This window comes from Kitasatospora sp. NPDC088548 (genome assembly GCF_044753005.1).
Classification (GTDB): domain Bacteria; phylum Actinomycetota; class Actinomycetes; order Streptomycetales; family Streptomycetaceae; genus Kitasatospora.
In genome coordinates this window covers 1-57671 of the sequence record NZ_JBIVMI010000037.1, presented here as the reverse complement: position 1 = coordinate 57671, position 57671 = coordinate 1, and the positions used below count along the sequence as shown (strand labels likewise).

The window sequence follows — 57671 nt, the reverse complement described above, 5'->3', positions numbered from 1 at the left end:
GGACAGGAGCCTGGTAGGCCTGCCTTGGCCGCGATCAGCGGCATGCGGGGCATCGGGACCAGCCTGGTGGGCAATCATGCTGCGCACCAGTTACGACCTTACTTTCCGGACGGGGCGCTCTACGTCGACTTCGGCGGTCCGGAGGGCAAGGCGGAGCAGTACGCGGAGCCCGAGTACGTCATCGACCGGTTCCTGGCCGAGTTCCCGTTGCCCACCTCGCCGTCTGGACTCGCAGAGAAGAGCGCGGCGCTGCGGTCGGTGTTGGCGAACCGGTCGGTGCTCATCCTGCTGGACAACGTCTGGGACGCCGCCCAGGTGCTGCCGTTGCTACCCGGCACTGGTAGCAGCGCGGTGCTGATTACCAGTCACCGGCGGATGGAGGACCTGCAGACCCGGCATGAGGTGGCGACCTGGACGCTGGGCACGCTGGACGACCGGACTGCCGCGGCCTTGCTCCAGGAGTACATCCCCGAGGCCGACCACCGGAAGTCCAGCCAGGAGGTTAAGGCCCTCGTGGAGTTCTGCGGCGGCCACCCGCTGGCGCTGACCACCGCCATCCAGCGGTTCAAGGGGCATCCGGTCGCGGCCATCCAGGATCTGCGTCGTCAGCTCAAGGAGGAGGAGAAGCGACTCGACGCCCTGGAGCACCTTCCAACGCAACTGTCGGTGCGCGCCGCGTTCGCCTGCTCGGTGAATGCCCTGTCCGAGGCGGCCAGATGCCTGCTCTGGCAACTGGCCCTGCATCCAGGCCCCTTGATCAGCCGAGCCGCGCTGCTGGATCTCGGCCGGGCAGCCGAAGGCGCGCACCCCGACCGGGCGGCGGAGGAACTGCTGGACCTCCACCTGGTGGAGGTGGAGTCTGATCGCTATCGCATTCATAGTCTGCTGCGGACCTTCGCTCGCCAGCGGGTGCATCACGAAGCGTTGGCTCCGGGCTCCGGTTTCGAGGAGGCCACGGTTCGTCAGGTTTTGGAGCACCAGTTGCAGAACGCCTGGGCCTGCGATCAGTGGCTCGACGGGCAGAGGTGGTTGCCGGTAGGTGAGCCGCAGGACGTCATGGTGGATCCACCCGCAGATCGCGGTCAGGCCCTGGAGGTGCTCGACCAGGACTACGACACCCTCGTCCGCGGCATCGAACTGGCGGTCGACCGTGCGTGCTCGCGTTACACCTGGCTTCTGCCGATGGTATTGGTCACCTACCAGTGGCGACGCCACCGGTTTGCCGACGCCCAGCGCTTTCTGGGTCTGGCGGCCGAGGCCGCCGAGAGATGCGAGGCGGACCCGGTCGACCAGGCCATGATCTGCCGGATGCGCGCCGGGACCTGCTGGTACCAGCGCGACTTCTTCCGGGCGGCCGGCCATCTCCTGCGTGCGGTCATGTTGAGTGAGCAGGACGGCAGCACGCGCGGGCGGTTGAGTCTCGCCAGATCCCAGCACACGCTGGCCCTCACCTGGCGCAAGCAGGAGCGGGAGGTTGATGCGCAGCGGGCCCATCGGTCGGCCCTGGAGCTGTACCGGGAACTCGGTGACGACGCGGGAGCGGCTGCGGCGTTGAACGGCCTGGGGACGATCCATCAGGACCGCGGCGAGCACCTCGAAGCCCTCCAGCTCTGCACCGAGGCGTTCGAATTGGTCCGCGAGACGGTGGACCGCAGTGGAAAGGCCGATGTGCTGCGCACCCTCGCCGGTATCCGATTCTCCCTGGGTGAGCGGGAGTCGGCGCCGCTGCTGTACGAGGAGGCAGTCGGGATCTACCGGGAGCTGGGTTCGTGGATCGACGAGGACCGGGCGCTGTGGCTCCTGGCCGACGTCCTGGTGCCGCTCGGCCGGACCTCGGAGGCGGTGGTGGCACTGGAACGGGTGGTGGTGCTCCGGGAGTGGATGGGGGCGGATGACCTCGCCGATGCGCGCGTCCGGTTGGAGTCACTGCGGTGACCGGCGCGTCACCAACGGTGGGGGCGGGTCCGGTAGTACTCCGTCGGATCGGCCGCTTTGAGCGGCTTCAGCGGCGGGCGGCCTCCGACCCGGGGCAGCAGGTGGCGGAGACCGTCGTAGACCTCGCGCACCGACCCGGGGCGCCTCTCCGGGGCGAGTTCCACCATGGAGAGGGCGAGCTCCGCGAACGCGGGCGGCAGAAGGTCGAGCTTGTGCGGGGGAAGGACGATCGGGTGCTCGCAGGTCATGCCCTCCCGGCAGCCGTCGTAGGGAAGGGTGATGACGGTCATCTCCAGGAGCAGGCAGCCCAGAGCGAAGATGTCGGCCCGGGCCGACACGCCGTTTGGGGCCGGGTCGAGCTGTTCGGGAGGGGCGTAGCCGATCGTCCCGCAGCCGCGGGGCGTGCGCTTCCCCACGCCGATGGTGAGCCCGAGATCGAGCAGCCTCACCCGCCCGTCCGGCTCCATCATGATGTTCTCGGGCTTCACATCCCGGTGGACAAAGCCACGGTCGTGCATGTCGTGCAGGGTTTCGCAGAGTTGGCCGATGATCGAGGCGACGGTCTGCTCCTCCCTGATCGGCCGGTCCTCGTTCATCACGTCCCACATCAGGTCACCGTCGACGTACTCCAGGACGATGCACCGGTGTCCTCGGTAGTCGCCTGCGCCGAACAGTCGCAAGGTGCCGCAGGAGCCTGCTGAGATGAGGCGCTGGTAGGCCCGCCCCTCCCGGCTGATGGTGCGCGCCAGGCTGGCGAAGGTCCGCGTCGACTCGAACTCCCGTTCCCGCTGCACCTTGACGGCCACCCACTCACCGGTCTCCCGGTCCCGGCCGAGGTGGAGGTCCGCCTGGGCGCCGTGGCCGATGTGGTCGAGCACCTCGTAGTGGTCCTCAATGTCGCCGAACTCCCTGATCTTCCGCGCCACGTTCTTCCTTCCGTTCCCAGAGACATGGAGTCACTGTGTCCGATTCATGGATTCCCCCGGACGGTGTCGTCCGGGTGTCCCCCCTCATCAAGGTCTCGATCGGCATGTTCAAGGGTGGTGATTTCCGCTGTCCGGCCGCGGACGCGCTCAAGGCGCGTTCCTACCGGCCGGAACCAGCTGTCCGTCAACCCCAGGAGAAACTGGAGCAGTTCGCCTTCGGACCGTTCATGGCCGCCTGCGATGCCCGGAGCGGGAAGGCGGGCGGCCCGGCCGGCCGAAACTCTCCTGGGCGGCCAGGCCATGACGGCCTGAGGCAATGGACGGCACATGCGTTGAGCACCTACGCGGCGGCCTTCCCGGAAGACCCGGACTTCCCGATGGCGGAGGTGAGTACCCCTTGGTGCTACAGCCACGCGGTGACGGAGGCCGACTCCCGAGGGGCCGGCGAGTACCAACTCACCGTCTGGGGGCGCTGCTTGCAGTCCATGGACGGATCGGTGCGTGAACTGCGTCTGCCGGTGAACCGGTTGGCAGAGCTGCCGCCACCGGCCGGCTTCGCAGCCGCTGCCGCCCTGGTGCTCGCCGAGGGAGCCCCAGGGCCCCGGCCCCAGCGCGTCCGGATCGTCGAGTTCGCCCTGCTGGACGGGCGGATCCGTACGGTTTTTGAAGGCAGTCGCGATGAAGCGCTGGCCCTCTACCGGCTGCACGGTCGCACCGCGCTGGCCGAGCTGCTGGACGGTCGGCAGTACCGTCCCGGTGCGGTCTGCGCCGGCTGCCCGTACACAGCCGCCTGCCCGGTGCTGCGGAGGGCCCCCGGCTTGCTGGAGGCCAACCGCCCCGGGCGGACCAGGCGCTGGTGGTCCGTGACCAACGGTCGCAACCACCGGGCATGTCCGGCCCGCGACCAGATGCGCCGGCTCCACCTTCCGGCGGAGGACGGGATCGACCGATCTGCTGCCGCTGAGCGCGGCCGTGCCCTGCACGCCTACCTCGCCGAGCGCCACGAGGGCAGCCGGCCGCGTCCGTGCACCGCGAGGGTCCCCGAACAGTGGGTGCCGGAGGGATTCCACCTGCCGGAGCAGGAGCGGGCCCTCGGAGCGGCCTTGCTGCGCGGCCATGCTGCGGTCTGCCCGATGCGGTTGGTGCGGGACGCCAGCGACGTCCGCAGCGAGCCGCGTGTGGTGCGGTACGACACCGAGGCCGAGGTGGTGGTGGTCGCCAGGCCCGACCTGCTCTACCGGGATGACGGGGTCTGGGTGTGGCGCGAGATTAAGAGCACGACCCGGGACCGGGGTGCCCGGTCGCTGCTGGAGCACTACCCGCAACTGGCCCTGGCCGTCCTGCTGCTGGCCCGCGAGGACCTGGGCGGCAGGCCGGGCGGGGCACGGATCGAACTTGAGGTGCTCCGGCCGGGCGGGGCCGACCTTGAACTCGTCGACCCGTTCGATTCTGCGATCCGGGCCGAAGCAGGGCGGGTGGTGAAGGACTTGGTGGATCCGTGGATCGGGGACGAAGACTACCCGCCCAGCCCGGGAACGGCCTGCACACGGTGTGAGACCGCCCGCTGGTGCTCCAGCGGACCGGCTTTCCCGGCGGCCCGATGACGCCGGACGGGCCTGAGCTGTTCCGGGAACTCGCCGTGGTCGTCAGTGCTTTGGGAGAGCGCTCCGGAAGCGGGTCGTTCCGACTGCCCTACCCGTACGCAGCCCAGCGCGTGCTGGACCGGACGGTGTTGCACTGCATCGATCGCGGCCTGGAGCCTCCGAAGGGCCTGCCCGAGCTGCTTGAGTGGTGCCGCTCCCGACCGGCGGCCGACCGGCTGTTCGCCGTCCCGCCGACGCTGGTGTCAGCGGACGCGACCCTGGTCCACCCCATCGGGTTGATGCCCACCCGCACGTGTCTGGAGCTCTCCTCCGACGGGACGGAACAGGGACCGGAAGGGGCCGCCCGCAGGCTGCTGGCGGAGCTGGCGGGCCGCTGCGGCCCGACGGATCGGTTCCACCGGAGCCGGCGGTTCCTGGCACTCAATCCGATGGTCCGCCAGGGTGATCGGTACCGCGGGGGTTGGAGCAGAGAGGTCTGGTCCAGGGTCAGAGACCTCTACCGTCCGGTGCCGGAGTACTTGACGGTCGGAGGCATTCTGCTCCGCTGCGGTACCTGCGGACTCCCGGCTCTGCTGGGCGGCGGCCGGACGCCGGACCGGGCTACGGCGGTCTCCGGGCCGGACACCTGGTGCGAGGGCGAGACCTGTCCGCACGGGGTCCAGATGGAGTTGATCCGCAAGCCGGGGAAGGTCCAGCTGCTGCGGAGACCGCTGAGGACCTTCCTCTCGCTCCCGTCCCGGTTGGAGCAGGAGGTCCTGGCCGGACTGGACCGCGAGGCCGTCGACCACGAGGCCGTACAGGGGGAGGCCGGCACATACAGGATCCGGAACACCGGGCTGACGGCCGATCACCTATACGTCCGTGACTGGATTCAGCCCGCGCTGCTGGCCCGCCGACTGAGCGGTCTGAGGGAACCGGCCCTGGTAGTGGTGCCGGAGGGGATCGCCGGGTCGGCTCGGTACCGGTCCGCCTTCACCCAGGCACTACCCGATCCGGAACTGGTCGCACTGACCGGGCCGGACGGACTGGCCGTCCACTTGCGCGGTGGATGCGCCGTTGAGGAGACAGAGCGGAAAAGGAGAGGTCAATGCGTACTCTGACACCGGTCCTGCAGGAGACGATCCAGGATCTTCAGTGTCACGCCCGGGAGCAGTTCCCCGGAAGGACGGCGGAGATCTTCTGCCAGGTCGAACTCGGGCTGCACCTGCAGCGCCGGCTGATGCCGGGAGCTCCGGCGAGTCAGGCATGGGTGCTGTTCGGCGGGTACGGGTTCGCTCAGGCATATCGAGTGCCGCTGCCACCGGGCGCCGACGGGATGCTCAGGACGGCCAGGTACTCGCTCTGGACCCTGGCGCGGGGCAGGGCCTGGAAAGAGGCGCTGGAGCGATACCAGCGGATGGACCCGGTGCTGCGTGGATACGACGTGGCGTCCGCCGGTGCCCCTGCCGTCCGCCAGGAGGTCTCCGTGGGTGCGGGGCGGTGGGCGGCGTACGACAGACTGCTCTCGGCAGCACCGCCGTTGGCGGGCCGGCGGCCTCGGGTGGCCCGCCCGGGCCCGCACGCCTTCCCGGTCGGCCGTTCGCTGGCGGTGGTGGACCTGCCGGTGGTCTCCCCGCCGCCCCTCGTGTCCCACGACCTCGACCTGCAGCCTGCGGGCGAGGGGGAGGCACTCACCTTCCGGCTGGCGGAGTTGGCACGGACCGCGGCCGCGATGGACGCCGTGGACCGGCTCCACGGTGAGGTGGGCGAATCGACCTGGGTGGGGCGGCTCCGCGCGTTCGAGATGTCCACGGCGGAGTGCGGCGCCTTCCGGAAATCGGACGAGTTCACGGTGGAAGGGATCCAGCACCTGCTCGGCATCGTGGGAGCAGGCAAGAGCACGCTGCGGGACATCATCGCGGTTCACCTGGCCGGGAAGGGGCGGCGGACCACTGTGGTGGTCCCCGACGTGGCCGAGGTCCTGAAACTGGTCGAGCTCTACAACCGGTACACCGGCGATGCGGCCGCCCCTGTCCTCGGGTCGTCCGGGCGGGAGCGTCACGCCCAGCGGTTGCACCGCAGGCTGGCCGGTCGGGGAGAGCACCGGCTGCTGGCGCACGACGACCCGGCCTTCGCCTACCTGGGGACCTCCTGCGTGTTGAACCTCCGACTGCGCGGCGGCGACCAGCCCGCTTTCGGAGAAGCGCCGTGCAGCCGACTGCGTCCGCCGGCCGATCCACAGCGCAGGAGCAGGCGCCCCGGGTCCTCTGAGTGGCAGAAACAGGGCCTGGCTTGCCCCTATTGGTCCGCCTGCCCCAGGCACCATGCTTCGCGAGCCTTGGTCGGCGCAGACATCTGGGTCGCCACCCTGCCGAGCCTGATCGACTCGGCACCACCGAAGCCGCAGAACGGCGAAAGCATCCGCTACCTGGAGCTGGCGTGTCGGCGTAGTGATCTAGTGATCATCGACGAGGCCGACCGGGTTCAGATGCACCTCGACCAGATCTTCGCCCCGGCGGTGCTGCTGGCCGCCGACGAGGAGCGGGGGCTGATCGACTGGCTGAGTCGGCACAAGGTCCGCGAACTCGCCGCGAGCGGCCGCACCCAGCTGTCGGACCGTGATGTGGCGGTCTTCTGCGCAGCGCTCAACACCGCAGTGACGGCGACCGATCTGCTGCACGCCATGCTGGTCGTCCGGTACCCGCTGCGTCGGTGGGTGGGGCGTGGCTACTTCAGCGCGTGGACACTCCAGGCGAGCATCCTGGACGAACGCTTCCCGGTGCCCGAGGACGCGGGGGCCTGCCATCCGCACCGCGGCCTGTCCGAGCAGCGGCAACGCATGCTGGAGGCATTCCGAGACGATCCGTTCGCCGATCGCGGGAAGCAGTCGGATGTGGACTTCTCCCACCTCACCGTGCTGCTCAACGAGTTGCTGCACACCGGGAATCCGGAGCGGACCCGGACCCGGCTGCTGGCGGTCGTCGACTCCCTGCTGCTGCTTGACGCAGCATTCATGGCCCAGAAGCAGGAGGAGTACCAGGAACTCTTCGCCGCATGGCAGGTGAAGGAGGGGAAGCGGCTGGAACGGCAGCGTGACGGCAAGCGGGTCGGGAAGCAGGCCCCGCCGCCGCAGACCCCCGGTGAGTGGCGCGAGAGCGTGGCCGACCGCTTCGAGCTGACCCTTCTGCTCGCTGCTCTGGAGCCGCGCCTGGCCCTGATCAACACCATGTGGCCCAGGGTGGAATCCGCTCTGGGCCTCGGCTTCAGCGAGATGTACCGGCGGCCGAACGACTACGCCCCGATGGTGCCGGAGGCACCGATGGGCAATGTGCTCGGCTTCCAGTTCGTGGTCCGCGGGGACGACGGTGAAGGCGTTCGCAACGGTGAGTTGACCTTCTTCCGGTGCACCGGAGTCGGGCGTGAACTGCTCCGGGCGATGCCCGGTCTGGCTTCGGTGGACGGCCGGCCCGGTGCCCACGTACTGCTGTTGTCGGGCAGCAGCTGGGCAGGGGAGTCCAGCCGTTACCACGTCCAGGTGCCGGTCGGCGTGGTGATCGAACCACCCCCGGAGGTGATGGAGCGGATCGCCGAGGAGAGCGAGATGCGCTTCGAGTTCGTCCCCGACGAGCCGGGGAGCCTGCGCGTGTCGGGCAGTGACACGGACGAACGGCCGGAGAGGCTGCGCCGCATCGCGACTTGGCTCGGCGCCGGAGCGGAGGAGGCCGCGGATGGCGGGCCGCTGGAGCGGGAACTGCTGTCCCTCCCGCAGGGGCGTGATCAGATCCTGTTGCTGGTGGGCAGTTACCGCGAAGCGCGGCTGGTGGCGGACACCCTGCACAACCTGAACGAGCGCTGGCGCGACAGGGTGCTCTGCCTCGTCTCGGACGACGAGGTGATCGAGGAAGCGGAGGAGAGCTCGTCCGCGCTACGCGCCCGGACACTGCGACGGGGCGACGTCGAACGCCTGTGTGGCCTCTGGGCGGACATCCTGGTGGCCCCGCTCCTCTCGGTGGAGCGGGGCCACAACATCCTCAACCGCCGGGACGAGGCGGCCATCGGATCGGTCTACTTCCTCGTCCGTCCGAATCCGCACCCGGATGACCTGTCACTTGCGGTGCACGCGGTCAACGACTGGATCGTCCGGGCCCAGGACGACGGCCGGTTCGGTGCCTGGGTGCGCAGCGGAAGCAGCTTGGAGGAAGGCGTCGAGGCGGTCCGCCGGAGGGCCAGGTCCTACTGGTACCACGTGGTGCGACGATCCACGGCGTGGAGTCGGCTCAAGGCCGACCGCACGCAGGTCACCTGGGACCTCCTGGTGTTGATCTGGCAGGTCATCGGTCGGCTCGTGCGCGGCGGTGTCCCGGCCCGGGTGGTCTTCGTCGACGCAGCCTTCGCGCCGAACCGAACCTCCTGCCCGCCGACGGAGGACACCGTCGAGTCCAGCCTGCTGCACAGCATTCTCGGGGTCCTCGCACCGTACTTCCGGGACGGTGAGACCCCGGCCGACGAGGAGTTCATCGTCCGGGCTCTCTACGGACCGCTGTGGCACATGCTCGGTCGCTGCCTGGCCCAACCGCTGCCCGCTGCCTGAGGGGCAGTCGGCCGGGGCCAATCCGCTTCCCTTTCCCACCAGAGGAGTACTGCCGTGTATCACGCCATCCGCCCCGTCGCCTACGAGCCCGACCCCGGGCACGGCTCCTGGGAGCAGGAGCTGCACGTCCTTCGGCTCGGTGATGACCTGCAGAAGGAGTTGACGCACCGACAGCGGGAGACGCGCGGTGCTCACCGGCCGCACCTTCCGACGGGACGCCTTCACGCGCTGCTCCGGGCCTGGGCGCCGGGTGTGCTGGCGACCGGCCGCACTGCCGGAGCCGACGGTCCCCTTCCCTGGCTCTACGCACGCGAGCCAGTCCCGAGGGAGGTGCTCGCACCGTTGATCGGCACCTGGGCCGCGACCCTCTCCGGTGACGAGGACGGCGCGGCCGACATGGAGCAGTTGCTGCTGGCCGACGACGAGCCCGAGACCCCTCTCCTGCCGGAGTGGAAGGTCGAACGCGTCGACCTCACCGAGACGGCCGTGTCCGGCGGTGGCACCGCGGAGCCCGCAGCGAGGCTGTACCACCTGCTCCCCGAGGCTGTGGCCTTCCGGCTGGCCGGTGCTCCGTTCCAGGCCGGAGGCCGTACCCTCCACTTCCGGGTCGTCAGTTCCGGCACCGGCGGTGTCGACCTGGTCTCCTGGCCGCCGCTGCGGTACGAGTACCGGAAGCAGACCTGGTACTACTCGGCCCTCCTGACCGTCACCGTGCACACCACGCCGTTCGGCGAGCGTTTCCGGGTCCACGTGGCCACGGGGGTGCGCCGCTGGGCCACCCGGCTGGACATTCCCCGCTGGAAGCTGGGCGGGGCCACCGTCCTGCTCGACAGTCCGCTCCCCTGGCCCGAAGGGCCCGACCGGGGCTACCGCCTGATGGTCAACACCCTCGGATACGACCGGAGTTCGAACGGCATCGGCTGGAAGCGGCGCAGTCCCGCGATGCTCCTTCCCGATCTGGACCTCACATCGCGGTACCCGGAGCCGGAGGAGTTGTTTGGTCTCCCGGAGAAGTGGCTCAATGGCGGACAGGGCGTGGCCGCCGGAATCGTCCACCACCCGGTCCTCGGCCCGCACGGGGTCGGTGCCGGCCTGATGCCCCGTGAGCGGGCAGGACTAGACGCCTGGATCGAGCAGGTGCTGAGCCCGGTCCTGCGTCGGGTGCCGGACCTCTGCCGGGTCACACGGCGGAACACACCCGCACTGCTGCCCAGGTCGGCGCGAACTGGCGAGCGGGGAACCAGGGACGCGAAGCAGGCCCTGGGCCGCCGGGCGGCGCTGGGCCTGGCCCTCGGGGGCCGACCGCTGGATGTGGAGGTCCTCTGGCAGTCGCCGCAGACCAGGGACGCCCTGCTCGCGTCCCTCCCGACGGTCATCGGCCTCGCACCGGGGTGCCGGACGGATGAGGGCGGCACGACCGGTTGGACCGCCGAAGGCATCAGGATCAGGATCAGGACCAGGCAGGCCGGGGCACTGGCGAGCGCCCTGGTCCTCTCCGGCGACCGTAGGCGCCCGGCCGCCGTCCGTCTGGCGGAGGCCGTCGAGGAGCGCTGCGCCCTGGTGGAGGGGGTGGAGCCGTGGAAGGGAGAGGGGGTCGGCCTGGTGATCGCCGAGATCGCCGGGAAGGAGACCTTCGCCTCGATCCCCGATTCCGACCCCAAGCACGCGCTGCGTGTGGCCCACGCGCGCCAGAGGCGGCTCACCCAGTTCATCAACCTGCCGGGACCAGGGGCCGCCGACCTGGAGCACAGGGCGAACTGGGCCTGGCTGGATGCCTTCCGGCAGCTCGGCGCGGTCAGCCCGCCCGTCCACCGGGCGGGCGACGACATCCCGAAGAACCTGCAGTACGTCGCGCTCTGGCTGGTCCGCTGCACGAAGGACGGACCCACCCGGAGCGCGGCCCGTCGTCTGGTCGCGGTCCGCGTGCGTACGGACGCCGGCTCGGGAACGGTCGAGGGCTGGGACGCTGAGCGGGCCGAATGGGTGCCCTACCCGAGCATGCTGCTCTCCCTCGCGGGGACGGCCGCGGAACCGTTCACCGATCTGGAACGCGAGATCCGTACGGTGCTCTTCCGGCTGCGTGACCGGCCGACCCTGGTGCTGGCCAACTCGGGCAACCTCAGGCAGTGCTGGCCGCATCTGCGCAACGGTGGGCTCCATCGTGACCTGCTTGCCTTCGGCTCCGGGCCTGCGCAGCGCCTCTCGCTCTACGGCGAGGACCTGCGGATGGTCCTGGTCCGGGACGACAACGGCCGGGACGAAGTACCCGAGTGGTACGCCCACGACGGTGCGTCCGGGATCGGCTTCTCGGAAGGTGTTTGGGCGTCGTCGGACGATCCGGACAACCGCGTCTTCGCCAGCACGACGGGTACTCCGCCCAGCGCGGCAAGGCCCAAGGGCTTGATGAAGCTCACTCCGGCCCCGGGAGCTCGGACGGCGCCCGGAGCGACGGCCTGGAACCCCAAGCTCCTGGAAGTCACGGTCCTCGGCTGCCGCACCTCGTCCGGACAGCCGGACAATCCCCTCGACTGGGCCACCCTCACCCACCAACTCCGCTACCACGACGACTATCCGCCGCTGGGCTACCCTCTTCCGCTGCACCTCGCACGCCTGGCGAAGGAGTACGTCCTCCCGTTTGCAGCGATGCGTGGCCCGGCTGCCGATTCCGGCGGTTCCTGAGCACGGAATCGCCGACCGCCTCGGCCCCGACGAGTTCGCGAAGCCAGCCCCGGAACCGACGCCATGACGTCTGCGCAGGCCAGCGAGGTGCCAGCCTGCGCAGACGGTGAGAGGCCGCCCTGCATTTCCGCAGGGCGGAGGGGGTTCTACAGGTCGTAGTTTTAGCCGAACCGCACCTGCCGGAGGCCGCCGCAGAGCTGGAGCTGTCGCCGGACCTGGTGCAGAGCACGTCGGGCGCGCCGGGCGAACCGGACAAGTTCTCGCTCATCGTGGAATCACTGACGCGCAGCTCCGTCGACCCAGGCGCCGACGGCGTGCCAGCCGGTGCGGCGTTCGAGGTGTACATCGAGAGCGCGTTCAGGCACATGGGCCTCCGCGCCCAGCGGATCAGTGGTTCCGGTGACACCGACATTCTCGTGCAGTGGTACGACGGCAACGGGTCGTTGCGGACCGCGATCGTGGACGGAAAGTCGACGTCATCCGGTCGGGTCATGCACAACAACGTGAGTGACGTGGCAATCGACACGCACAAGGAGAAGCGTTCTGCGGAGTACGTCGCTATCGTCGGCCCCGCCTTCAGCGGCGACACGATCAAGAACATGGCCAAGCGGAAGCAGTGGGCGCTCATCACCGCCGACGAGCTGGGCCAGGTCGTCAGATCCGCCAAGGCCCTCGGCCTGGGGCCGGCGGATGTCGGGATGCTGTTCGAGGTGCCGGACGGGCTGTCCAGGCTCGCCGGGCTCATCGACACGCGGCAGCGCGAGCTCGACGTCCTGTCCCTCGTCATCTCCCGACTCAAGACCGAGTCGGAGACGGAGGAGGCCGTTTCGGCACGCGATGTCTCGCTGATCGAGCGTGGGTCGCCGTTGGAGCCGAACATCGACGAACTGCTTGACACGTTCAGGCTGTTCGACCGCCTCGACCTGGACATCGTGCGGAGCATTGAGGATGTGCAGGATCCGCGCTATGCGACCTACCGGATCGGTGACGCGCGATCGGCGGCGAAGCGCCTTCGCGCCATCGCGACTTCGATTGAGAGGGGCCTATAGGCGTGCACTTGCCGGAGCTCGGCCACACCTGGGTGGCGGAGACTCTGGGGCCAGGGTGGGCAGCCAGGGGTTCGCGGTCAGGCACTACACAGAACTCATATCGAGATCGAACTCAGTGCACTCTCATTTCACATCGCGAGTCCCAGAGCATTCGGCGCGAGTCGGGCGGCTGGCGTTTCCGCAGGTCAGCGAGGTGCTGACCTGCGGAAACACTGAGAGATCGAACTGCGTTTCCGCAGGTCGGAGCCGCCTCTTACAGGTCGTAGTACAGCTCGAACTCGTGCGGGTGCGGCCGCAGCGCGATCGGGGCGATCTCGTTGGTGCGCTTGAAGTCGATCCAGGTCTCGATGAGGTCGGGGGTGAAGACGTTGCCCGCGAGCAGGTACTCGTGGTCGGCCTCCAGGGCCTCCAGCACGGCCGGCAGCGAGGACGGCACCTGCGGCACGTTGGCGTGCTCCTCGGGCGCCAGCTCGTAGAGGTCCTTGTCGACCGGCTGCAGCGGCTCGATCTTGTTCTTGATGCCGTCGAGGCCGGCCATCAGCATGGCGGCGAAGGCCAGGTACGGGTTGGACGACGGGTCCGGTGCGCGGAACTCGATGCGCTTGGCCTTGGCGTTGGAGCCGGTGATCGGGATGCGGATCGCGGCGGAGCGGTTGCGCTGCGAGTACACCAGGTTGACCGGTGCCTCGAAGCCCGGCACCAGGCGGTGGTAGGAGTTCACCGAGGGGTTGGTGAACGCCAGCAGCGAGGCGGCGTGCTTGAGCAGGCCGCCGATGTAGTAGCGCGCGGTGTCGGAGAGCCCGGCGTAGCCCTGCTCGTCGTAGAAGAGCGGCGAGCCCTCGGTCCACAGCGACTGGTGGACGTGCATCCCGGAGCCGTTGTCGCCGAAGATCGGCTTGGGCATGAAGGTGGCGGTCTTGCCGTTGCGCCAGGCGACGTTCTTGATGATGTACTTGAACAGCATCAGGTCGTCGGCGGCGTGCAGCAGGGTGTTGAACTTGTAGTTGATCTCGGCCTGGCCGGCGGTGCCGACCTCGTGGTGCTGGCGCTCGACCTCCAGGCCGGCCGCGGCCAGCTCCAGCGACATCTCGGCGCGCAGGTCGGCGAAGTGGTCCACCGGCGGGACGGGGAAGTAGCCGCCCTTGTACTTCACCTTGTAGCCGCGCGCGTCGCCCTCGGCGGAGCCGCTGTTCCAGGCGCCGGCCTCGGAGTCGATGTGGTAGTACGACGCGTTGGCGCTGGTCTCGAACCGCACCGAGTCGAATACGTAGAACTCGGCCTCGGGGCCGAAGAACGCGGTGTCGGCGATGCCGGAGGAGGCGAGGTAGGCCTCGGCCTTCTTGGCGACGTTGCGGGGGTCGCGGCTGTACGCCTCGCCCGTCACCGGGTCCTGGATGAAGAAGTTGATGTTGAGGTGCTTTTCCTTGCGGAACGGGTCCAGGCGGGCCGTGGCCAGGTCCGCGACCAGGGCCATGTCCGACTCGTGGATGGCCTGGAAGCCCCGGATCGACGAACCGTCGAACATCAGGATCTCGGAGGGGTCGAAGGTCGCCGCGGGCACGGAGAAGTGCTGCAGGACGCCCGGGAGATCGCAGAACCGGACATCGATGAACTTCACGTCGTTGTCCTGAATGAACTGCTTCACTTCGGCGGCGTTGTTGAACATCCATCCTCCTCGGCGTGCGAATGGGGCTCACCCTAGGAATGGCCCGTTTCCAACCGGTGACCCGGTCGTTTCCTGAATGTTAACCGCCGTCGTTGAGCGGGCGGCAAAGACGTACGCTCCGGGGCAAAACGCTTGAGCGGCGCGGGCCGGGCCCCTTGAGTGGTCTGGACCACGCGGGAAGCCCGGGCGACGCGATTCACCCTCCGGGGGAGCCGGTGGCGGCCCGGCGGGCCCGCCCGGTTAGTGTGGATTCGTGGACACCAGAGAAGCGTTGGGATCGTGGATCGACGGCCCGAAGGCGGCCGCCGAGAAGATGGGAGCCGACTTCGGCTACCGCGGTGAGCGCCTCGGACTCCCCCAGGAGGGTCCCGGCTCGATCGCCGGCCCCGGCCGCCGGATCGGCGCGCTGTTCGTCGACGGCTGGCTGGTCTCCCTGGTCGCCTACGGGCTGATCGGCAAGGGCACCGCGGCCTCGGCCAACCTCTGGACCACCCCGCTGTTCTTCGCGGTCACCGTGCTGCTGCTCGCCACCGCGGGAACGACCGTCGGCAAGCGGCTGTTCGGTCTGCGGGTGGTCCGGCTCGACGGCGGCCGCGCCACCATCCCGCAGGTGCTGCTGCGCACCCTGCTGCTCTGCCTGCTGGTGCCGGCGCTGGTCTGGGACCGGGACACCCGCGGTCTGCACGACAAGGCGGTCGGCACGGTCGAGGTCCGGATGTAGCCCGGAGGACCGGATCCGGTCCGGCCGGAGAACGTCGAACGGCCCCGCCGCGGAAGTTCCGCGGCGGGGCCGTCTCATGTCAACGGGGGAGGGGGTCAGCGTACCTGGCCGCCCTTGGGCATCCGGGCGCCCTTGGGCATCGGGCCCTTGGGGATCGGCGCCTTGGAGAGCAGGTCGCCCAGCGCGCGCAGCCGGTCGTTGGTCTCGGTGACCTGGGAGGGGGTGATGGCGCGGGGCAGCCGCATCAGGTGGATCTGCAGCTTCTTCAGCGGGACCTCGCCCTCGCCGTTGCCCACCACGATGTCGTGCACCGGCACGTCGCCGACCACACGGGCCATCTTCTTCTTCTCGGAGGCCAGCAGCTGGCGCACCCGGTTCGGGTTGCCCTCGCCGATCAGCGCGATGCCGGCCCGGCCCACGGCGCGGTAGACCGCGTCCTGGTTACGGGTGACCGCGACCGGGGTCGAACTCGCGCTCCAGCCACGCCGGATGTTGTTCAGCACCGCCGCGACGGCCCCCGGCTGCCCCTCCATCTGTCCGAACGCCGCGCGCTCGGCCCGGCGCCCGAAGACGATCGCCATGGCCAGGAAGGCCACGATGAAGCCCAGGATGCCCAGGTAGACGGGGTGGTCGATCGCGAAGCCGATGGCGAGGAACACGCCGAAGGTCAGCAGGCCGACGCCGGCGATGATCAGGCCGATCTTGGTGTCGACCTTCTTGGTCATGGTGTACGCCGTGCGGATCTGCTTCAGCCGCCCGGGGTTTTCGGATGTTTCCCTCGCCATAACGCTCATGGTACGTGGCGTGGGTACGGGATATCCAAGCCCGGGTACCCGTTCGCCCCGAACCGTGACCCGGGGGCCCGCACGCCGACACGCCGAGGCCGGCCCGGCGCCCACCGCCGTTCGGCCGCCGCACCCGCCCTGACCGGCGGGGACGGCCTGTCCCGGGGCTCGCCGGACCGGCCCTGCAAGCCCTACCGGCGCCCGGACCCCGGCACCGGACCGGCCTGCGGCGCGTCGCGCTCCCGGTCCGCCGCGTACCGGCGGTTCTCGCAGACGGCCGCCCAGGCGTTGCGCCGGGCCTGCCGCTGGCCGCCCGCCAGCAGCACGCTCTCCGCGAGCCGCAGTGCGCTGCCCACCGACCGGATGCCGACCTGCATGCCGACCTGCATGTCGAACAGCTCCCCTCGTGGCTGAGAACAATCCACCGACCGCGCCCGCGAGGGCCTCGTCAGCGGCAACGCTTCCATCGTCACCACCCCGTGTTACCAGCCCGTGACCAGGCAGTCAAAGCGCGATGAACCGAAAGGGGCGGGGCCGAAGCCCCGCCCCTCGGGTGGTTCACGCCGGTTGGCCGAAATCAGCCGCCCGCCCTGACCGCCGCCGCCCGGGCCGCCGTGGTCGGACCGCCGCCGCCCGGGCCGCCGTGGCCGGACCGCCGCCGTCAGACCGCCGACGCCTGCGCGCGGCGCTCCAGCGCCTGCCGGTACAGCCGCCCGGCCCGGTACGACGAACGCACCAGCGGGCCCGACATGACCCCGGCGAAGCCGAGCTCCTCGGCCTCCTGCTGCAGCTCGACGAACTCCTGCGGCTTGACCCAGCGCTCCACCGGGTGGTGGCGCAGCGAGGGGCGCAGGTACTGGGTGATGGTGATCAGCTCGCAGCCGGCGCCGACCAGGTCGGCCAGCGCCTGGCTGACCTCCTCGCGGGTCTCGCCCATGCCCAGGATCAGGTTGGACTTCGTCACCAGCCCGGCCGCGCGGGCCTGGGTGATGACGTCCAGCGAGCGCTCGTAGCGGAACGCGGGCCGGATCCGCTTGAAGATCCGCGGCACCGTCTCGACGTTGTGCGCCAGCACCTCGGGGCGGGAGGAGAAGACCTCGGCCAGCTGCTCGGGCACCGCGTTGAAGTCGGGGATCAGCAGCTCGACGCCGGTGCGCCCGGCCTCGCGGCCGGCGGTCAGCGCGTGCACCTGGCGCACCGTCTCCGCGTACAGCCAGGAACCGCCGTCGGCCAGGTCGTCGCGGGCGACGCCGGTGATGGTGGCGTAGTTGAGGTCCATGGTGACGATGGACTCGGCGACCCGGCGCGGCTCGTCGCGGTCGAACTCGGCGGGCTTGCCGGTGTCGATCTGACAGAAGTCGCAGCGGCGGGTGCACTGGTCACCGCCGATGAGGAAGGTCGCCTCGCGGTCCTCCCAGCACTCGAAGATGTTGGGGCAGCCGGCCTCCTGGCAGACGGTGTGCAGCCCCTCCTTCTTCACCAGCGACTGGAGGGCGTTGTACTCCGGGCCCATCTTCGCGCGGGTCTTGATCCACTCGGGCTTCCGCTCGATGGGGGTCTCGCTGTTGCGGACCTCCAGGCGGAGCAGCTTCCTGCCGTCGGGTGCGACAGCGGACACGTGCGACTCCTAGAACTAGACGGGGTACCCCCAGGGTACGCCTGTGCTTGTACGGCCTTGGCCGGGCCCGTGGCCCGCAATCGCAGGGCAACAGCGCTACCGGCGGGTAGATTCCCTCGGCCCGGCGTTCAGCGGCCGGGTGCGGGCTCGGGCAGTTCGGCGAACACGGCCGTCAGGTGCTTCTCCACCACGGGCAGCGCCTCGCCGACGGCGAAGTCGCGGGCCAGCTCCGAGGAGACCGAGCCGACGCCCGCGTCGCGGATGCCACAGGGCACGATCCGGTCGAACCAGGTCATGTCCGGGTCGCAGTTCAGCGCGAAGCCGTGCATGGTGACACCGCGCGCGACCCGGACGCCGATCGCGGCGAGCTTGCGGTCGTCGCCGCGCTGGCCGGCGTTGGACGGCGCGTACTCGGGGCCGGCCAGCCGCGGGTCGATGCCCAGCGGCAGGCCCATCCGCAGGGTCAGCTTGCCGATGTCCACCACCTGCGACGGGTCCACCACCGCGTCCGGGATGGTCTCGCCCAGGACCCAGACCCCGCTGCGGCCCTCGACCCGGGAGGTCTCCACGCCGAACTCGCCGCAGGAGCGGATCAGCGCCTCCTCCAGCCGCCGCACGTACGCGACGACGTCCATCGGCTCGGGCAGCTTGACGATCGGGTAGCCGACCAGCTGGCCGGGGCCGTGCCAGGTGATCTCGCCGCCGCGGTTGACCTCGACCACCGGTGTGCCGTCCAGCGGCAGGTCGGCCGGGTTGGTCCGCTTGCCCATCGTGTACACGGGCTGGTGCTCCAGTAGCAGCACGGTGTCGGGGATCTCGTCCGCGACGCGCAGCGCGTGCAGCCGCTGCTGCTCCTCCCAGGCCTCCGGGTAGGGGATCGCCCCCGCGCCTATGCCCATGCGTACGAACCGCACGTTCTCGCTCATGCGTCCACCTTCCCGCGCTCGGTGGCCGCCTCGCGAGACGCGCACCCTGCGATGCTCCGCTCGCTCACCACTGCTCCTTGCCAGGGGTTCGAGACCAACCTCGCCACTGTACGCCCCGGCGCGAACCGGGTGTTCAGGCGCCCGAGAGCAGCTGGAGGCGGAGCGCCAGCTGGAGTTCCAGCGAGCGCTCGGGGTGGTTCCAGTCCCGGCCGAGCAGGATCTCGACCCGGTCCAGCCGCTGCACGACCGTGTTCACGTGGACGTGCAGTTCGTCCTTGGCCCGGGTCAGGCTGCCGCCGCAGTCGAAGTAGGCGCGCAGGGTGCGCACCAGCTCGGTGCCGCGCCGGGCGTCGTACTCCAGCAGCGGGCCGAGCGTCGCGCCGACGAACCCGTCCACGTCGTGGCCGTCGCCGAGCAGCACCCCGAGGAAGCCGAGCGCCCGGGCCGAGGCGCCGTCCCCGGCCCGGCCGAGCACCCGCAGCGCCCGGACGCAGCGCAGCCCCTCGGCGTACGAGGCGGCCAGCGCCGGCGGCCCGGCGGCCGGGCGTCCGGCGCCCACGGTGACCGGGAAGCCGGCCAGCCGGGCGAGCCGTTCGGCGGCCCGCTCGGCCGCCCGCAGGGCGCCGTCCGGCCCGGTGGGTCCGCCGGATCCGGCCGGGCCGTCGGTGCCGTCGTCCGGCACCAGCAGCACCACCGCCTCGCCGTGCTCCGCGCTGATGCCCCGCGAGCCGAACAGGTAGCGTCCGGCGGCGCCGGCCAGTCGGCCGCGGTCGACGGCGGCGGTGCCCGGGGCACCGGCCGGCTCGGCGACCAGCACCAGGTGCGGGCGGCCGAGGTCCACACCGAGCCGGCGGCCGCGCGCGGTCAGTCCGGCCGGGTCGCGGTCGGGGCTGGTGAGCAGATCGGCGAGCAGTTCGCCGCGGACCCGGTTCTCGGTCTCGGCGACCGAGCGGCGCAGCAGCAGGACCAGCGCGGTCACCACGCCCGCCCGCTCGAACAGCCGCCGGTCGGCGTCGTCCAGGCCGGGCCGGCCGCGCAGGACCAGGGTGCCCAGCGGCTCCTGGCCGGCCAGCACCGCGCAGACCCAGGCGTCGCCGTGCCGCACCGACCGGCCCTCGGCCCGGGAGGCGGCGACCGCCGCGGCCAGCCCGTCGGCGGGCGCGGCCCGGCCGGCCAGCGGTTCGCCCTCGGTGTCCAGGACCGTTATCTCGCCGTCCAGCAGCGCCGCCACCGCGGCGGCCACGTCCGGCACCTCGGCGCCGCGCAGCACCAGGTCGGTGAGCCGGTCGTGGCCCTGCTCGGCGCGCTGCACGGCGGCGGAGTGGGCCCGGATCAGCTCGTTCGCGCTGTTCAGCTCGGCCAGCGCGGCCCGGGTGTCGGCCAGTGACTTGGCGGTGTCCAGCGCGATCGCGGCGTGCGCGGCCAGCGAACAGAGCAGCGCGACCTCGTCGGGGGAGAAGGCGCGCGGCGAGCGGTCGGCGGCGAACAGCACGCCGATCACCTGCCCGCCGAGCAGCAGCGGTACCCCGATGATCGCCACCAGCCCCTCGTCCAGGACGCCCGCGTCGATCGTGCCGGTGTGGTGGAAGCGCTCGTCGGTGCGGTAGTCGGGGGTGGCGTACGGCCGGGCGGTCTGGGCGACCAGGCCGCCGAGGCCGTCGCCGAGGCTCAGCCGCAGGGTCTGGAAGAGGACGGACACCGAACCGTCGGTGACCCGCATGTAGGTGTCGCCGGCGGCCCGGTCCGGGAGGGTGAGATAGGCGGTGTCGGTGCCGAGCAGCAGCCGGGCCCGGCGCACGATCGCCTGCAGCACGGTGTCCAGGTCCCGGGAGCCGGCCAGGTCCCCGGCAGTGTCGAACAGCGCGGTCAGCTCGGCCTCGCGGCGGCGGTGCTGACGCAGGGTCCGGTGCACCCGCAGGGCCTGCCAGGTGGCGTCGTCGATCTCGCTCAGTACGGCGGCCGGCGCCCCCTGACGACGCGCGGCGGCCAGCACCTCGGCGAAGTCCTCGGTCGCGGCACCGGAGGCGAGCAGGTCGAGCAGCCGCCGCAGCGCGGGCGCCGAGCTGGTCCGGGGGTGGGGGTCGTTCACGGTACGGCCGCCAATCGGCAGTGGGTCTCTGGCCCCAGGGACGGAAGCGCGATCGTAGCTGCTCAGCCGCCCACTCGTGCGGGTGGACCGGGTGGCCGGCGCCCGTGCGGTAGTGGGCGGCGGCCACCGCGGGGCCGGTACGGAGCCGGGCCGCGCGGTGGCGCCATCGGGCCGGTGCCCGGCCGGGGGCCCGCGCGGGCGTCAGTGCGCGGTCCAGCCGCCGTCCACGGGCAGGCTGGCGCCGGTGATGTAGGAGGCGTGCGGCGAGCAGAGCCAGAGGGCCAGCTGCGCCACCTCGTCGGGCTCGATCAGCCGCTTCACGGCGGTGCGGTCGAGCATGATCCGCTCCACCACCTCGTCCTCGTGGATGCCGTGCGCCAGCGCCTGTCCGGCGATCTGCTTCTCCACCAGCGGGGTCCGTACGTACCCCGGGTTGATGCAGTTGCTGGTGACGCCGTACGGGGCGCCCTCCAGCGCGACCGTCTTGCTCAGGCCCTCCAGCGCGTGCTTGGCCGTGACATAGGCGGACTTGAAGGCGCTGGCGCGCAGGCCGTGGACGGAGGAGATGTTGACCACCCGCCCCCAGTCCCGCTCGTACATGTGCGGCAGGGTGCGGCGCAGGATGCGGAACGGGGCCTCGACCATCACCCGCTGGATCAGCGTGAAGCGGTCGAGCGGGAACTCGTGCACGGGGGCGACGTGCTGGAGGCCGGCGTTGTTGACCACGATGTCGGCGTCGTCCGGCAGGGCTTCCACCGCCTCCGGGTCGGAGAGGTCGGCGACGTGCGCGACGCCGCCGATCCGCGCGGCGAGCTCCTGGGCCGGACCGGCCGCGAGGTCGACGACGTAGACCCGGGCGCCGGCCTCGGCGAAGGCCTCGGCGCAGGCCCGGCCGATGCCCGAGGCGGCTCCGGTGACCAGGGCCGTACGACCGTCGAGCGGGCGGGCTGAAGTGGTGTCCATGGCCGAGAACGGTAGGAATCCGGCGGCCCGTCTCCTATGTCGTGGGGAACTACAGCACCCCGGGAGAGTGTGGCGTTCACCGCTATGACGGTCGATCGGCGGTTCGGTCGGCCAAAGCCAAACCCACTCTGTCCGGACTTCCCCACAATGGGCGCGGATGCTTCACCCGTTCGGAGGATTGCTCGGTCAGAACCGCCCATAGCGCCCGAATGCTCGCTACATTCACGCCGATTCCCGACAGGGGCGCCGCCACAGGCAGCCGAAGTGCTGGTGGAGCCGGTACGGCGTCTGAGAGGTGTTGACTGACTATGCCCCAACGGCCTGCAACCGACAGCCCGGCGTACGGACCGCTCGACCCGCTCGACCAGCACCGGGGGCCGGTCGGCCGGGCCCTTCCGGACGCCCCCGACGCCCCGACCGCCGACGAACGGCGGCTGCCCGAGCAGGCCACCCCCGACCGGCACCCGGCGCCCCTCGCGCCCCCGGACGGGACGACCGCCGCCCCGGCCCCGCCCGTCGCCGGCCACTCCGGCCCGGCCCCGCAGAACGGCCAGCTGGCCGCGCTGATCGAGGAGGCCGGCTTCTCGCACGCCGGTCTGGCCCGCCGGGTCGACCAGCTGGGCCTGGAGCACGGCCTGGACCTGCGCTACGACAAGACCTCGGTCACCCGCTGGCTCCGCGGCCAGCAGCCGCGCGGCGCCACCCCGGCGCTGATCGCCGAGGTCTTCACCCGCCGCCTCGGCCGCCGCCTCACCGCCCAGGACCTCGGCCTGGACGCCTGCGCCCCGGTCTACGCCGGGCTGGAGTTCGCCGAGACGCCGCAGGAGGCGGTGGACATCGTGGCGAGCATGTGGCGCAAGGACAACGGCCCGCAGTCCGAGCTGCGGCGGATCGCGTTCACCCCGGCCGGGCTGGTGGTGCCCAGCCGGGACTGGCTGATCGGCCGCACCGACGAGCGGGTCGCCCGGGACGGCTCCACGCTGGCCCGCCCCGACCCCGCCGCGGGCGCGCCGCCCGCCGGAGCGCCCGCGCCCGGCGGGTCCCCGGTGCCCCCGGTGCGCGGCCCCGCCCCCGGAGCGCCGGGCGCGGCGCCGGCCAGGGCGGGCGTCCCGGGCGCCGCCGCCTCCACGGCGCTCGGCCGGGTACCGGTCCAGAGCCGGCGCCCGCCGCTGGCCGTCGAGCCCCCCTACAGCGACCCGGCCCGCGAGCAGCGCCCGGCGCTGCGGGTCGGCCGGGGCGACATCGCCGCCATCCGCGCCGTCGGGGACCTCTTCCGCGCGCTGGACCACGCGTACGGCGGCGGCCACGCCCGGCAGGCGCTGGTCCGCTACCTGGAGAGCGAGGCCGAGCCGATGCTGCGCGGCCGCTACGGCGAGCAGATCGGGCGGGCGCTGTTCGCCGCGGTCGCCGACCTGACCAGGCTGGCCGGCTGGACGTCCTTCGACATCGCCGCGCACGGTCTGGCCCAGCGCTACTTCGTCCAGGCGCTGCGGCTCTCCCAGGCGGCGGGGGACCGCGTGCTCGGCGGGTACGTCCTGGTGACGATGAGCCAGCAGGCGGTGCACCTCGGGCACGGCCGGGAGGCCGTCCAGCTGGCCCGGGTCGCCCAGCAGGGCGTGGGCACCGCCGTGCCGCCCGTCGTGCAGTCGCTGCTGCACGCGGCCGAGGCGCGCGGGCACGGCCTGCTGGGGGACGTCCGGTCCTGCACCACCGCCCTGGTACGCGCCGAGCGGTCCCTCGCCGCGGCCCGTCCCGTCGACGAACTGCCCACCTGGGCACGGTACTTCGACGAGGCGCAGCTGGCCGACGAGTTCGCGCACTGCTACCGGGACCTCCAGCAGTGGCGGACGTCCGCCCAGCACGCGGAGAAGTCGCTGCGGCTGCGCTCGCCCGCCTACGCCCGCAGCCGGATCTTCTGCCGGCTGGTGCTGGCCACGGCCCGGCTGGGCATGGGGGACCTCGACGAGGCGTGCACCATGGCCACCGACGCGCTGCGGGCGGCCGGGGAGATGCGCTCGGCCCGCTCGCTGGAGTACGTGCGGGACTTCCACCGCCGGCTCGCCCCCTACCGGGGCAGCCCGGTGGCCCGGGCGTTCGAGGAGACGGCCCGTCAGACGGGGGTGATCTGACGCCCGCCGTCCGGCCGCCGCTTGCCCGCCCGCCGCATGGCCGGCCACCGCCCGCCCGGGCGAGGGCCGGCCGGCGGGGCTCACCAGCTCTCGGCGCGTACCCTGGGTCGGCCCTGCTCCGCCGGCGGGCGCGCGCCGCCGCGCAACTGCTGGGCCAGCAGCGGGAAGAGCAGGACGGAGAGCATGCCCGCACCGACCAGCGCGGCCGCCGTGGAGGACGGCAGGTGATCCGCGTTCACCTCGATCGTGGTGATCACCACGACCAGCGGCAGCGCCGTCGCGCCGTACAGCCCGAGCGCCGCCCGGTCGCGCCGCCCGAGCCCGATCGGCGCGAGCAGCGCGGCGGGCAGCCCGCGCACCACCAGGAGCAGCAGCAGGAACACCGGGACGAGCAGCATCGTGCCGGGCTCGTTCAGCAGCGCGTCCAGGTCGAACTTCATCCCGCTGACGACGAAGAACACCGGGACGAGAAAGCCGAAGCCGATGCCCTCCAGCTTGGCCTCGATCACCGCCTCCTCGGCCTCCGGCACGTCGGAGAGCAGCAGATGGGAGACGACGCCGGCGGTGAAGGCGCCGAGCAGCATGTCCAGGTCGAGCCAGAGTGCGGCGGCCACCATCGCCGCGAGCACCAGCATCACCGTGCGGATCGCGAACTGCCCGGAGGTGCGCAGGGTGTGCCGGATCAGCCGGGTCATCCACGCCGGCCGGGGCCGGCGGGCGCAGCTCACCGCGACCACCGTGATCACCGCGAAGGCGCCGAGGATGACGGCGGCCCTGGCCGGGGTGTTGCCGCTGAGTAGCGCCGCGATCGCGATGATCGGCCCGAACTCGCCGACCGCGCCGGTGGCCATCACCAACGAGCCGAACGGGGTGGGCAGTTCACCGGCGTCGCGGAGGATCGGCAGGATGGTGCCGAGCGCGGTGGTGGTGAGCGCCAGCCCGGCGAAGGCGCCGTTCAGCGGGTCGCGGTTGACCATCGCGCCCACCCCCAGCGCCACCGCCAGGGTCGTCAGCCACGCGGCGCCCGCCCGTCTGAGCGGGCCGCCGCGCAGCCTGGCGAAGTCGATCTCGTAGCCGGCCAGGAACATCAGCATGGCCAGGCCGAACCGCGAGAACGCGTCGACCAGGCCGCCGACGTGCGCCCAGTCCAGGACGTCCGGGCCGATCAGGACGCCGAGCACGATCTCGAACACCACGGTCGGCACGGCGATCCACCGCAGCAGCCGGTCGGCGAGCAGCGGCGCGGCCACGGCGGCGGCCGGGATCAGGATCAGCGCCAGGGGCTGGACCTGGACTCCGGCGCTCACCGCGCAACCGGCCGAGAGGGGAATGCCATCCGATTAGCGGTCATATCGGCATACTGGCATGTCGTCGGTTGCCGCCATCGCAGCCCGGTCACGTGTTCACGCCACCGCGGGTGCCACCCCCTGCCGCCACGGGAGAGCGGCCCGCGCCGCCGTAGACACGCCTAGGCCGCCGCCTCCACCGCCCGGGGCGCGGTCGGCAGGCCGAGGTCGCGCACCACGGCCTGTGCCGCCCGCCGCCCCGAGACCAGCGCACCCTGGACGCTGCTGGTGTCCCGGTGGTCGCCGCAGACGTACAGCCCGGCCAGCACCCGGACCGGGCGCCGGCTGTTGTGCGGCGGCGGCATGGCCGGCAGGGCGTCGGGCAGGTGCCGCACGCTCAGGAAGTGCCAGCCCTTGGTCGGTGTCCCGTACAGCTCCGCCAGCCGCCCGCGCACCGCCGGTTCGAGTGCGGCGGGCCCGCCGGCGTCGAAGGTACGCCGCCCGAGCACGGTGGTCGCGATCAACGCCTGCCCGGCCGGGGCGTACGAGGGGTGCAGCTCGCTGAGTACCAGCGAGTGCGAGACCAGCGGCGGGTGGCCGCCGGGCCGGTCGCCGTCGAGCAGCAGGACGGCCTCGCCGACCGGGGGCCGGTGGGCCGCGTGGTAGAAGGTGGTCACGGGGTGGAAGTCGGGCAGCCGCAGCCCCGGCAGCAGCCCGGTGGCGGACTGTCCGTCGGTGGCCACCACGACGGCCTGCGCGCCGATCCGTCCGTGCCCGGCGGTCTCCACACCGTCGGCCGTGATCGAGGTGACCTGCACCCCGGTCCGCACGGTGCCGGCGGGCAGGGCGGCGGCGAGCTGGGCCGGCACGGCCGCGATTCCGGCGGCGGGCAGACAGAGCCGTCCGCGCGCGTAGGAGCGCAGCACCAGGTCGGCGATCCGGCTGCTGGTGCCCAGGTCCGGGTCGCTGAGCAGGGCGCTCAGCAGCGGCCGCAGGAAGCCGTCGACGGTGCGGGGGGCCGGGCCGCGTTCGGCGAGCGCGCGGGCGGCGGTGGTCTCCGGCCGGGCCTGCAGCCGCCCGGCCGGGGTGGCGGCGAGCCGGCTGAGCCAGTTGCCCAGCCGGGCCTTGTCCAGCGGACTGCCCAGCGGTGCCCGGGTGGTGGCCTGCCGGGCGGCGGTCAGCTGCGGGTCCCCGGCGCGGTAGCGGCGGCCGCCGCTGTGGACCAGCACGCCGGGGGCGAGGGGCCGCAGATCGAGGCGGTCGAGGTCGAGTGTGCGGCGGAGTTCGGGGAAGGCGGTGTTCAGCAGGTGGCTGCCGTGGTCGAGCCGGAATCCGTCCAGCTCGCGGGTGGCCATCCGGCCGCCGATCCGGTCCGTGGTCTCCAGGACCTGGACGGACAGGCCATGGCCGGTGAGCGCGCGGGCGGCGGCCAGGCCCGCGAGGCCGGCGCCCACCACGATGACGTCCGGGTCGGACTGCCGGCGAGCGCGGCGAGTGAAGTCGTACGTGGGCACTGGCGTGCTCCCTCCCTGGTCCCGGAGCTTCGGCCGACGCAGGCAGCGGGGTGCCGGGACACGGTCCGACGATGTGATGCCCAGTCAATGTGAGCGTCAGACCGTCGTACCGGGCCGTATCCCGGGCCCGGAAAGGGCTCGGCGGCATCCGGCGGGGGCGCGGTCACGGACTGTGCGCCCAAGGGGCCGGGTTCGGGGGCTACGGGCGCGCACGGTCACCGGGGGCGTGCGACGCGCCCACCGTGTGCTCCCGTGCGCCCCTCCCGGGAGCCCCGTCGGTTCCCCGCCCGGCATATGCCCCTGGCCAGGGCAAACGCCGTAGCGGGCGTACGCGGACGAGAGTGGACGGGCCGGGGCGGCCGTCCCGGTGCGACAACCGCACCAACGACACCATCGGCGACACCACCAACGGCACCGCGACGACCGCAGCGCCGACGCAACACCGACATGCGCCGACGCAACGCCGACGTACCGCCGAACCCGGAGCGCGCCTACAGCGCCGCCCGCACCGCCGAGTCCACGTCCGGGTGTTCGAACCGGAATCCGGCCTCCAGCAGCCGCCGGGGCACCACCCGGTGGCTGCCGACCACCTCGATCGCCAGCTCGCCCAGCACGGCCTTCAGCACCGCCTCCGGCACCGGGAACGGCGTCGGCCGCTTCAGCGCCCGCCCGAGTGCCGCCGTCAGCTCGGCGTTGGTCACCGGCTCCGGCGCGGTGAGGTTGAAGGCGCCGGCGAGGTCGTCCCGGTCGATCAGGAACCGCAGCGCGGCGACCTCGTCGGCCAGCGAGATGTAGCTCCAGTACTGGCGCCCGTCGCCGAGCCGCCCGCCGAGCCCCAGCCGGAAGAGCGGGAACAGCCGCCCACCGGCCCCGCCGGCGGCGGAGAGCACCAGTCCGGTGCGCGGGTGGACCACCCGGATGCCGGCCCGCTCGGCGGGCCGGGCGGCGGCCTCCCACTCGACGCAGACCTCGGCCAGGAAGTCGTCCCCGGCGGGGGAGTCCTCGTCGATCACCCGGTCGCCGGTCTGTCCGTACAGGCCGACCGCGGAGGCGCTGACCAGCACCCGGGGCGGCTCCTTCAGGTTCGCCAGCGCGACGGCCAGCGTCTCGGTGCCGAGCACCCGGCTCTCCCGGATCTCCCGCTTGTAGGAGTCCGTCCAGCGGCCGTCGCCGACCCCGGCGCCGGCCAGGTGCACCACCGCCTCGACGCCGGCCAGCCCGTCCCGGTCGACCTGGCCCAGCTGGGGGTTCCAGCCGATCGCCGTCGTCCCGTCGGCCTGTGGGCCCGTCCTGGAGCGGTGCCGGACCAGCCGGACCACCTCGTGGTCGTCCGCCAGCAGCGAGTGGACGAGTGCCGAGCCGATCAATCCCGTGGAGCCTGTGACCGCGATGCGCATGGGCCCATCCTCGCAGCTCAAAATCCGTATGCCTTCGGGACGCGGCTGATTAGCATGACGCGCATGTCCGACGACGATCTGATCATCCGTTCCGCGCAGCCCGAGGACGAACAGGAGCTCGCCACCCTCAACCGCGCCACCTGGTCCACTCTTTCCGAGGTCTCCCCGCGGCCCGCGGAGGAGGACGGCGTCTTCGACGAGCGTCACCTCCCGGACCAGTTCCTGCTCGCCCTGCTCGGCGGCCGGATCGTCGGCTACGTCCGCCCGGTCCCGCCCACCCCGCTGGCCAGCAACCAGCACGTCCGTCAGATCCAGGGCCTGGCCGTCGACTCCTCGGTCCGCGGCCGGGGCATCGGGCGGTCGCTGGTCGAGGCCGCCTGCGAGGCCGCCAAGGAACAGGGCGCCCGCCGGATGACCCTGCGCGTGCTCGGCCACAACGCCCCGGCCCGGCGGCTCTACGAGAGCTGCGGCTTCGTCGTCGAGGGCTCGCTCGCCGAGGAGTTCCTGATCGACGGCCAGTACGTGGACGACATCTGGATGGCCCGGTCGCTGACCGCCTGAGCCGCCCTGGCCGCTTGACCGGATCACCTGCACCACCCGCCCCATCCGTCTGACGAAGCGTCAGATCGCTGGCGTGGGTGGTGCAGAGTCGTGACAATCCGCACCTGTCTGGGGTGCTGCCGCGCCGGGTACCGTACGGCCGTGAGCAATTCGACGCCTCCCGGGTGGTACCCGGTACCGGGTGCGGACGGCGCAGCCGGTCATGAGCGCTGGTGGGACGGCAACGCCTGGACCAGTGACGTCCGTCCCGTCCAGGCGGGCGGTGCCCAGCTCGCCGACGCCCCGACCCAGACCTGGCAGCCCCCGCAGCAGCCGGTCTCCGCCCCGCCACCCGCATACGGCTACGGAGCCCCGCAGCAGGGCGCCCCCGGCTACGGCTACCCGGGCCAGGCCCCGCAGGCCTACGGCTACCCCCAGGGCGGCTACCCGCCCCCACCGCGGCCGGGCCGGATGAAGCCGGGCGTGGCCGTCGCCGTCGTCCTCGCGGTGCTGGCCGTGGTCGGTGTGGTGGCCGGGATCGCGCTCAACAACAGCGACAAGCCGCAGGCGGGCCCGGCGCCGACGCCCACGGTCACCGTCTCGGACAGCTCGAGCCCCAGCCCGACCCCGACCCCGCGCACGCCCACCCCGACGACGACCCCGCTCCCCGCGCCGATCGTCAAGGACACCGTCTCCGACAGCCGGCACGCCATCATCGTGCCGGTCTTCGAGGACTGGGACGCCCAGACCGACAGCGCGCACTCGACGGTCTTCCTGGGCACCGGCCGGTACACCTGCCCGGGCGGCGGCTCGTGCATCCGCGGCCAGTTCTCGGTCGAGAAGGAGACCATCGCGGGCGCCAGCGCCCGCGCGGCGGCCGAGGCGGCGATGCCCGCCTACGCGGCGGCGATCTTCACCGGCATCGCCTCGCACACCGACGCGGGCTCCTTCGCCACCACGGTGGCGGGCGTCCCGGGGTACGCCGTGCGCTGGCGCATCAAGACCACCGACGGCACCCGGGGCTACGTCCTGCTGGCGGCCGTCCCGGCCAAGGGCGGCGGCTACGTCGCCTTCGAGGGCGGGGTGGACGACGACCCGAGCGCACCCGACCCGACCGTGCTCGACCAGATCCTCAAGGGCATCAAGCAGGACGGCACCGCCACCGGCTCCACCATCTGACGCCCGCCGGGGGCGTCTCCCGCGAGCCACCCCCGGGGCTCGCTCCGGTCGCCCGGCGGGAGGCGTGTGTCAGTCCCCGTAGCGCTCCCAGAGCTTGGGGAAACGCTTCGCCATGGTGTCCGGATCGTCGAAGTCCAGGGCCGCACCGGCCGGCCGCGCGGGCTGCCGCCCGCCCACCTCGGGCAGCGGCAGCCCGGTCAGCTGCTCGTACGCCTCGTCGGCGGCGTAGCCGAGATCCTCGGCCTCGCCGTCCTCCTCCTCGTCGAAGCCGGGCAGCAGCTCCGCCAGGTCGTCCGGATCGTACAGCCCGCCCTCGAACACCTCCCGGCCCTGACCGATCAGCCAGCAGCGGAAGAAGTCGAAGGTGTCCTCGGAGGCGCCGTCCAGCAGCAGGTAGGCCGCTCCCCAGAGGTCGATGCGGTAGGCGCGCTGGAAGCGGGCCTCGAAGAGCCGCGCGAAGTCGATGACGTCGTCCGGGGTCAGCTGGACGAGCCGCTCCACCAGGCGCTCCGCCTGCTCGTCCGGGTCGCCCTCGGCGGCCTCCCGGGTCTCGTCGATGATCTGCCAGAAGTCGGTCTCGTCCATCACCGCTCCAGCATCCCCGTTCACCCGCGCAACCGCATGCGATGGGCTCACGAAACGCGGAAACCCCCGGAGACGGGGGGCCACGAAAACGCGGAGCCCCGCGCCGTCCGGGGACGACGCGGGGGCTCCGGGGACTGCCGTGCTCGCTGGTGCCTTACAGGCCGAGCTCGACCTCGAACTCGCCGGCCTCCAGGATCTCCTTGACGGCCACCAGGTAGCGGGCGGCGTCGGCGCCGTCCACCAGGCGGTGGTCGTAGGAGAGCGACAGGTAGGTCATGTCGCGGATGCCGATGGCGGTGCCGCCGTCGGCCTCGATGACGACCGGGCGCTTGACGGTCGCGCCGATGCCCAGGATGGCGGCCTGGTTCGGCGGGACGATGACGGTGTCGAACAGCGCACCGCGCGAGCCGGTGTTGCTGATGGTGAAGGTGGCGCCGGACAGCTCGTCCGGGGTGATCTTGCTGTCGCGCACCTTGCCGGCCAGCTCCGCGGTCTTCTTGGAGATGCCGGCGATGTTGAGGTCGCCCGCACCCTTGATGACCGGGGTCATCAGACCCTTCTCGGAGTCCACCGCGATACCGATGTTCTCGGAGTCGAAGTAGGTGATGGTGCCCTCGGCGTCGTTGATCCGGGCGTTGATGACCGGGTGGCTCTTCAGCGCCTGGGCGGCGGCCTTGACGAAGAACGGCATCGGGGACAGCTTCACGCCCTCACGGGCGAGGAAGGCGTCCTTGGCCTTGCCGCGCAGCGACATGATCTTGGTGAGGTCCACCTCGACCACGCTGGTCAGCTGGGCCTGCTCGTGCAGGGCCTTCATCATGTTGTCGCCGATGACCTTGCGCATGCGGGTCATCTTGACGGTCTGGCCCCGCAGCGGGGACGGCGCGGCGGCGGCCTTCGGCGCGGCGGCCGGAGCGGCGGCGACGGGGGCCGGTACGGCCTTCGCGGCCTCGGCGGCGGCGATGACGTCCTGCTTGCGGATACGGCCGCCGACACCGGTGCCGGTGACGGCGGTCAGGGCGACGCCCTGCTCGGCGGCGAGCTTGCGCACCAGCGGGGTGACGTAGGCATCACCGGCGTCGGCCACCGGGGCGGCCGGAGCGGCGACGGGGGCCGGGGCGACCGGGGCCGGGGCGGCCGGGGCGACCGGAGCCGGGGCGGCGACCGGAGCCGGAGCAGCGGCCACCGGGGCGGCCGGGGCAACCGGAGCGGGGGCGGCGACCGGAGCCGGAGCGGCAACCGGGGCCGGAGCCGGAGCGGCGGCACCGGCGGCACCGATCAGCGCGAGCTGGGCGCCGACCTCGGCGGTCTCGTCCTCGCCGACCAGGATCTTCACGACGACGCCGGCGACCGGCGACGGGATCTCGGTGTCGACCTTGTCGGTGGAGACCTCGAGCAGCGGCTCGTCGATCTCGACCGTCTCACCCTCGGCCTTCAGCCAGCGGGTGACGGTGCCCTCGGTGACCGACTCGCCCAGCGCGGGCAGCAGGACCGGGGTGGCGTCGGCGGCCGGGGCCTCGGCGACCGGCGCGGCCGGGGCCGGAGCGGCAACCGGGGCGACGGGGGCCGGGGCGGCGACCGGAGCCGGAGCGGCGGCGGGCGCGGCCTCGGCGGCCGGCGCGGGGGCCGCGACCGGGGCGCCGGTGCCGTCGTCGATGATCGCCAGCTCGGCGCCGACCTCGACGGTCTCGTCCTCGCCGACCTTGATCGAGGCCAGGATGCCCGAAGCCGGGGCCGGGATCTCGGTGTCGACCTTGTCGGTGGAGACCTCGAGCAGCGGCTCGTCGACCTCCACGCGCTCACCCTCGGCCTTCAGCCAACGGGTGACGGTTCCCTCGGAAACGCTCTCGCCCAGCGCGGGCAGTGTTACTGAGACCGCCATGGTTTCAGCGACTCCTATCAAGTCTTGCGTACTGGAATGGGGGATTGGGGAGCGCGATCAGTCGTGCGCGTGCAGCGGCTTGCCGGCCAGCGCCAGGTGCGCCTCGCCCAGGGCCTCGGACTGGGTCGGGTGGGCGTGGATGAGCTGCGCGACCTCGGCCGGCAGTGCCTCCCAGTTGTAGATCAGCTGGGCCTCGCCGACCTGCTCGCCCATGCGGGCGCCGACCATGTGGACGCCGACCACGGCGCCGTCCTTGACCTGGACGAGCTTGATCTCGCCGGCGGTCTTCAGGATCTTGCTCTTGCCGTTGCCGGCCAGGTTGTACTTGAGGGTGACGACCTTCTCCTTGCCGTACAGCTCCACGGCCTTGGCCTCGGAGATGCCGACGGAGGCGACCTCGGGGTTGGAGTAGGTCACGCGCGGGACGCCGTCGTAGTCGATCGGCACGGCCTTCAGGCCGGCCAGGCGCTCGGCGACCAGGATGCCCTCGGCGAAGCCGACGTGGGCCAGCTGCAGGGTCGGTGCGAGGTCGCCGACGGCCGAGATGGTGGGCACGTTGGTGCGCATGTACTCGTCGACGAGGACGTAGCCGCGGTCCATCGCGACGCCGTTCTCCTCGTAGCCGAGACCGGCCGAGACCGGGCCACGGCCGATGGCGACGAGCAGCAGGTCGGCGTCGATCTGCTTGCCGTTCTCGGTGGAGACGCGCACACCGGTCTCGGTGTACTCGACGCCGGAGAAGCGGGCCTTCAGCTCGAACTTGATGCCGCGCTTGCGGAAGGCGCGCTCCAGCAGCTTGGAGGAGTTCTCGTCCTCCAGCGGGACCAGGTGCGGCAGCGCCTCGACGATGGTGACGTCGACGCCGAAGGACTTCCAGACCGAGGCGAACTCGACGCCGATCACGCCGCCGCCGAGGATGACGGCCGACTTCGGGATGCGGTCGAGCTTGAGGGCGTGGTCGGAGGAGATCACGCGGTCGCCGTCGATGGTCAGGCCCGGGAGCGACTTCGGCACGGAGCCGGTGGCCAGGACGATGTGGCGGCCCTCGATGCGCTGGCCGTTGACGTCCACCGAGGTCTGCGAGGAGAGCTTGCCCTCGCCCTGGATGAAGGTGACCTTGCGGGAGGCCACCAGGCCCTGCAGGCCCTTGTACAGGCCGGCGATGACGTCGTCCTTGTACTTGTGGACGCCGTTGATGTCGATGCCCTGGAAGGTGGCCAGCACGCCGAACTCGGCGGCCTCCTTCGTCTCGTCCGCGATCTCGGCGGCGTGCAGCAGCGCCTTGGTCGGGATGCAGCCTCGGTGCAGGCAGGTGCCGCCCAGCTCGCCCTTCTCGACCAGGGCGACACTCTGGCCCAGCTGAGCGGCGCGGAGCGCCGCGGCGTAACCGCCGCTTCCGCCTCCGAGAATGACTACGTCGAAAACGGTGCTGGCGTCGTTCGCCACGTCACGTCCTCCATGCAATGGGGTGTGGATCGCCGGGCCGGTCACGGTCCGGTGGGTCGGGAAGCCCTTGTGGGGCGCCCAGTCGTGCCGGAAATACATCTTCGCACTTGTTCACGGCGGCTGATGTCCGGGTCCGCTCCAGGGGTGTCCGTCAGGGCGGTCACCGGGGTGGGAATACCCCCGACGGAAGGACATCACCGCAGCTCACGGCGGTATTGACGGCGGTGGTGCCGACGCCCCCGGCGGGCCGGGGCGTGGCGGGTTCCGCACTGTGGAACAAAGTTTCGCCAGTAGCGAACAAGAGTGCACACCGCGGGTTCGTTCCCTACCCACAGGTAACCGCGGGTGGGAAGCCGACGGGGCCCGGCGCAACCGCGCCGGGCCCCGTCCGCTCAGGCCTCGGATCAGGCCTTGGCGCCCGCCGCGGTCTGCTCGGCGAAGCGGACCAGGGTGCGCACCGCGGTCGCGGTGCCGCCCTTGGGGGTGTAGCCGAACGGCGCGCCCTCGTGGAAGGCCGGGCCGGCGATGTCCAGGTGGGCCCAGTCGATGCCCTCGGCCACGAACTCCTGCAGGAACAGGCCGGCCACCAGGCCGCCGCCCATCCGGTCGCCCATGTTGGCCAGGTCGGCGATGGTCGACTCGGTCATGCCCTTGCGCAGCTCGGCCGGCAGCGGCATCGGCCAGGACGGCTCGCCGGCCTCGCCCGCGACGGTGTGCAGCGTCTCGCGCAGCTCGTCGTTGTTGGCCATCACACCGAAGGTGCGGTTGCCCAGAGCCACCATCATCGCGCCGGTCAGCGTCGCCACGTCGACGATGACGTCCGGGTTCTCCTCGCCGGCCCGCACGATCGCGTCGGCCAGCACCAGACGGCCCTCGGCGTCGGTGTTCAGCACCTCGACGGTCTTGCCGCCGTACATCTTCAGCACGTCGCCCGGGCGGGTGGCCGAGCCGGACGGCATGTTCTCCGCCAGCGCCAGCCAGCCGGTGACGTTGACGGCCAGGCCCAGGCGCTTGGCGGCGACCACGGCGGCGAACACCGCGGCGGCGCCCGCCATGTCGCACTTCATGGTCTCGTTGTGGCCGGCCGGCTTCAGCGAGATGCCGCCCGAGTCGTAGGTGATGCCCTTGCCGACGAACGCCAGGCTCGCCCTGGCCTTCGGGTGGGTGTACGCCACCTTCACCAGCCGGGGCGGGTTGGCCGAGCCGTTTCCGACGCCCAGCAGGCCGCCGAAGCCGCCCTTGAGCAGCGCCTTCTCGTCCAGCACCTCGACCTTGAGGCCGTGCTCCTTGCCGGCGGCCTGGGCGATCGCGGCGAAGCCCTTCGGGTTCAGGTCGTTCGGGGCGGTGTTGACCAGGTCGCGGGCGCGGTTCATCTCCTCGCCGACGGCCAGGGCGCGCTCGACCGCGGCCTTGGCGTCCTTGCTGCCCTTGCGGGCGACGAGCAGGACCAGCTCGCCGACGGGCTCCTTGGCGCCGCTGTTCTTGTAGGTGCCGAACGTGTACGCGCCGAGCAGGCCGCCCAGCGCGACCGCCTCGACCTCGTCGGCGGACTCGGCCGGCAGTGCCAGCGCGGCCTTCTTGGCGCCGGCCAGGGTGCGGGCGGCGACACCGGCGGCGCAGCGCAGCGCCTCGGCCGGGTAGCCGCCGTCGGCGGCCTCGCCGAGGCCGACCGCGAGCACGAGCGCGGCCTTCAGGCCGGCGGGGGAGGGCACCTTGACGGCCTCGCCCTCGGCGCCGGTCGCGCCCAGGGTGGTGAGGACCTCGGCCAGCTTGCCCTCGAACGCCTCGGCCACGGCCTCGGAGCCGGGGGCCAGCACAATGCCCTTCGGGCCCTTCGCCACACCGATCACCAGGGCGTCCGCGCGCAGCGAGGCGGCGGAGGAGGTGCTCACAGACAATGCAGTCACGTAATGCGTCCTGTTCTTTCGCGGTCCACGGCCGGTCACGGCGCGGCTGACGCACCGGCACAGCCCGGAGCCGCCGCGCGGGTCGTTCCGCCCGCCGTGCGCCGGGTCCGGGGCCCCTGGCGCGGGCGCCCGCCGGTCGCGGCGGCCGCACACATCAGAGGCCCCGGCTCCTCAACGCGCGCCGGGCGGGCAGGACCTGCGACGGTGCAGGGCTGCGGTGCTCCCCGCATGGTAGTCCGCATGCTGGGATCACGCGTCGCCCGGTATCCCGCCTTTCGGTAGGGTGTGCGGCCGTCGGCCTCAGCCGAGCAGCGCCAGGGTCAGCAGGCAGCCGGTCGCGGCGGTCTCCGCCATCGCCCCGAGGACGTCCCCGGTGACCCCGCCGAACCGCCGGACGCAGCGCCGCAGCAGCAGCCAGGCGCAGCCCAGGCCGACCGCAACGGCAGTCGGCAGCCGGAGAACTGACCATCCGTCAAGTGCGCCGAGAGCGGCCAGCAGCAGCGCCGCGGCGGCCGAGGACAGCAGGGCGGTGGCGGGCGGCACCGTGCTCGCCACCATCGCGCCGAGCCCGCCCGGCCGGGCGGCCGGCACCGACCGCGCGCACCCCCAGGCGAGCGCGCATCGCGCGGCCGTCGCCGAGGCGAGCACCGCGAGCGCGCCGCGCGCCGCACCGGCGTCGAACTGTCCGGCCAGCGCGGCGATCTGGGCCAGCAGGACCAGGACGAGTGTCAGTACGCCGAACGGCCCGATGTCGGACTGCTTCATGATGCGCAGTGCGTCCTCGGCGGGTTTGCCGCTGCCCAGGCCGTCGGCGACGTCGGCGAGGCCGTCCAGGTGCAACCCCCGGGTCAGCGCGGCCAGTACGCCCACCGCGACCACCGCGCCGAGCGGCCCGCCGGCCCGCCAGGCGGCCGGCGCCCCCACGGCCGCCGCCAAGGCCCCCAGCACCAGCCCGACCACCGGGGCCGCCGCCATCGCCCGGGCCGCCGCCGGGCGGTCCCAGCGCTCGACCCGGACCCGCAGCACCGACAGCGTGCCGAAGGCGAACCGCAGCCCCTCGCCCCAGCCGGCCGGTGCCGTCGGCGACTTGTCCGGCATCTTGTCCGGCATCGCCCACCGCTCCTTACGCCCGCTCGCCGGGGCCGTTCGTTCGCCGGGGCGTGCCCCGGTCTTCCACCACCCCGTCAACGGCCTTGCCCCGCACCGTCGTCAGGGTGGCGGCGGAGGTCAGAGCCGGCCGAGCAGCTCGGTCGCCGAGGGCAGCTTCGGCAGTTCCTTCGGCGCCGCAGGGACGAACGGCACGGGCGTCTGCTCGGCCAGGGTGTCCGCCGCGGCCTGCAACAGCGGCAGCGCCATCAGCGCGCCGACGCCCTCGCCCATGATGATCCCCTGCTCCTGCAAGGGGGTCAGGGTGAGCCGGTCGTACGCCTTGGCCTGGGCCGGCTCGCCGCTGGACTGCCCGGCCCGCCACCACTCCGGCGCCCGGAAGGCGATCCGCTGCGCGACCAGCGCGCAGGCCGAGGAGACCACGCCGTCCAGCACCACCGGCAGCTTGCGCGCGGCGGCCTGGAGCAGGAAGCCGGTGATCGCCGCGAAGTCGGCGCCGCCGGTGGCACCGAGCAGCGCCAGCTGGTCGCCGAGCACCGGCCGGGCCCGCCGCAGCGAGTCCCGGACGGTCGCGCACTTGACCATCCACACCCGGTCGTCGATGCCCGAGCCGCGCCCGGTCACCGCGGCGGCGTCCGTCCCGCAGAGCGCGCCGACCAGCACCGCCGCCACCGTGGTCGCGCCGACCCCGAGGTCGCCCAGCACCACCAGGTCGGTGCCGGCGTCGGCCTCCTCGTCGGCGACGGCCATGCCGGCCCGGAACGCCCTGACGGTCTCCTCGGGCGTCATCGCGTCCTCGACGTCGATCCGGCCCGAGCCGCGCCGCACCCGGTGGGCGACCACCTCGTCGGGGAAGTCCGACGGGTCCGCGTCCACCGCCACGTCCACCACCCGCACCTCGGCGCCGAAGCGCCGGGCGAGCAGGGCGACGGGGGCGGTGCCGTCCAGCACCGCCTGCACCCGGGCGGCCGTGCCGCCCTTGGCGGGCAGCCGGGACACCCCGAGGGCCGCCACCCCGTGGTCGGCCGCGAACAGCACCACCTTGGGCGCCGACAGCGGCCGCACCGGGGAGCGCCCCTGCACGGACGACAGCCAGCTGCCCAGCTCCTCCAGCCTGCCGAGCCCGCCGCGCGGCCGGTCCAGCGCCTGCCAGCGCTCCTCGGCGGCCCGCCGGGCGCTCTCGTCGGGGCGCTCGACGAGCGAGGAGAACGTATCGAGATCCACGGTCGTGTCCATCGGTCGGAAGGCTACACGCAGCCGGTCATCGGTCTGCGGCGGGCTTGACCGTCAGAACCTGCCCGGCCACGACCAGCAGCACACGCTCCGAGGCGTCCGCCACCGCCATGTTCAGCCGGCCCAGGGTGTCGCGGAAGCGGCGGCCCGAGGCGGTCGCCGGGACGACGCCCATGCCGACCTCGTTGCTGACCGCCACGACCCGGCGACCGGTGGCCGCCCAGGCCCGCGCCAGCGCCTCGCAGCGCCGCCCGACCGCGGCCTCGCCGCCGGCCGCCCACACCTCGTCGTCCCAGGCGCCGCACTCGTCCATCACCGCGGTCAGCCAGAGCGCCAGACAGTCGATCAGGACCGGTGCCGGGTCGGCGCGGTCCGCCAGGACCGCCTCCAGCTCACAGGTCTCGGCCGTGCGCCAGCTCCCCGGCCGCCGCTCGCGGTGCAGGGCGACCCGCTGTGCCCACTCGGCGTCGCCGTCCCGGGTGCCGCCGGTGGCCACGTACAGGACATCCGGGTCGCCGGCGAGCAGCTGCTCGGCCCGGGTGGACTTGCCGGAGCGGGCGCCGCCGAGGATCAGGGTGCGGGGGAGTGCGGGGTGGGCTGCCATGCGCCCCATCCTGCCCGACCGCGCCGGCCGGCCGGCCGCCGAGCCGCCCGGCCAGCACCGCGCCGAGGCATAGGGAAGATCGGACCGGGCAGGCTAAGGTGCGCAGCACACAGCACACAGCGTCACAAGCGTCGGTAGCGTCGTCGGGTGAGGAGAACCGGTCATGGTCTGGACGTGGCGGTACGAGAAGGCGGACGGCACCGTGGTGGCCCCGGGCGAGGGCCAGGAGGAGTTCGCCGGCCAGGGCGACGCCGAGACCTGGATCGGGGAGAGCTGGAAGCAGCTGGTCGAGGACGGCGTCGACACCGCCGTGCTGCTCGACGACGACCGGGTGGTCTACGCGATGAGCCTGCACGAGGCGTAACGGCTCACTTCGCCCCGAGGACGTGCAGCAGCGCGGCGACCTGCCGGTACGGGTCGGTGCGGCCGGCCCGCTCCTCGGCCTCCAGCAGCTGGGCCAGCTGCCGCCCGTCCACCGGTGCCGTCGCGTCGTCGGGCGCGTTGTCGGTGAAGACCCGCACGCCGTACCAGTGCTTCAGCGGGACGGACACCTCGGAGAGGGTGACGGAGAGGTCGGAGAGCCGGTCGGCGCGGGCGGCCAGGCCGAGCCGGTTGTAGTAGCGGTCGCTCTCGAAGGCGTGCAGGGCGGCCCGCCAGTCCCCGGCGGCGGCGGGCCGCAGGGCCAGCGCGTCGCGGTTGCGGACCAGCAGCGAGAGCAGTCCGCCCGGCGCCAGCAGCCGGGCCAGTGAGGCGATCATCGGATCGGGGTCCGGCAGGTACATCAGTACGCCGTGGCAGAGCACCACGTCGAAACTGCGCGGCCCGAACCAGCGTCCGCACTGGTGGCCGTCACCGCTGAGCAACTGCATCCGGCCGCGCACCTCGGGCGGCTCCTCGGCCAGCGCCCCCTGGGCGACACCGAGCGCGACCGGGTCGGAGTCGATACCGGTGACGAAGTGGCCGGCCCGGGCCAGGCGCAGTGCCTGGGTGCCCTGGCCGCAGCCGATGTCGAGAACACGCTGCGTCGTCCGGCCGGCCAGCTGCTCGGTGAGCTGCCGGGCGACCAGCTCCTGCCGGACGAGGTTGCGCAGGCCGCCGAGTCGCTCCAGCCAGGGGCCGGTGCCGCCGGCGAAGGAGCCGCTGCGCGAGGGCAGCCGCTCGTGCGCCTGCCGGTCGTGGGCGCCGAGACGGTCGTGGCCGCCGCCGCCCTGGCCCGGCAGTGCGTACAGGCCGGGCCCCTCCCAGGTCGGGGGGGCCCAGCCGGAGTCCACCGGCTCGGCGGTCAGGGCTTCTCCCCGCGCCGCACCTGCGGCTTGGGCAGCCGCAGCCTGCGCATCTGCAGGATGCGCATCAGGCCGTACGCGACCGCGCCGCGGGTGTTCTGCCCGGCGAAACGCTCGGCGAGCTGCTTGCGCAGACCGAAGCCGAGGCGGACGAAGTCCAGGATCACCAGGACGAAGAACAGCAGGAAGAGCAGGGTGGAGAGCAGTTGGAGGGCCGGCACCTTCACGATGCTGAGGACCAGGATGACCACGGCCGCGGGCAGGAAGAACTCGGCGAGCGACCAGCGGGCGTCCACGTAGTCGCGGGCGAACTTGCGCACCGGGCCCTTGTCACGGGCCGGCAGGTGGCGCTCGTCACCCTCCAGCAGCGCGGTGCGCTGCTTCTCTCGCTCGGCCCGCATCCGCTCGCGCGACTGGCGGGCGGCCTCCTTGCGGTCCTTGGGCACGCTCACGCGGGTACGCCGGTGAGCCTCGGCCTCACTGCGCTTGGGCGTGGGCCTGCCCTTCTTCGCCTGCGGGTCGCGGGGCTGGGTGGTCTCGTCCTGCTTCTCCAGCACGGCGGCGGAGGCGGCGGCATCATCTGAACGGCGTCGGAACACACCCCCAGCGTACGGGGTGCGGGCGCGCTTCTTCCGGTGCCCTTGGACCCAAACGCATATCGATCCCCGGCGCCCGTGTCCGACGCGAGGTTCAGGGTGCCTTCCCGTAGGGGATCACTCCGATGGACGGTTGGTGGAATGAGGGGCGGATCCACCCCGGGGATGAGGCAGTGGCGCGGATTGCTGTAGCACTCTTGTTGCAGGCAGGTGCACTGCGGCGAAGGGCTCGCTGCACATACACTCGTCGTGTCTGGTAACGAGATAGAGACCGCAGGCCGGAGAAGGGGGCACCCGAGGCCCATGAGCGACGGAATCATGAAGCGTATGGGGCTGATCTTCCGCTCCAAGGCGAACAAGGCCTTGGACCGGGCGGAGGATCCGCGTGAGACGCTCGACTATTCGTACCAGAAGCAGCTCGAGCTGCTGCAGAAGGTACGTCGCGGCGTCGCGGACGTAGCCACCTCGCGCAAGCGCCTGGAACTCCAGCTGACCCAGCTTCAGCAGCAGTCCGCGAAGTACGAGGACCAGGGTCGCAAGGCGCTGTCGCTCGGCCGCGAGGACCTCGCGCGCGAGGCGCTGACCCGCAAGGCCAACATGCAGTCCCAGATCACCGACCTGGAGACGCAGTACCAGCAGCTCCAGGCCGAGGAGGAGAAGCTCACGCTCGCCTCCCAGCGGCTGCAGGCCAAGGTGGACGCCTTCCGTACCAAGAAGGAGACCATCAAGGCCACCTACACCGCCGCCCAGGCGCAGACCAGGATCGCCGAGTCCTTCTCGGGGATCTCGGAGGAGATGGGCGACGTCGGCCTGGCGATCCAGCGGGCCGAGGACAAGACGGCCCAGATGCAGGCCCGTGCGGGCGCCATCGACGAGCTGCTGGCCTCCGGCGCGCTCGACGACGCCAGCGGGCTCGGCCGCAAGGACGACATCGAGGCGGAGCTGGAGCGGGTGGCCGGCGGCTCGGACGTCGAGCTGGAGCTGGCCCGGATGAAGGCCGAGCTGACGGGCGGCTCGCCGTCCGCCGGTCCGCAGGCCATCGAGCAGGGCAAGCCGCAGGACGCGCACCCGCAGGACACCCCGCGCATCAACTACAACAAGTGATCTGAGCTTCACCCCACGAACCAGGGAGACGCACGGCATGATCATGAGGGTCATGGGTGAGGGGCAGTTCAGGGTCGGCGACGACCATCTGAACCGGCTCAACGAGCTCGACGAGGAGCTTCTCGCCGCACTGGAGTCGGGGGACGAGGAACACTTCCGGCGGGCGCTCGCAGAACTGCTCGGCGCGGTGAAGGAGTTCGGCACCCCGGTGCCGCTGGACTCGCTGGATCCGTCCGACCTGATCCTTCCGAATGCCGACGCGACGATCGACGAGGTCCGGCAGCTGCTGCGGGCCGAGGGTGACGGCCTGATCCCCGGCATCCCCGAGTAGCTGCCGTCTCGCGCCGGACGCCAGACACGGGGCGGGCCCCCTCCGTCACGGAGGGGGCCCGCCCTTTGGCGCGCGTTCGCCCGTACCGGGGCTACGGCAGGGCCAGCATCCGGTCCAGCGCCGCCTTGGCGTACTTCTCGGTCTCCGGGTCGACGGTGATCACGTTCGGCACCCGGCCCTCGACCAGCGACTCCAGCGCCCAGACCAGGTGGGGCAGGTCGATCCGGTTCATGGTGGAGCAGAAGCAGACCGCCCGGTCCAGGAAGACGACCTCCTTGTCCGGGTGCGCCTTGGCGAGCCGGCGGACCAGGTTCAGCTCGGTGCCGATGGCCCACTTGGAGCCCGGCTCGGCGGCGTCCAGCGCCTTGATGATGTACTCGGTCGAGCCCACCATGTCGGCGGCCGAGACGACCTCGTGCCTGCACTCCGGGTGCACCAGCACGGTGACGCCCGGGATGCGCTCGCGGACGTCGTTCACCGAGTCCAGCGAGAACCGGCCGTGCACCGAGCAGTGGCCGCGCCAGAGGATCATCTTGGCGTTCCGCAGCTGCTCGGTGGTCAGTCCGCCGTTCGGCTTGTGCGGGTTGTAGAGGACGCAGTCGTCCAGCGAGTAGCCCATCTCGCGCACCGCGGTGTTGCGGCCGAGGTGCTGGTCGGGCAGGAAGAGCACCTTCTCGCCCTGCTCGAAGGCCCACTCCAGAGCCCGCTGGGCGTTGGACGAGGTGCAGATGGTGCCGCCGTGCCGGCCGGTGAAGGCCTTGATGTCGGCGGAGGAGTTCATGTACGAGACCGGGACGGTCACGTCGGCTATGCCGGCGTCGGTGAGCACGTCCCAGCACTCGGCGACCTGCTCGGCGGTGGCCATGTCGGCCATCGAGCAGCCGGCCGCGAGGTCGGGCAGTACGACCTGCTGGGCGTCGCCGGTGAGGATGTCCGCGGACTCGGCCATGAAGTGCACGCCGCAGAAGACGATGTACTCGGCCTCCGGGCGGGCGGCCGCGTCGCGGGCGAGCTTGAAGGAGTCGCCGGTGACATCGGCGAACTCGATCACCTCGTCGCGCTGGTAGTGGTGGCCGAGGATGAAGACGCGGTCACCGAGTGCGGCCTTGGCCACGCGGGCGCGCTCGACGAGGTCCGGGTCGGAGGCGGCGGGAAGGTCGCCGGGGCACTCGACGCCGCGCTCGCTGTTCGGATCGGCCTCACGGCCGAGCAGCAGCAGAGCGAGCGGCGTCGGAGTGGGGTCGACGCCGTAGGTCTCGGTGGTGGTGGTCACGGGCGGGTGCCCTTCTGTGCGGCCGATCGGTCGGTGCAGCCTTCTCGTCTATCTGACGTTATCTATGATAACCGGTTAGCGTCAGACTGACGATGGCCGTCCTGTCGATGTGACGAGAACCGCTCGCCGGTTCGGACGCTTCCCGGCGTGGCCGAATCGATATCCGGGCCCGATCGCGTTGGCTGTCGCCATGAAGGCAATCGCGATCAGCCGCTACGGCGGCCCCGAGGTGGTCGAGTACACCGATCTGCCCGACCCCAAGGTCGGGCCCGACTCGGTGCTGGTGCAGGTCAGGGCGGCCGGTGTGAACCCGGTGGACTGGAAGATCCGCGAAGGGCACCTGGACGGGCTGCTGGACGTCCACTTCCCGCTGGTGATGGGCTGGGACGCGGCCGGGGTGGTCCGCGCGGTCGGCGGCGGGGTCACCGAGTTCGCCCCCGGCGACGAGGTCTACGGCTACATCCGCAAGGACGCCGTCGAGCACGGCACCTACGCCGAGCTGGTCGCCGCCCCGGTCCGCACCCTGGCCCGCAGGCCCGCCGCGCTCGACTGGGCGCAGAGCGGCGGCCTGCCGCTGGCCGGGCTCACCGCCCTCCAGGGCCTGAAGGCGCTGCGGGTCACGGCGGGCGACACCGTGCTGGTGCACGCAGCGGCCGGCGGCGTCGGCCACCTGGCCGTCCAGATCGCCAGGGCGCTCGGCGCCCGGGTGATCGGCACGGCGGGCGAGCGCAACCACGACTATCTGCGCGGGCTCGGCGCCGAGCCGGTCGCCCACGGCGAGGGCCTGGCCGACCGGGTCCGGGCGCTCGCCCCCGGCGGGGTGGACGCGGCCCTCGACCTGGTCGGCGGCGGCGCCGTCGAGGTCTCGGCCGGCCTGGTCGCCGACCCGGCCAGGATCGCCTCGGTCGCCGACTACGGCGTCGTCGCGCGCGGCGGCCGCTACGTCTGGGTCCGCCCCGACGCCGCCGGCCTGGCCGAACTCGCCGCCCTGGCCGACGACGGGCGGCTGACCGTCACGGTCGCCTCGACCTTCCCGCTCGCCCAGGCCGCCTCCGCCCAGGCGCTCAGCGCCGAGGGCCGTACCCGGGGCAAGATCGTTCTCCTGACGGGCTGAGCGGCGGCGTACCGCGGCCCGTCATCTGTCAGCGGTGGACTCACTCCTGTCATCCGCCAGAATGGTGGCGAACCGTTTCGGCGGCCCCAGCCCCGCCGATCCCGTACGACCAGTGGAGCCCCGCACCGATGAGCAGCAGCCCAGCGCACGAGACGGTCGGGGCCGCCCTGGACGAGACCGACCGCCTCCTGCTCGCCCGGCTGGGCAGCGACGGCCGCGCCTCGTACGCCGAGATCGGTGCGCAGGTCAACCTCTCCGCCACCGCCGTCCGCCGCCGGATCGACCGGCTGCGGGCCCGCGGCGTGGTCCGCGGCTTCACCGTCGTCCTCGACCCCTCGGTGCTCGGCTGGCAGACCGAGGCCTTCGTCGAGGTCTACTGCCGCGAGCGGACCGCCCCCGAGGAGATCCTCGCCAGCCTGCGCCAGTTCCCCGAGGTGGTCGCCGCCTGGACGGTCACCGGTGACCCGGACGCCCTGGTACACCTGCGCGCCCCCGACATGCGGCACCTGGAGGCCGTCATCGAGCGCATCCGCAAGGAGCCCGGCGTCCAGCGCAGCCGATCCTCGGTGGTCCTCTCCCAGCTCATCGGCTGACCGGGCAGCGGCCCGGAGAACGGCCCGCGAAGGGCGCCCGGCCGCTCGCGCAGGAAACCTGCGCGAGGGTCGGCGAAGACGCTCGAAACCTGCCTGACCAGCCGCGTTCCGACGCGCGGCGAAGGCCCCCGGCTGCCTACGCTGATCACGTCCGGCGGCGCGGTGGGAACGTCCCGCGCGACCGGACCTCCCCCGACACCCCACAGCCGAGAGGGACATCCGTGTCCGCAGCCCCCGACCGCATGCACCGGCCCGACAACGAGCTGGTCGACCTGGTATTCGACTACATGCGGGAGCGGCTGCAGTACGACCCCGTCCCGCTCGACCACCCCGGCGACGGCGAGCACCTGCGCGCCCAGCTGGCCGGCCTGCTGAACCCGGACGGCAACAGCCCGGCCGACGTGCTGAAGCTCTACGACCACGAACTCTCCCGCGCGGTGATCTCCGCCGACAGCCCGCGCTACCTCTCGTTCATCCCGTGCGCCCCCACCAAGGCCGCGCTCCTCTTCGACATGGTCGTCTCCTGCGCCTCCCTCCAGGGCATCTCCTGGCTGGAGGCGGCCGGCGCCATCGCCGCCGAGAACCAGGTGCTGCGCCTGATCGCCGACCGGGCCGGCCTGCCGGACACGGCCGGCGGCACCTTCGTCTCCGGCGGCTCGGCCGGCAACCTCTCCGCCCTGGTGGTCGCCCGCGACACCGCCCGCCGCCGCCTGGGCGTGGGGCCGGAGACCCGGCTGCGGATCGCCGTCGCCGACCAGGTGCACTCCTCGGTCAAGAACACCTTCAACATCATCGGTGTCGAGGCGTTCAAGGTCCCCACCGTCGACCGCCGCTTCACCGGTGAGGCGCTGCGCGCCGCCCTGGCCGCCGACCCCCACCCGGAGACGGTGATCGCCGTCGTCGGCACCGCCGGCACCACCAACGAGGGCATCGTCGACGACCTCCAGGGCCTCTCCGAGGTCACCCGCGAGCGCGGCCTCTGGTTCCACGTGGACGGTGCCTACGGCGGCGCGGGCCTCTTCGCCCCCTCCGTCCGCGAGCGCTACAACGGCATCGAGCACGCCGACTCGTTCGTGGTGGACCCGCACAAGTGGCTGTTCGCCCCGTTCGACTGCGCCGCGCTGATCTACCGCAACCCGCAGCTCGCCCGCGCCGTGCACACCCAGGACGCCTCCTACCTGGACGTGCTGCACACCGAGGGCGACGAGTGGAACCCCACCGACTACGCCTACCACCTGACCCGGCGCGCCCGCGGCCTGCCGCTCTGGTTCTCCCTCGCCGTGCACGGCACCCAGGCGTACACCGACGCCATCGAGGCCGGCCTCACGCTGGCCCGGGACACCGCCCAGGTCATCCGTGACAGCGAACACCTGGAGCTGCTGATCGACCCGCAGCTGTCCGCCGTCTGCTTCCGCCGCAAGGGCTGGACCAACGACGACTACTACCGCTGGTCGCAGCAGCTGCTCGCGGACCAGGTCGGCTTCGTCACCCCCACCGGCTGGGACGGCGAGACGGTCGCCCGCTTCGCCTTCCTGCACCCGGGCACCACGATGGAGATGGTCCGGGAGATCCTGGACACCATGGTCTGACCGCTGTGGTCCGCCCCCTCCGGGCCGACCGCTCCGTGAACCCCCGCCGGGCCGCCCGGCGGGGGTTCACGCGTCGGGGGTCCGGGCCGCGGACGACGGCTACAACAGGGCGCCGTTCGGCAGGTACGGCGCCGGCGGGCGCATCCCGCGCAGGCCCAGATAGCCGCGGGTCTGCGGCGTGAGCCCCAGCTCCAGGCCGACGTCCAGCGCCCACTCCTGCTCGGCGGTCAGGTACTCCACCCGGGCCTGCTCCCCGTCCGGCACCCGGGCCAGCGCCTCGCGCAGCAGCCGGACGGCTATCCGCTTCGAGGTCGCGGCCAGCAGCTTCACCTCGGCGCCGTCCCGGTAGCAGTAGCCGCTGCCCGCCAGCGCGTCGGCGACCAGCAGCTCCTCGAAGTGGCCCAGCATCAGCTCGTGGTCCGGTCCGTGCGCGGCGCCGCGCAGCCGCCGGTCCACCGAGTCCAGCAGATGCCGGTGCGTGGAGTTGCCGCGGTGCACCGGGATGTCCCCGGGGTCGATCAGCCCGGACCGGTCCACCCGGCCGGCCAGCCGCATCGTCGGGTGCAGCGTGAAGCCGGCCAGCCGGTAGCGGCGGGCGGCCGCGGGGGACGGCGAAGCGCAGAGCATCCCGCGCAGACAGCCCCGCCCGTACGCGGCGGCCCGCTCCAGCAGCAACCGCCCGACGCCCTTGCCCTGCGCCTCGGGCCGCACCACGAACAGCGCGAGCATCCACAGCCCCTCGCGCCGCAGCGACAGCACCGCGCCGACCGGTTCGCCGCCGCTCTCCGCCAGCCAGCAGCCCTGCGGGTCGGTGCGCACCAGATGTCTGGTCCGGGCCGCCTGGTAGACCGGTGAGGGCGGGGCGCCGGGCATGCCGTCGGGGGCATCGGCGAGCGAGGCGAACGAGGCGCGGGCGATGTGCTGGACGGCCTCCGCATCGGCGGTGGTGTCCTGGACCAGGCGCAGGATCATGCCCACCATCCTGGCCGCCCGGCCTCTCGCGCGGGGCCCGTTCGCCCGGATCGGCACCTCGGGCGGTGACCGAGCCCCGCCGGTTGTGCGAGCATGGGGAACGTAGGGAGCGGGTAGCACACCCGGCCCACGGAAATTCCGCCGCCAGAGACCTGTGAAATCCACCCGCCGTCCCGGAAATGAATTCGGGCGGCTGCTGGTTGGCACTGGCGGCAGACCGTCGTCAAGACCGGGAGAAAGCAGATGACCGTCCAGGACGAGACCACCGTCGAGAGTGGCATCCTCCTTACCGATGCCGCCGCGGCCAAGGTCAAGGGCCTGCTGGAGCAGGAGGGCCGCGACGACCTCGCACTGCGTGTGGCCGTCCAGCCCGGTGGCTGCTCCGGCCTGCGTTACCAGCTGTTCTTCGACGAGCGTTCGCTCGACGGCGACGTGCTCAAGGACTTCGACGGTGTCAAGGTCGTCACCGACCGGATGAGCGCCCCGTACCTCGGCGGCGCCACCGTCGACTTCGTGGACACCATCGAGAAGCAGGGCTTCACGATCGACAACCCGAACGCCACCGGGTCCTGCGCCTGTGGCGACTCGTTCAGCTGAGCAGCGGCTCGGCGGTGAACACCAAGGCGGCCCCGGGAATCTCCCGGGGCCGCCTTCGTCATGTCCGTGGCCCGCGCTACCGGCCGCCGGTCTCCGGCCCGGCCGGGTCCGGGCCGACGTGCGGGTCGGCCTCCAGCGGCACCGCCTCGCCGGTCGCGAGGTCCGTCACCGCCCGGCCCGCCAGCGGCTGCTTCAGATCGGCGGTCACCGACTGCCGCTTGGCCACCTGGGCGCAGACCTGCCCGGAGGGGACCGGCGCCGCCACCGTCACCCGCACGTCCACCCGCCCGGGCCTGGACTCGTCCGCCTTGAGCGCGTACTTCTCGCAGATCCCGCCGTAGAACCAGACCGTCAGCCGGGCGCCGTCCACCCGGTAGGTGATCGCCGGGTGCGTCGCCGGACCGTTCGGCGCCGGCTCGCCGACCGCGATGCCGTTGCCCGGGGGAGTGGGCGCCGGGGACTGCGCCGGTGCCGACGGCACGGAGGACGGCGCGGGGCCGGTCGGCCGGGGCTCGGGCGCGTCCGCCGAGGGATCGGCCGGTGGGGTCGTCACCGGTGCCGGGGCCACGGCCCCGTCGGTGGGCGGGGCGCTCGCCGACGGCCGCGCCGATCCGGCGGCCGCGTCCGAGGCGGCCCGGCTGTCCCCGCCGCACCCGGCCACCGAGGTCGCCGCCGCCAGCACCAGACCGGCCAGCGCCACCATCCGCCGTCCGCGCGGACGGACGGCACGCGCACCGCCGGGGCGCCGGGGCATCGTCTCCAGATCCATCTGAACTTCCTCCCGAGGGCTCAGCGGCGCCGCCTTCACGGCCGCACCGCGCGGATCCGACGTGCCCGGGACGATTCCGGTTCCCCCGCGCCCGCCGTGCCCGCGCCGAGCCGCTCGCGAGGCCTGCTCACATCCCGTAGTCGGCCATCCCGGCGACCACACGCTGCGCCCCGGACGGGACGCGGAAGCCCGGGTGGGCGGGGGCGCTGGGCTCCGGGCCGGTGGCCAGCAGTGGCCAGAACCGCCGCAGTTGCCGGGAGGAGTCAACCAGCGCGTCGAGCGTCTCGCCGTCCGCGTCGCCCCGCGGGACGGGAGGGACCCGCAGGGGGTGGTGACTGGGCATCATCGGCCATCGCTCCGATCCACCGTGCCGTGGCCGCACCGCCACGGACCTGGAAGGGCCGGTCCGGCCCCTGCCGCGACCCTAGGCCGGACCGCCGGGCCGCCACCAGAGCTACCGGGAGGTAGTACCCGTTCGAGCCGACCGGTGCCAATTCGGGCAGTCTTGCTGTCGCCCGCCCTCTGCCCGGTACCGTGAGTGGGTTCGCCGCCCGCTTTCCGTGGCCATGCCGCCATCCTGAGGAGACCTTCCGTGCGTATCGCCGTCGCCGGTTCGATCGCTACCGACCATCTGATGACGTTCCCCGGCCGGTTCGCCGACCAGCTGGTCGCCGAGCAGCTGCACACCGTGTCGCTGTCCTTCCTGGTCGACACCCTCGACATCCGCCGCGGCGGTGTCGCGCCGAACATCGCCTTCGGTATGGGCGTCCTCGGACTGCGCCCGATCCTGGTCGGCGCGGCCGGCGCGGACTTCGCCGAGTACCGCAGCTGGCTGGAGCGCAACAACGTGGACTGCACCTCCGTCCACATCTCCGAGACCCGGCACACCGCCCGGTTCATGTGCACCACGGACGAGGACCACAACCAGATCGCCTCGTTCTACACCGGAGCCATGGCGGAGGCCCGCAACATCGAGCTGAAGCCGATCGCCGACCGGGTCGGCGGTCTGGACCTCGTACTGATCGGTGCCGACGACCCGCAGGGCATGGTCCGCCACACCCAGGAGTGCCGTACCCGCGGCTACGCCTTCGCCGCCGACCCCTCCCAGCAGCTGGCCCGCCTGGAGGGCGACGACATCCGCGAGATCGTCGACGGCGCCGCGTACCTGTTCACCAACGAGTACGAGGCCGCGCTGATCGAGAGCAAGACCGGCTGGGACGCCGACGAGATCCTCACCCGGGTCGGCACCCGCATCACCACCCTCGGCAGCAAGGGTGTCCGGATCGACCGCAAGGGCGAGGCCCCCATCGTGGTCGGCTGCGCCCCCGAGGAGAGCAAGACCGACCCGACCGGCGTCGGCGACGCCTTCCGGGCCGGCTTCCTGGCGGGCCTCTCCTGGGACCTGGAGCTGGAGCGCTCCGCCCAGCTCGGCTGCATGCTCGCCACCCTGGTGATCGAGACCGTCGGCACCCAGGAGTACGAGCTGCGCCCGACCGCGTTCCTGCAGCGCTTCGAAGGCGCCTACGGTCCGGAGGCGACCGCCGACATCCGGGCGCACCTGCTCAAGTAGTGCGCCGGACCAGGTAGGCCGAGCCCCGGTCGCCGCCGTAGTCGGCGGCCGGGGCCTCGCCCGCGTACTCCTGCCCGCGCATCTCGCACCAGGCCGGGATGTCCAGCCGCGCCGCCTCGTCGTCCGCCAGCACCGCGACCGTCCCGCCCACCGGCACCTCGCCGATCCGCTTCGCCAGTTCGATCACGGGCAGAGGACAGCGCTTGCCCAGGGCGTTGATAAGAGTGACCTGCCCACTCGCCTTCGGTTGCACTGCCTCCGCTGCCTCCGCCGGGGCCGGCAGGTCCAGCCCGAGCGGGGCACGGACGCCGGCCACCAGGCCGGGCAGGACGGCCAGGAAGCGCTCGACGTCCGCCTCCGCCGCCCCGAACGGCAGCGAGACCCGGACGTTGCCCTCGGTGAGGACGCCCATCGCGGCCAGCACATGGCTCGGCGTCAGGGTGGAGGAGGTGCAGGACGAACCGGAGGAGACGGCGAAGCCGGCCCGGTCCAGCTCGGTCAGCAGCACCTCGCCGTCCACGTACAGGCAGGAGAAGGTGACGATGTGCGGCAGCCGCCGCACCGGGTCGCCGACCACCTCGACCTCCGGCACCAGCTGCGGCACCCGGGCCCGGATCCGCTCGACCAGGGTGTGCAGCCGGGCGTTCTCCCGCTCCGCCTCGGCCCGTACCGCCCGCAGCGAGGCCGCCGCGGCCACGATCGCCGGCACGTTGACGTAGCCGGGCACCCGGCCGCCCTCGCGTTCGTCGGCCGGCAGCGGCGAGACGTACCGGACGCCCTTGCGCACGGCCAGCACACCGACCCCGGCCGGGCCTCCCCACTTGTGCGCACTGGCCGTCAGCAGCGACCAGCCGCCCGGGACGTCCACCCTTCCGGCACTCTGCGCGGCGTCCACCAGCAGCGGCACGTCCCCGCAGGCCTCGGCCGCCTCGGCCACCGGCTGGACCGTCCCCACCTCGTGGTTGGCGGACTGCAGCACGGCGAGTGCGGTGTCCGGCCGCAGCGCCGCCGCGAACCCCTCGGGCGAGACCCGACCGAACCGGTCCACCGGGACGACCGAGACCGGGCCGCCGGCCGCCCCGGCCGGAGGCTGGAGGTGCGCCCATCGCTCGGCGGTGTGCAGCACGCTGGAGTGCTCCACGGCCGAGTGCACCAGGTGCCCGCCGCGCCGCCGGTTCCCGGCCAGCGCGCCCAGCATGCCCAGGTGCACCGCCTGCGTCCCGCTCGTCGTGAACGCGATCTCGTCGGCCCGGGTGCCCAGCACCCCGGCCACCGTCTCGCGGGCCGCGTCCAGCAGCATCCGGGCCTGCCGCCCGGACCGGTACAGCCGGGCCGGATCGGCCCACCCCTCGTCCAGAGCGGCGGTCAACGCCTGCCGCGCGACGGGGTGGAGCGGCGCGGTGGAAGCCACATCGAAGTACACGGTCACATTTAACGACACACCCGAACGCATTCCGGCCTCCCACCGCCGCTTAACGGCCGTCAGTCGATCACCCCGAATGCCCGATTCGTCCGCTTCCGACGGACCGTCACCCGCGTTGTCCGAGGTCATCCCCCGATCGGGCGTACGGACCCCTAATGCCTACGATGACCTGCGACGCAGCCCTTGCGGGGCCTGATCGGGTGGCCGGGCGGCGCGTTACCGGGACCTGCCCGTCAGCAGCGCATAAGGCTGGAGTAGGGTTTGGCCCGCATAAGCATTCAAACCGTGCCCGTGGACGGGTCGCCGGGGAGGCTCACAAACCTCCGCGGGGCGACGCGAAGGCGGGCGAGACTTCGGGAAGGCGCTACGTGAGTCCCAACGGCTCCGACCGCTCGCCGCGGCGCACGATGCGGCGGAAGCTGCCTCAGGCGCTGGCACTGGGCCTCGTCATCGCGACCGCCACCGGCTGCTCGGCCAACGACCTCCCCAGGCTTGGCCTCCCGAGCCCCGTCACCAAGGAAGGACCGATGGTCCTCCAGATGTGGCAGGGTTCCTGGATCGCGGCGCTGGTGGTCGGCGTACTGATGTGGGGTCTGATCATCTGGAGCGTGATCTTCCACCGGCGCAGCCGCACCGGTGTGCAGGTCCCCCCGCAGACCCGGTACAACGTGCCCATCGAGGCGCTCTACACCGCGGTCCCCATCATCATCGTGTCGGTTCTCTTCTACTTCGTCGCCCGCGACGAGACGAAGCTGATCGCCGTCTCCGAGAAGCCGCAGCACACCGTCAACGTGGTGGGCTTCCAGTGGAGCTGGGCGTTCAACTACGAGAACACCGAGACCCCCGACCCGGCCAACAAGGACGCCGCGTACGACGTGGGCACCCCCAAGGAGGTGCCGACCCTGTACCTGCCGGTCGACGAGACGGTGCAGTTCCGCCTCACCTCGCGGGACGTCATCCACGACTTCTGGCCCATCAGCTTCATGATGAAGATGGATGTCGTCCCGGGCGTGGTGAACAAGTTCGAGGTCACCCCGACCGTCAAGGGCGAGTACATGGGCAAGTGCGCCGAGCTCTGCGGCGTCGACCACTCGCGCATGCTGTTCAACGTCAAGGTCGTCGACCGCGCCGAGTACGACAAGCACCTGGCGGACCTCCGGGCCAAGGGTCAGACCGGCGCGGTGCCCTCCGGCATCACGACCATGGGAAGTGAAGAGAAGTGACCATCCTCAACGAGCCCGCCGCGGCCGGCGGGGGCGCCGGGGCCGTCACGGTCGGGGCGCAGCGGACCCGGAAGCCGGGTTCGACCATCATCAAGTGGCTGACGACCACTGACCACAAGACGATCGGCACCCTCTACCTGGGCACGTCGTTCGCCTTCTTCCTGATCGGTGGCATCCTCGCCCTGGTCATGCGCGCCGAGCTGGCTCGTCCCGGGACCCAGATCCTGTCGAACGAGCAGTTCAACCAGGCGTTCACGATGCACGGCACGATCATGCTGCTGATGTTCGCGACGCCGCTCTTCGCCGGCTTCGCGAACTGGATCATGCCGCTCCAGATCGGCGCCCCGGACGTGGCGTTCCCGCGTCTGAACATGTTCGCCTACTGGCTGTACCTGTTCGGCTCGACCATCGCGGTGGCCGGCTTCGTCACCCCGCAGGGTGCGGCCGACTTCGGATGGTTCGCCTACTCCCCGCTGTCGGACGCGGTCCGCTCGCCGGGCGTCGGCGCCGACATGTGGATCATGGGTCTGGCCTTCTCCGGCTTCGGCACGATCCTCGGTGCGGTCAACTTCATCACCACGATCATCTGCATGCGCGCGCCCGGCATGACGATGTTCCGGATGTCGATCTTCGTCTGGAACGTCCTGCTGACCGCCGTGCTGATCCTGCTGGCCTTCCCGGTCCTGGCCGCCGCGCTGTTCGCCCTGGAGGCGGACCGAAAGTTCGGGGCACACGTCTTCGATCCGGCCAACGGCGGGGCGCTGCTCTGGCAACACCTCTTCTGGTTCTTCGGCCACCCCGAGGTGTACATCATCGCGCTGCCGTTCTTCGGCATCGTGTCCGAGATCATCCCGGTCTTCAGCCGCAAGCCGATGTTCGGCTACTCCGGCCTGATCGCGGCCACCATCGCGATCGCCGGTCTGTCCGTGACGGTGTGGGCGCACCACATGTACGTCACCGGCCAAGTGCTGTTGCCGTTCTTCTCCTTCATGACCTTCCTGATCGCGGTCCCGACCGGTGTGAAGTTCTTCAACTGGGTCGGCACCATGTGGAAGGGCTCGCTGAGCTTCGAGACGCCGATGCTCTGGACGGTCGGCTTCCTGGTCACCTTCCTCTTCGGCGGTCTGACGGGCGTTCTGCTCGCCTCCCCGCCGATCGACTTCCACGTCTCGGACTCGTACTTCGTCGTCGCCCACTTCCACTACGTGGTCTTCGGCACCGTCGTCTTCGCGATGTTCGCCGGCTTCCACTTCTGGTGGCCGAAGATGACCGGCAAGATGCTGGACGAGCGCCTCGGCAAGATCACCTTCTGGACGCTGTTCTTCGGCTTCCACTCCACCTTCCTGGTGCAGCACTGGCTCGGCGCCGAGGGCATGCCCCGCCGCTACGCCGACTACCTGGCCGCCGACGGTTTCACCACCCTGAACACCGTCTCGACCATCGGCTCGTTCCTGCTCGGCCTGTCGATCCTGCCGTTCCTGTACAACGTCTGGAAGACCGCCAAGTACGGCGAGAAGATCGAGGTCGACGACCCGTGGGGCTACGGCCGCTCGCTGGAGTGGGCGACCTCCTGCCCGCCGCCGCGGCACAACTTCGTCACCCTGCCCCGGATCCGCTCCGAATCCCCGGCCTTCGACCTCCACCACCCGGAGATCGCCGCGCTGGACTACCTGGAGAACCACGGTGAGCCGGCCAAGCACTTCGCCGGTGTCACCCCGGTGAAGTACGACAACCCGCAGCTGGGCAAGGGCAAGAAGGAAGGCGACGCCTGATGAAGGAACAGGGAAAGATCTTCCTTGGCCTGTCGGTCTTCATGCTCGCGATGGCGATCACCTACGGCCTGTGGACCAGCAACTCCGAGCACGGTGTCGAGGCTGCCGGTACCACCGCGCTGTTCCTCTCCTTCGCACTGAGCGCCTTCATCGGGTACTACCTCGCCTTCACCGCCCGCCGGGTGGACAGCGGCGCGGGTGACAACCCCGAGGCCGAGGTCGCGGACGACTCCGGCGAGCTGGGCTTCTTCGCCCCGCACAGCTGGCAGCCGCTCTCGCTCGCGGTCGGCGGTGCGCTCGCCTTCCTCGGTGTGGTCTTCGGCTGGTGGCTGATGTTCTGGTCGATTCCGGTGATCCTGATCGGCCTGTACGGCTGGGTCTTCGAGTTCTACCGGGGCGAGAACCAGAACCAGTAACGGGTCTCTCTCGCACAGGGCCGGGTATCCCGCACGGGATGCCCGGCCCTGTTGCGTCCCCGGAGTGACGGCCTCACTCCGCCGGCCCAATGGAACGGCGCTCCGATGTCGCTTCCGCCCCGACCCTTCCTACGATCTGACTCAATCGTGCGACCCCTACGGAGGCGGTCATGGCCGGCAGGCGCGGAATCGCAGGTATCGGCAGCATCTCGCTGGCGCTCGCAGTACTGACCCCACTGGCCGCCTGCACGTCCGGCGGCCGGGGCGCCGCCGGCCCGCTCCACAAGGTCGACGCGGCGCCGCTGGTGCGCCTCTCGGCCGACCGCACGGTGGACCCGGCCCAGCCCGTCACCGTGACCGCGGTCCGCGGCAGCCGCCTGACCGACGTCACCGTGGTCGGCCCGGACGGCCGGGTGGTGGCCGGCCGGCTGGCCGAGGACCAGCGCAGCTGGCAGACCACCGGCCGGCTGAAGGCGGCCGCCGCCTACACCGTCAGGATCGCCGCCGACGACGGCAAGGGCGGGCGCGGCGAGACCACCGCCGGCTTCACCACGCTGGCCGGGCAGCGCCTGCTCACCGCCAAGCTCGGCCCGGACTCCTCCGGCAGCGGTGTCTACGGAGTGGGCCAGCCGCTCACCGTCCAGCTCTCCGAGGCGGTGAAGGAGCCGCAGGCCCGCCAGGAGGTCGAGCGGGCCCTGACCGTCACCTCCCAGCCCGCCGTCACCGGTGGCTGGTACTGGGTGAACGACAAGGAGCTGCACTTCCGGCCGGAGAACTACTGGCCGGTCGGCACCGCCGTCGGCCTGGCCTTCGAGGGCACCGGCAGCCGGATCTCGGACGGCCTCTACGGCGGCGACCGCAGCTCCCTGACCCTGCGGATCGGGGAGCGGGTGGAGTCGGTGATCGACGCGGCGGCCCACGAACTCACCCTGATGCGCGGCGGCGAGCGGGTCCGGACCGTGCCGGTGACCACCGGCAAGCCCGGCTTCGACACCCGCAACGGCATCAAGGTCGTGCTGGGCCAGGAGCGCGTGGTACGGATGAACGGCGAGACGATCGGGATAGCGGCCGGCAGCTCCGAGGCGTACGACCTCAACGTGGAGTGGGCCACCCGGGTGACCTGGAGCGGGGAGTACGTGCACGCCGCGCCCTGGTCCGTGGGCTCGCAGGGCCTGGAGAACGTCAGCCACGGCTGTACCGGCATGAGCACCGAGAACGCCAAGTGGTTCTACCAGAACACCCGGGTGGGCGACCTCGTCACGGTGGTCAACAGCCGCGGCACCGGCATGGAGCCGTTCGGCAACGGCTTCGGGGACTGGAACGTCTCCTGGGACGAGTGGGTGAAGCGCAGCGCCCTCGGACAGCCCGTCAGCACCACCCTCCCGCCCGCCCAGGCCCCCGCCACCGGGATGATCCGGCCGGAGCTGTAGCGGGGCCGCCCAGGCCCCTTCAGGACCCCGCAGACCCCTCTGGACCCCCTCCAGGCCGCCCAGGTCCCGCGGGTCCCTCAGACGTCCTCGGGTCCCTGGTAGGCCAGCCGCAGGGCGGTCTCCACGGCCGCCAGGGCGTCCGCCCGCGGCAGCCCGAGCCGGTGGGCCCGCTCGGCGTACTCGGCGGCGGCGGCCGAGGCCAGCCGGTGGGCGGTGTCACCGGCGGCGGCGATCAGGGTGCCGCGACGGCCGTGGGTCTCCACCACGCCGTCCGCCTCCAGCTCCCGGTAGGCACGGGCCACCGTCCCCGGGGCCAGCCCGAGCTCCTCGGCGAGGGCCCGGACGGTGGGCAGCCGCAGCCCGGTCGGCAGCTCGCCGGTCCGGGCCTGCTCGGCGATCTGGACACGGATCTGCTCGAACGGGGGAGTGGCGGCGGCGGGGTCGACGGACAGCTGCACGGGGACTCCTGACGATGGGCGGAGACGGGAAAGCCCGAGGGCCGCCGACCAGAAGAACTCTGGTCAGCGGCCCTCGGGTGTGACGCGGGGTGCGTACGGGATCAGTGGTGGCCGTGGCCGCTGGTGATCTCGTGGTGCTCCTCGGCGGTGGGCTTGGGGATCTGGCTGCCCTCGCCGTAGAAGCCGCGGGAGAGCTTCGCCCGGGTGCGGGTGAGAATGCCGGCCTTGCGGGCCACGCCGTTCTCGTCCGTCTCGGCCGGCAGCTCGAACGGCTCACGCTGCTCGTGCGAGGTGAGCTTGTGCAGGTCGGCCTGCGGCAGCTGCGCGTGCACCTCGACGAACTCGCCGTGCGGCAGGCGCTTGATGACGCCGGTCTCGCGGCCGTGCAGCACCTTCTCCTTGTCCCGGCGCTGGAGGCCGAGGCACCAGCGCTTGGTGATGATGAAGGTCACCACCGGCAGCACGAAGAAGCCCACGCGGACGAAGTACGTGATGTCGTTGATCGACAGGTGCAGGTGGGTGGCGAACAGGTCGTTGCCACCACCGACCAGGAGGACCAGGTAGAGGCTGATCCAGGCGGCGCCGAGCGCGGTGCGGACGGGCGCGTTGCGCGGGCGGTCCAGGATGTGGTGCTCGCGCTTGTCGCCGGTGATCCAGCCCTCGATGAACGGGTAGACCGCGATCGAGACCAGCACCAGCGGGAAGATCATCAGCGGGACGAAGACACCCAGGTTGAGGGTGTGGCCCCAGAGGCCGATCTCCCAGCCGGGCATGACGCGGATGAGGCCTTCGGAGAAGCCCATGTACCAGTCGGGCTG

The 57671-nt window shown here is 72.1% G+C and carries 47 protein-coding genes and 2 pseudogenes (1 of these 49 running past the window's edge); 22 read left to right on the top strand and 27 right to left on the bottom strand.

All coding sequences use genetic code 11. From position 1 onward, the window contains the following. Nucleotides 1–1935, top strand: the 3' portion of a protein-coding gene (locus ACIP82_RS33820) for a tetratricopeptide repeat protein (protein WP_400659037.1). 819 nt of this gene lie to the left of the window's left edge; only the last 1935 of its 2754 coding nucleotides appear in the window; its start codon lies off the left edge, out of view; it ends in the stop codon at nt 1933–1935. Between the two features lie 8 nt (nt 1936–1943). Here the strand turns inward: ACIP82_RS33820 and ACIP82_RS33815 are convergent, their stop codons facing one another. Beyond that, a complete protein-coding gene (locus ACIP82_RS33815; protein WP_400659035.1) occupies nt 1944–2861 on the bottom strand; it encodes a serine/threonine protein kinase in 918 nt (305 codons plus the stop codon). A gap of 332 nt (nt 2862–3193) precedes the next feature. Between ACIP82_RS33815 and ACIP82_RS33810 the strand changes: the two genes are divergently transcribed. The 5 genes from ACIP82_RS33810 (at nt 3194) to ACIP82_RS33790 (ending at nt 12763) form a co-directional block, all read left to right on the top strand. Next, the gene (locus ACIP82_RS33810) at nt 3194–4465 is read left to right on the top strand and encodes a PD-(D/E)XK nuclease family protein (RefSeq protein ID WP_400659033.1); all 1272 of its coding nucleotides are present in this window, start codon (nt 3194–3196) and stop codon (nt 4463–4465) included. Next, nucleotides 4429–5565 carry a hypothetical protein gene (locus ACIP82_RS33805; protein ID WP_400659031.1) on the top strand — a complete coding sequence of 379 codons (1137 nt, stop codon included), beginning with the start codon at nt 4429–4431 and terminating at the stop codon, nt 5563–5565. The genes ACIP82_RS33810 and ACIP82_RS33805 overlap by 37 nt, the downstream gene beginning before the upstream one ends. After that, entirely contained in the window at nt 5553–9035 is a 3483-nt protein-coding gene (locus tag ACIP82_RS33800) for a hypothetical protein (protein ID WP_400659029.1), read from the top strand. Before ACIP82_RS33805 ends, ACIP82_RS33800 begins: the two co-directional genes overlap by 13 nt. 54 nt (nt 9036–9089) lie before the next feature. Continuing rightward, entirely contained in the window at nt 9090–11714 is a 2625-nt protein-coding gene (locus ACIP82_RS33795; protein WP_400659027.1) for a pPIWI_RE module domain-containing protein, read from the top strand. A 218-nt stretch (nt 11715–11932) separates the two neighbouring features. Further along, on the top strand, nt 11933–12763 hold the full coding sequence (locus tag ACIP82_RS33790; RefSeq protein WP_400659025.1) for a restriction endonuclease: 831 nt from the start codon (nt 11933–11935) through the stop codon (nt 12761–12763). Nucleotides 12764–13016: 253 nt separating this feature from the next. Here ACIP82_RS33790 and glnA read toward each other — a convergent pair whose 3' ends face one another. Next, nucleotides 13017–14429 carry a type I glutamate--ammonia ligase gene (glnA, locus tag ACIP82_RS33785; protein WP_363611439.1) on the bottom strand — a complete coding sequence of 471 codons (1413 nt, stop codon included), beginning with the start codon at nt 14427–14429 and terminating at the stop codon, nt 13017–13019. A 253-nt stretch (nt 14430–14682) separates the two neighbouring features. Between glnA and ACIP82_RS33780 the strand changes: the two genes are divergently transcribed. Further along, entirely contained in the window at nt 14683–15150 is a 468-nt protein-coding gene (locus ACIP82_RS33780) for an RDD family protein (protein ID WP_363611437.1), read from the top strand. A gap of 95 nt (nt 15151–15245) precedes the next feature. On the opposite strand, the gene ACIP82_RS33775 is transcribed toward ACIP82_RS33780, so the two are convergent. From ACIP82_RS33775 to ACIP82_RS33750, 6 genes are all read right to left on the bottom strand, one after another. Continuing rightward, nucleotides 15246–15944 carry a DUF4191 domain-containing protein gene (locus ACIP82_RS33775; RefSeq protein WP_400659022.1) on the bottom strand — a complete coding sequence of 233 codons (699 nt, stop codon included), beginning with the start codon at nt 15942–15944 and terminating at the stop codon, nt 15246–15248. Between the two features lie 182 nt (nt 15945–16126). Continuing rightward, entirely contained in the window at nt 16127–16324 is a 198-nt protein-coding gene (locus ACIP82_RS33770) for a hypothetical protein (RefSeq protein WP_363611433.1), read from the bottom strand. Between the two features lie 272 nt (nt 16325–16596). Then, nucleotides 16597–17553: a lipoyl synthase gene (locus ACIP82_RS33765; protein WP_363611431.1), complete on the bottom strand. Its 957-nt coding sequence runs from the start codon at nt 17551–17553 to the stop codon at nt 16597–16599. Between the two features lie 128 nt (nt 17554–17681). Beyond that, nucleotides 17682–18479 carry a lipoyl(octanoyl) transferase LipB gene (lipB, locus tag ACIP82_RS33760; RefSeq protein WP_400659019.1) on the bottom strand — a complete coding sequence of 266 codons (798 nt, stop codon included), beginning with the start codon at nt 18477–18479 and terminating at the stop codon, nt 17682–17684. 133 nt (nt 18480–18612) lie between these two features. After that, a complete protein-coding gene (locus ACIP82_RS33755) occupies nt 18613–20568 on the bottom strand; it encodes a GAF domain-containing protein (protein ID WP_363611427.1) in 1956 nt (651 codons plus the stop codon). A gap of 201 nt (nt 20569–20769) precedes the next feature. Further along, a complete protein-coding gene (locus tag ACIP82_RS33750; RefSeq protein WP_363611425.1) occupies nt 20770–21531 on the bottom strand; it encodes a 3-hydroxybutyrate dehydrogenase in 762 nt (253 codons plus the stop codon). 308 nt (nt 21532–21839) lie between these two features. Here ACIP82_RS33750 and ACIP82_RS33745 point away from each other — a divergent pair, with 308 nt between their 5' ends. Continuing rightward, nucleotides 21840–23660: a regulator gene (locus ACIP82_RS33745; RefSeq protein WP_400659016.1), complete on the top strand. Its 1821-nt coding sequence runs from the start codon at nt 21840–21842 to the stop codon at nt 23658–23660. Nucleotides 23661–23740: 80 nt separating this feature from the next. Here the strand turns inward: ACIP82_RS33745 and ACIP82_RS33740 are convergent, their stop codons facing one another. From ACIP82_RS33740 to ACIP82_RS33730, 3 genes are all read right to left on the bottom strand, one after another. Next, complete coding sequence (locus tag ACIP82_RS33740) at nt 23741–24967, bottom strand: cation:proton antiporter (RefSeq protein WP_400659014.1); 1227 nt, start codon at nt 24965–24967, stop codon at nt 23741–23743. 161 nt (nt 24968–25128) lie between these two features. Then, the gene (locus ACIP82_RS33735; RefSeq protein ID WP_400659012.1) at nt 25129–26460 is read right to left on the bottom strand and encodes an FAD-dependent oxidoreductase; all 1332 of its coding nucleotides are present in this window, start codon (nt 26458–26460) and stop codon (nt 25129–25131) included. Nucleotides 26461–26951: 491 nt separating this feature from the next. Then, the gene (locus tag ACIP82_RS33730; RefSeq protein ID WP_400659010.1) at nt 26952–27857 is read right to left on the bottom strand and encodes a TIGR01777 family oxidoreductase; all 906 of its coding nucleotides are present in this window, start codon (nt 27855–27857) and stop codon (nt 26952–26954) included. Nucleotides 27858–27920: 63 nt separating this feature from the next. On the opposite strand from ACIP82_RS33730, the gene ACIP82_RS33725 reads away from it, so the two are divergent. Continuing rightward, nucleotides 27921–28418, top strand: coding sequence for a GNAT family N-acetyltransferase (locus tag ACIP82_RS33725; protein WP_363611413.1), 498 nt, complete (start codon nt 27921–27923; stop codon nt 28416–28418). A gap of 141 nt (nt 28419–28559) precedes the next feature. Then, on the top strand, nt 28560–29576 hold the full coding sequence (locus ACIP82_RS33720) for a DUF2510 domain-containing protein (protein WP_400659007.1): 1017 nt from the start codon (nt 28560–28562) through the stop codon (nt 29574–29576). Between the two features lie 69 nt (nt 29577–29645). On the opposite strand, the gene ACIP82_RS33715 is transcribed toward ACIP82_RS33720, so the two are convergent. The 7 genes and pseudogenes from ACIP82_RS33715 to cobU form a co-directional block, all read right to left on the bottom strand. After that, nucleotides 29646–30161, bottom strand: a complete 516-nt coding sequence (locus ACIP82_RS33715; RefSeq protein WP_363611409.1) for a DUF4240 domain-containing protein — start codon at nt 30159–30161, stop codon at nt 29646–29648. A 154-nt stretch (nt 30162–30315) separates the two neighbouring features. Then, the gene (gene sucB, locus ACIP82_RS33710; protein WP_400659005.1) at nt 30316–32043 is read right to left on the bottom strand and encodes a 2-oxoglutarate dehydrogenase, E2 component, dihydrolipoamide succinyltransferase; all 1728 of its coding nucleotides are present in this window, start codon (nt 32041–32043) and stop codon (nt 30316–30318) included. 57 nt (nt 32044–32100) lie between these two features. After that, nucleotides 32101–33489, bottom strand: a complete 1389-nt coding sequence (gene lpdA / locus ACIP82_RS33705; protein ID WP_363611405.1) for a dihydrolipoyl dehydrogenase — start codon at nt 33487–33489, stop codon at nt 32101–32103. 404 nt (nt 33490–33893) lie between these two features. Next, the gene (locus ACIP82_RS33700) at nt 33894–35396 is read right to left on the bottom strand and encodes a leucyl aminopeptidase (protein WP_363611403.1); all 1503 of its coding nucleotides are present in this window, start codon (nt 35394–35396) and stop codon (nt 33894–33896) included. 300 nt (nt 35397–35696) lie between these two features. After that, complete coding sequence (locus ACIP82_RS33695) at nt 35697–36506, bottom strand: adenosylcobinamide-GDP ribazoletransferase (protein WP_363611401.1); 810 nt, start codon at nt 36504–36506, stop codon at nt 35697–35699. A gap of 117 nt (nt 36507–36623) precedes the next feature. After that, nucleotides 36624–37739: a nicotinate-nucleotide--dimethylbenzimidazole phosphoribosyltransferase gene (cobT, locus tag ACIP82_RS33690; RefSeq protein ID WP_363611399.1), complete on the bottom strand. Its 1116-nt coding sequence runs from the start codon at nt 37737–37739 to the stop codon at nt 36624–36626. A 25-nt stretch (nt 37740–37764) separates the two neighbouring features. Further along, nucleotides 37765–38418 (bottom strand): annotated as a pseudogene (gene cobU, locus ACIP82_RS33685) (bifunctional adenosylcobinamide kinase/adenosylcobinamide-phosphate guanylyltransferase); the annotation flags it as partial. 85 nt (nt 38419–38503) lie between these two features. Between cobU and ACIP82_RS33680 the strand changes: the two are divergent. Next, nucleotides 38504–38704, top strand: coding sequence for a hypothetical protein (locus tag ACIP82_RS33680; protein WP_363611397.1), 201 nt, complete (start codon nt 38504–38506; stop codon nt 38702–38704). A gap of 4 nt (nt 38705–38708) precedes the next feature. Here the strand turns inward: ACIP82_RS33680 and ACIP82_RS33675 are convergent, their stop codons facing one another. Together ACIP82_RS33675 and ACIP82_RS33670 are read right to left on the bottom strand one after the other, a co-directional pair. Beyond that, complete coding sequence (locus ACIP82_RS33675) at nt 38709–39449, bottom strand: methyltransferase domain-containing protein (protein WP_363611483.1); 741 nt, start codon at nt 39447–39449, stop codon at nt 38709–38711. A 173-nt stretch (nt 39450–39622) separates the two neighbouring features. Further along, nucleotides 39623–40222, bottom strand: coding sequence for a DUF3043 domain-containing protein (locus ACIP82_RS33670; RefSeq protein WP_363611395.1), 600 nt, complete (start codon nt 40220–40222; stop codon nt 39623–39625). 300 nt (nt 40223–40522) lie between these two features. Here ACIP82_RS33670 and ACIP82_RS33665 point away from each other — a divergent pair, with 300 nt between their 5' ends. Both ACIP82_RS33665 and ACIP82_RS33660 read left to right on the top strand, forming a co-directional pair. Beyond that, nucleotides 40523–41323 (top strand): PspA/IM30 family protein, encoded by an 801-nt coding sequence (locus ACIP82_RS33665; protein ID WP_363611393.1) that lies wholly within the window; start codon nt 40523–40525, stop codon nt 41321–41323. Between the two features lie 37 nt (nt 41324–41360). Continuing rightward, nucleotides 41361–41654, top strand: coding sequence for a hypothetical protein (locus ACIP82_RS33660; RefSeq protein ID WP_363611391.1), 294 nt, complete (start codon nt 41361–41363; stop codon nt 41652–41654). Nucleotides 41655–41745: 91 nt separating this feature from the next. On the opposite strand, the gene nadA is transcribed toward ACIP82_RS33660, so the two are convergent. Beyond that, the gene (nadA, locus tag ACIP82_RS33655; RefSeq protein ID WP_363611389.1) at nt 41746–42927 is read right to left on the bottom strand and encodes a quinolinate synthase NadA; all 1182 of its coding nucleotides are present in this window, start codon (nt 42925–42927) and stop codon (nt 41746–41748) included. Nucleotides 42928–43117: 190 nt separating this feature from the next. On the opposite strand from nadA, the gene ACIP82_RS33650 reads away from it, so the two are divergent. The 3 genes from ACIP82_RS33650 to ACIP82_RS33640 all read left to right on the top strand — a co-directional run bounded on the left by ACIP82_RS33650 (nt 43118) and on the right by ACIP82_RS33640 (nt 46223). Continuing rightward, nucleotides 43118–44041, top strand: coding sequence for an NADP-dependent oxidoreductase (locus ACIP82_RS33650; protein ID WP_400659001.1), 924 nt, complete (start codon nt 43118–43120; stop codon nt 44039–44041). A 128-nt stretch (nt 44042–44169) separates the two neighbouring features. Continuing rightward, complete coding sequence (locus tag ACIP82_RS33645) at nt 44170–44634, top strand: Lrp/AsnC family transcriptional regulator (RefSeq protein ID WP_363611387.1); 465 nt, start codon at nt 44170–44172, stop codon at nt 44632–44634. Between the two features lie 221 nt (nt 44635–44855). Then, entirely contained in the window at nt 44856–46223 is a 1368-nt protein-coding gene (locus tag ACIP82_RS33640; protein ID WP_363611385.1) for a pyridoxal-dependent decarboxylase, read from the top strand. 99 nt (nt 46224–46322) lie between these two features. Here the strand turns inward: ACIP82_RS33640 and ACIP82_RS33635 are convergent, their stop codons facing one another. Beyond that, a complete protein-coding gene (locus tag ACIP82_RS33635) occupies nt 46323–47195 on the bottom strand; it encodes a GNAT family N-acetyltransferase (protein WP_363611383.1) in 873 nt (290 codons plus the stop codon). A 243-nt stretch (nt 47196–47438) separates the two neighbouring features. Between ACIP82_RS33635 and erpA the strand changes: the two genes are divergently transcribed. Beyond that, complete coding sequence (gene erpA, locus ACIP82_RS33630) at nt 47439–47792, top strand: iron-sulfur cluster insertion protein ErpA (protein ID WP_030391519.1); 354 nt, start codon at nt 47439–47441, stop codon at nt 47790–47792. Between the two features lie 76 nt (nt 47793–47868). On the opposite strand, the gene ACIP82_RS33625 is transcribed toward erpA, so the two are convergent. Further along, nucleotides 47869–48561 carry a hypothetical protein gene (locus ACIP82_RS33625; RefSeq protein WP_363611381.1) on the bottom strand — a complete coding sequence of 231 codons (693 nt, stop codon included), beginning with the start codon at nt 48559–48561 and terminating at the stop codon, nt 47869–47871. A gap of 127 nt (nt 48562–48688) precedes the next feature. Then, complete coding sequence (locus tag ACIP82_RS33620; RefSeq protein ID WP_363611379.1) at nt 48689–48907, bottom strand: hypothetical protein; 219 nt, start codon at nt 48905–48907, stop codon at nt 48689–48691. Nucleotides 48908–49153: 246 nt separating this feature from the next. Here ACIP82_RS33620 and ACIP82_RS33615 point away from each other — a divergent pair, with 246 nt between their 5' ends. Continuing rightward, entirely contained in the window at nt 49154–50131 is a 978-nt protein-coding gene (locus tag ACIP82_RS33615) for a carbohydrate kinase family protein (protein ID WP_363611377.1), read from the top strand. Here the strand turns inward: ACIP82_RS33615 and ACIP82_RS33610 are convergent. Further along, the gene (locus ACIP82_RS33610) at nt 50124–51584 is read right to left on the bottom strand and encodes a cysteine desulfurase/sulfurtransferase TusA family protein (RefSeq protein WP_400658996.1); all 1461 of its coding nucleotides are present in this window, start codon (nt 51582–51584) and stop codon (nt 50124–50126) included. The genes ACIP82_RS33615 and ACIP82_RS33610 overlap by 8 nt on opposite strands. 338 nt (nt 51585–51922) lie before the next feature. Between ACIP82_RS33610 and coxB the strand changes: the two genes are divergently transcribed. The 4 genes from coxB (at nt 51923) to ACIP82_RS33590 (ending at nt 56395) form a co-directional block, all read left to right on the top strand. Further along, the gene (gene coxB / locus ACIP82_RS33605; RefSeq protein WP_363611373.1) at nt 51923–52777 is read left to right on the top strand and encodes a cytochrome c oxidase subunit II; all 855 of its coding nucleotides are present in this window, start codon (nt 51923–51925) and stop codon (nt 52775–52777) included. Continuing rightward, nucleotides 52774–54549, top strand: a complete 1776-nt coding sequence (ctaD, locus tag ACIP82_RS33600) for a cytochrome c oxidase subunit I (RefSeq protein ID WP_400658994.1) — start codon at nt 52774–52776, stop codon at nt 54547–54549. The genes coxB and ctaD overlap by 4 nt, the downstream gene beginning before the upstream one ends. Continuing rightward, entirely contained in the window at nt 54549–54965 is a 417-nt protein-coding gene (locus ACIP82_RS33595; RefSeq protein WP_400658993.1) for a cytochrome c oxidase subunit 4, read from the top strand. Before ctaD ends, ACIP82_RS33595 begins: the two co-directional genes overlap by 1 nt. Nucleotides 54966–55135: 170 nt before the next feature. Further along, on the top strand, nt 55136–56395 hold the full coding sequence (locus ACIP82_RS33590) for an Ig-like domain-containing protein (RefSeq protein WP_363611368.1): 1260 nt from the start codon (nt 55136–55138) through the stop codon (nt 56393–56395). Nucleotides 56396–56472: 77 nt separating this feature from the next. On the opposite strand, the gene ACIP82_RS33585 is transcribed toward ACIP82_RS33590, so the two are convergent. Together ACIP82_RS33585 and ACIP82_RS33580 are read right to left on the bottom strand one after the other, a co-directional pair. Beyond that, on the bottom strand, nt 56473–56853 hold the full coding sequence (locus ACIP82_RS33585; protein WP_400658990.1) for a GntR family transcriptional regulator: 381 nt from the start codon (nt 56851–56853) through the stop codon (nt 56473–56475). A gap of 101 nt (nt 56854–56954) precedes the next feature. Continuing rightward, nucleotides 56955–57671: pseudogene (locus ACIP82_RS33580) on the bottom strand (ubiquinol-cytochrome c reductase cytochrome b subunit); the annotation flags it as partial.

Bases quoted from the DNA above. Each gene is read 5' to 3' on its own strand.
- ACIP82_RS33620 (WP_363611379.1), bottom strand. From the start codon at position 48,907: ATGATGCCCAGTCACCACCCCCTGCGGGTCCCTCCCGTCCCGCGGGGC.
- sucB (WP_400659005.1), bottom strand. From the start codon at position 32,043: ATGGCGGTCTCAGTAACACTGCCCGCGCTGGGCGAGAGCGTTTCCGAG.
- ACIP82_RS33770 (WP_363611433.1), bottom strand. From the start codon at position 16,324: ATGCAGGTCGGCATGCAGGTCGGCATCCGGTCGGTGGGCAGCGCACTG.
- ACIP82_RS33665 (WP_363611393.1), top strand. From the start codon at position 40,523: ATGAGCGACGGAATCATGAAGCGTATGGGGCTGATCTTCCGCTCCAAG.
- ACIP82_RS33750 (WP_363611425.1), bottom strand. From the start codon at position 21,531: ATGGACACCACTTCAGCCCGCCCGCTCGACGGTCGTACGGCCCTGGTC.
- ACIP82_RS33635 (WP_363611383.1), bottom strand. From the start codon at position 47,195: ATGATCCTGCGCCTGGTCCAGGACACCACCGCCGATGCGGAGGCCGTC.
- ACIP82_RS33625 (WP_363611381.1), bottom strand. From the start codon at position 48,561: ATGGATCTGGAGACGATGCCCCGGCGCCCCGGCGGTGCGCGTGCCGTC.
- ACIP82_RS33645 (WP_363611387.1), top strand. From the start codon at position 44,170: ATGAGCAGCAGCCCAGCGCACGAGACGGTCGGGGCCGCCCTGGACGAG.
- cobT (WP_363611399.1), bottom strand. From the start codon at position 37,739: ATGGACACGACCGTGGATCTCGATACGTTCTCCTCGCTCGTCGAGCGC.
- lipB (WP_400659019.1), bottom strand. From the start codon at position 18,479: ATGAGCGAGAACGTGCGGTTCGTACGCATGGGCATAGGCGCGGGGGCG.
- glnA (WP_363611439.1), bottom strand. From the start codon at position 14,429: ATGTTCAACAACGCCGCCGAAGTGAAGCAGTTCATTCAGGACAACGAC.
- ACIP82_RS33680 (WP_363611397.1), top strand. From the start codon at position 38,504: ATGGTCTGGACGTGGCGGTACGAGAAGGCGGACGGCACCGTGGTGGCC.
- ACIP82_RS33610 (WP_400658996.1), bottom strand. From the start codon at position 51,584: ATGCGTTCGGGTGTGTCGTTAAATGTGACCGTGTACTTCGATGTGGCT.
- ACIP82_RS33730 (WP_400659010.1), bottom strand. From the start codon at position 27,857: ATGCGCATCGCGGTCACAGGCTCCACGGGATTGATCGGCTCGGCACTC.
- ACIP82_RS33775 (WP_400659022.1), bottom strand. From the start codon at position 15,944: ATGAGCGTTATGGCGAGGGAAACATCCGAAAACCCCGGGCGGCTGAAG.
- ACIP82_RS33745 (WP_400659016.1), top strand. From the start codon at position 21,840: ATGCCCCAACGGCCTGCAACCGACAGCCCGGCGTACGGACCGCTCGAC.
- erpA (WP_030391519.1), top strand. From the start codon at position 47,439: ATGACCGTCCAGGACGAGACCACCGTCGAGAGTGGCATCCTCCTTACC.
- ACIP82_RS33595 (WP_400658993.1), top strand. From the start codon at position 54,549: ATGAAGGAACAGGGAAAGATCTTCCTTGGCCTGTCGGTCTTCATGCTC.
- ACIP82_RS33695 (WP_363611401.1), bottom strand. From the start codon at position 36,506: ATGCCGGACAAGATGCCGGACAAGTCGCCGACGGCACCGGCCGGCTGG.
- ACIP82_RS33660 (WP_363611391.1), top strand. From the start codon at position 41,361: ATGATCATGAGGGTCATGGGTGAGGGGCAGTTCAGGGTCGGCGACGAC.
- ACIP82_RS33590 (WP_363611368.1), top strand. From the start codon at position 55,136: ATGGCCGGCAGGCGCGGAATCGCAGGTATCGGCAGCATCTCGCTGGCG.
- ACIP82_RS33650 (WP_400659001.1), top strand. From the start codon at position 43,118: ATGAAGGCAATCGCGATCAGCCGCTACGGCGGCCCCGAGGTGGTCGAG.
- ACIP82_RS33725 (WP_363611413.1), top strand. From the start codon at position 27,921: ATGTCCGACGACGATCTGATCATCCGTTCCGCGCAGCCCGAGGACGAA.
- ACIP82_RS33800 (WP_400659029.1), top strand. From the start codon at position 5,553: ATGCGTACTCTGACACCGGTCCTGCAGGAGACGATCCAGGATCTTCAG.
- ACIP82_RS33715 (WP_363611409.1), bottom strand. From the start codon at position 30,161: ATGGACGAGACCGACTTCTGGCAGATCATCGACGAGACCCGGGAGGCC.